Here is a 42,681-nt window from a genome sequence, read left to right as displayed (position 1 = left end):
ACGCCCGGTTACATTCCGAACCCGGAAGCTAAGCCTTTCAGCGCCGATGGTACTGCAGGGGGGACCCTGTGGGAGAGTAGGACGCCGCCGAACAACCCGCCCTTTTAGCTCAGTCGGTAGAGCGTCTCCATGGTAAGGAGAAGGTCAACGGTTCGATTCCGTTAAAGGGCTCAAAGAGAAAAGGCCCCCGCCATCTGGCGGGGGCCTTTTTGCGTTTCCGGACCGGCGGGCGGACCGGCGGACCGGTCAAGGGGAGGGAACTGCCCCCGCCCCCGGGCGCCTTGCCGGCGGCCCGGGGGAGCGGTGGGTGGCTCAGGAGCCTTCGCGCTGCTGGGGGACGCGGAAGGCCAGGATGGCCATGTCGTCCGAGGCCGGTTCGGCGGCGAAGCGTTCGACCGCGCGCAGGACGCGTGAGGCGACCGCGCCCGCCGTGAGACCGGTGCAGGTGGTGAGGACCTCCGCGAGGCCGTCGTCGCCGAGCATCCTGGTGCCCTCGCGGCGTTCGGTGACCCCGTCCGTGACGCAGAGCAGGACGTCGCCCGGGTCGAGGGTCATGGTCTGTTCGTAGAGGTCGAGTTCGTCGATCACACCGAGCAGCGGCTGCGGCTCGGCGGCCGGCGTGACCTCGCCGTCCGGCCGCAGGCGCAGCGGGAGGGGGTGGCCCGCGCAGACGACCTTCATCAGGGCGCCGCCGTCGGGCTGCGGGTGGAGCTCCCCGTAGAGGAGGGTGAGGAAGCGGCTGCGGGCCCCCTCGTCGAGGATCGCCGCGTTCAGCCGCTCCAGCACCGCCGGCCCGCCGAGGCCCTCGCGGGCCAGGAGGCGCAGGGCGTGGCGGGCCAGACCGGTGACGGCGGCCGCCTCGGGGCCCGTACCGCAGACATCGCCGATGGCGAAACCGTACGCGCCGTCGCGGATCGGGAAGACGTCGTAGAAGTCACCGCCGACCTCGTTGCCCTCGCCGGCGGCGCGGTAGATGACCTCGACCTCCATGCCGGGGATGGCGGGGGAGCCGGGCGGCAGGAGGCTGCGCTGGAGCGAGCGGCTGATGGCGGTGCGTTCGGAGTACAGGCGCGCGTTGTCCAGGGCCAGGGCCGCGCGCCGGGAGAGGTCGTCGGCGAGTTCGAGGATCTCCTGGCGGAAGTGCTCCTCGCTGGGCTTGCCGAGGGTCAGCATGCCGATCACCCGGTTGCGGGCGAGGAGCGGCAGGACGACCGTCTCGCCGCCGACCGCGGCGGCCGTCGCCGGCCAGGGGCGGGCGCCGGCCTCGCGGACCGGTTCGGGCGGGTCGACGCGGGACAGCAGGGCCTTGAGGCCGTCGATGCGCTCCTCGTCCTCGTGCAGGACGTAGGCCAGGTAGGGCTCCGACGCCTGGTCGGCGATGGTGTAGACGGCGCACCAGGTGGCGAGCGTCGGGACGGTCATCTGGGCCATGAGGGCCAGGGTCTGGTCCCGGTCGAGGGTGCCGGCGAGCAGGTCGGAGGCCTCGACGAGGAAGGACAGGGAGCCGCGGCGCAGCCGTTCCAGCTCGCCGAGGCGCGCGGACTCGACGGCGAGGGCGATGCGGTCCGCTGCGAACTGGAGGCGCAGGGCCTCCTCGTTCGTGTAGCGGCCCGGGCCCTCGGCGGCGACGCCGAGGGAGCCGGTGAGCCGGCCCTCGACCTTGAGGGGGACGGTGACGACGGAGCGCATGCCGGTGGACTCCAGGAGCGGTACGGCTCCGGGGACGACGGCGAGGTCGTCGTGGACGGCGGGCAGGCGGGCCGATCCGTAGCGGCTGGTGCCGGCCTCGACGGGGACGCGGGCGAAGCGCTGGCGGGTGGAGGGCAGGCCGGTGGTCGCGCGGACCTCCAGCTCGGTCTCGTCGTCGGTGGCCAGCAGCAGGAAGGCGGCGTCGGCGTCGAGCATGTCGCGGGCCCGCTCGACGGTGCGTTGGAGCAGCCCGTCGAGGTCGTCGGGGGCGGGTGAGCCGATGAAGACCTCGAAGGGGTCGATGGGGCGGGGCTCGCTGTGCTGGCCGTCGGAGGAGGGGACGCGTACGGGGGTCTGGAGCAGGGCCCGCTCGTCGTCGTGGACGAGGAGGCAGACGATGGAGGGCTCGCCGTGGGCGTCGCGGACCCGCAGGTGGGAGGCGTAGACGGGGATGACGCGGCCGTCGGCGCCGCGGATGCCGTAGCTGCCCTCCCAGCGGGACAGGCGCAGTGCCTCGGCGACGCCGGTGCCGGTGCCCGGGGTCTGGGGCCAGGCGGCGATCTCGGCGAGGGGGCGGCCGACGGCCTTCTCCGCGGGGTAGCCGAAGATGTGCTCGGCGTCCTCGTTCCAGGCGGAGATGACGTCGGTGGCGTCGATCTGGAGGACGGCGACGCGGACCCGGCTCTCGGCCAGGGGCAGGAACTGGTCCGGTACGACGGGGCCGGCGGAGCGGGTACCGACCGGCCGGTCCGGGAGGTCGAGGCGGAACCACACGTGTTTGTGGGTGGCGGTGTACTCGACGCCCCAGCGGGTGGCGAGGGCGGCGCAGAGCATCAGCCCGCGGCCGCTCTCGCGGTCGGGATCGGCGTACGGGCGCTCGCCGGGGTGCCGCAGGGGCAGCTCGCGCTCGGGGTAGCGGTCGGCGACCTCGACGCGTACGCCGTCCTCGGCGCGCAGGCACAGGACCTCGGCCCTGGTCCCGGCGTGCACCACGGCGTTGGTGACGAGCTCGCTGGTCAGCACGACCGCGTCGTCGACGATGTCCGCGAAGCCCCAGCCGTGCAGCGTGTCGCGCACGAACGCGCGGGCGGCGGCGACCGACCGCCCTTGAGGGTCGAAGCTGGCAGCCGCCCGTGCCGTGATCACTAGTCTCCTTCGACGCGGTTGGACATCGGATGCCAGGTTACTTACCTTCGCGGTCCCCATGAGGCCGTCGTACCGGATTCCACCCGCAGGGTGCGGCCGGTGTGCGATGGTGCCGAAGTGTTATCGCCGGGTTCGGCCAGGGTGAAACACTGGGCAGGCTTGGAGAGCCGGCTCTTGGACAGCCGGTGTCCGGTGGAACAGAGGTCGACCCTTTCGGGAGGGACACGGTGGAGTCAGGCGCAGCGGTGCGGCGTACGGGAACGCGCCCCAAGGGCGGTCGGTCCCGGCGGAACGGGACCACGGAAGTCGACACCGCCGCTCTGAACCGTCTGCTCACGGCCCTGGTGTCGATGCGGGACGGGAATTTCCGCAAGCGGCTGACGGTGTCCGGCGAGGGCGTGATGGCGGAGATCGCCGCCGTCTACAACGAGGTCGCCGACCGCAATCTGCACCTGACCGGTGAGCTGTCCCGGGTCCGGCGGATGGTGGGCCGTGAGGGCAAGCTGAGCGAGCGGCTGGAGACGGGGGCCTGTGAGGGCTCCTGGGCGGCCGCGATCGACGCGTCGAACCAGCTGGTGGACGATCTCGCGCGGCCGGTGTCCGAGGTGGGCCGGGTGCTGTCGGCGGTGGCCGAGGGCGACCTGGACCAGCGGATGGACCTGCGGACGCAGGCCCCGGACGGGGTGGGGCATCCGCTGCGCGGGGAGTTCCTGAAGGTCGGGCGCACGGTCAACAACCTGGTCGACCAGCTGTCGGCGTTCACCGACGAGGTGACGCGGGTGGCGCTGGAGGTCGGTACGGAGGGCAAACTGGGCGGTCAGGCCCAGGTGCGCGGAATGTCCGGTTCTTGGAAGGACCTGACCGACTCCGTCAACACGATGGCGTACCGGCTCACCGCTCAGGTGCGTGACATCGCCCTCGTCACGACGGCGGTCGCCAAGGGCGATCTCTCGCGCAAGGTCACGGTGCACGTGGCCGGCGAGATGCTCCAGCTGAAGAACACCGTGAACACCATGGTGGACCAGCTGTCCTCGTTCTCCTCCGAGGTGACGCGCGTCGCCCGCGAGGTGGGCACGGAGGGCGAGCTGGGCGGCCAGGCGAAGGTGCCCGGGGTCGCGGGCGTGTGGAAGGACCTGACCGACTCCGTCAACACGATGGCGGGGAACCTGACGGCGCAGGTGCGCGGTATCGCACAGGTGACGACGGCCGTCGCGAACGGCGACCTGTCGCAGAAGGTGCGGGTCAGCGCGCGCGGCGAGGTCGCGCAGCTGGCCGAAACGATCAATCAGATGACGGAGACCCTGCGGACCTTCGCGGACGAGGTCACGCGCGTGGCCAGCGAGGTCGGTGCGAAGGGCCTCCTCGGCGGTCAGGCGCAGGTGCCGGGGGCGGCCGGTACCTGGAAGGACCTCACCGACTCGGTGAACACGGTCTTCCGCAACCTCACCACGCAGGTGCGGGACATCGCCCAGGTGACGACGGCGGTGGCCAACGGCGATCTGTCGCAGAAGGTCACGGTCAACGTGGCCGGCGAGATGCTGGAGCTGAAGAACACCGTCAACACGATGGTGGACCAGCTGCAGTCCTTCGGTGCGGAAGTGACGCGTGTGGCCCGTGAGGTCGGCGTCGAGGGTGAGCTGGGCGGTCAGGCGCAGGTGCCGGGGGCGGCCGGTACCTGGAAGGACCTCACCGACTCGGTGAACACCGCCTTCCGCAACCTCACCGGGCAGGTCCGCAACATCGCCCAGGTGACGACGGCGGTGGCCAACGGCGATCTGTCGCAGAAGGTCACGGTGGACGTCTCCGGCGAGATGCTCCAGCTGAAGAACACCGTGAACACGATGGTGGACCAGCTGTCGGCCTTCGCGGAGCAGGTGACCCGGGTGGCCCGGGACGTGGGTACGGAGGGCCGGCTCGGCGGTCAGGCCAAGGTCGAGGGGGTCTCCGGCACCTGGAAGGAGCTCACCGACTCCGTCAACTTCATGGCGGGGAACCTGACCTCCCAGGTGCGTCAGATCGCCCAGGTGACGACGGCGGTGGCGCGGGGCGACCTGTCGCAGAAGATCGACGTGGACGCCCGGGGCGAGATCCTGGAGCTGAAGAACACCCTCAACACGATGGTCGACCAGCTCTCCGCCTTCGCGGAGCAGGTGACCCGGGTCGCCCGGGACGTGGGCACCGAGGGCCGGCTCGGGGGCCAGGCGCAGGTGCCGGGTGTGGCCGGGGTGTGGCGGGACCTGACGGACTCGGTGAACGGCATGGCCGGGAACCTGACTTCGCAGGTGCGCAACATCGCGCAGGTCGCGACGGCGGTGGCGCGGGGCGACCTGTCGCAGAAGATCGACGTGGACGCCCGGGGCGAGATCCTGGAGCTGAAGAACACCCTCAACACGATGGTCGACCAGCTGTCGAACTTCGCGGAGCAGGTGACCCGGGTCGCCCGCGAGGTGGGTACCGAGGGCATCCTCGGCGGGCAGGCGGAGGTCAAGGGCGTCTCCGGCACCTGGAAGGACCTCACCCAGTCCGTCAACTTCATGGCGAACAACCTGACGTCGCAGGTGCGCAACATCGCCGAGGTGACCACGGCCGTGGCCATGGGCGACCTCTCCAAGAAGATCACGGTGGACGCCAAGGGCGAGATCCTCGAACTGGTCACCACCGTGAACACGATGGTCGACCAGCTGTCCTCCTTCGCGGAGCAGGTGACGCGGGTGGCGCGTGAGGTGGGCTCCGAGGGCATCCTCGGCGGGCAGGCCCGGGTGCGCGGGGTGACCGGCATCTGGAAGGACCTCACCGACAACGTCAACCTGATGGCCAACAACCTGACCTCGCAGGTGCGCAACATCTCGCAGGTGTCGGCGGCGGTCGCCAACGGCGACCTGACGAAGAAGGTCACCGTCGAGGCGCGCGGCGAGGTCGCGCAGCTCGCCGACACCGTCAACACGATGGTGAAGACCCTGTCGTCCTTCGCGGACGAGGTCACGCGCGTGGCCCGCGAGGTGGGCACGGAGGGCAGGCTGGGCGGTCAGGCGCACGTGCCGGGCGTCTCGGGGACGTGGAAGGACCTCACCGACTCGGTGAACTTCATGGCGTCCAACCTCACCGGCCAGGTGCGGCAGATCGCCATGGTCACGACCGCCATCGCCAAGGGCGACATGACCAAGAAGATCGACATCGACGCCCGCGGGGAGATCCTGGAGCTCAAGACGACCATCAACACGATGGTCGACCAGCTGTCCTCCTTCGCCGACCAGGTGACGCGGGTGGCCCGCGAGGTGGGCACCGAGGGCATCCTCGGCGGCCAGGCCCGGGTGCGCGACGTGGACGGCACCTGGCGGGACCTGACCGAGTCCGTGAACGAGATGGCCGGCAACCTCACCCGGCAGGTGCGCGCCATCGCGGCCGTGGCCACCGCGGTGACCCGCGGCGACCTGAGCCTGAAGGTCGACGTGGACGCGGCGGGCGAGATCCAGGTGCTCCAGGACAACATCAACACGATGATCGTCAACCTGCGGGACACCACCCTGGCCAACAAGGAACAGGACTGGCTCAAGGGCAACCTCGCGCGGATCTCGGCCCTGATGCAGGGCCGCCGGGACCTGGACGACGTGGCCTCGCTGATCATGAGCGAGCTGACCCCGGTGGTCTCCGCGCAGCACGGGGCCTTCTTCCTCGCCGTCCCGGCCGGCGGGACCCCCGAGATCGGGGCGGACGGCGGCGCGGAGGGCCCGTACGAGCTGCGGATGCGCGGGAGCTACGCGTACGCGGGCGGCCAGATGCCCATCTCCTTCCGGCCCGGCGAGGGGCTGATCGGCACGGTGGCCGAGGAGAAGCGGACGATCCTCGTCGAGAACACCCCGCCCGGCTACCTGAAGATCTCCTCGGGGCTGGGCGAGGCGCCGCCGGCGCACGTGATCGTGCTGCCGGTGCTGTTCGAGGGGAAGGTGCTCGGGGTCATCGAGCTGGCGTCGTTCACGCCGTTCACGCAGATCCAGAAGGACTTCCTGAGCCAGATCGCCGAGATGATCGGTACGAGCGTCAACACCATCTCCGTGAACTCCAAGACGGAGATGCTGCTCAAGCAGTCGCAGGAGATGACCGAGCAGCTGCGCGAGCGCTCCGACGAGCTGGAGAACCGGCAGAAGGCCCTCCAGGCCGCGAACGCGGAGCTGGAGGAGAAGGCCGAACTGCTGGCCCAGCAGAACCGGGACATCGAGGTGAAGAACACCGAGATCGAGGAGGCCCGGCAGGTCCTGGAGGAGCGCGCCGAGCAACTCGCGGTCTCCATGCGGTACAAGAGCGAGTTCCTCGCGAACATGTCGCACGAGCTGCGCACTCCGCTGAACTCGCTGCTGATCCTGGCCAAGCTGCTCGCCGACAACGCGGACGAGAACCTCTCGCCGAAGCAGGTGGAGTTCGCCGAGACCATCCACGGCGCGGGCTCGGACCTGCTCCAGCTGATCAACGACATCCTCGACCTGTCGAAGGTCGAGGCGGGCAAGATGGACGTCTCGCCGACGCGGATCGCGCTGGTCCAGCTCGTGGACTACGTGGAGGCCACCTTCCGGCCGCTGACCGCTGAGAAGGGGCTGGACTTCTCGGTACGGGTCTCCCCGGAGCTGCCCGCGACCCTGCACACCGACGAGCAGCGGCTGCTCCAGGTGCTGCGCAACCTGCTGTCCAACGCGGTGAAGTTCACCGACAACGGGGCCGTGGAGCTGGTGATCCGGCCCGCCGGGGCCGATGTGCCGACGGCCATCCGGGAGCAGCTGCTGGAGGCGGGGTCGCTGCGGGACGCGGACGCCGACCTGATCGCCTTCTCCGTGACCGACACCGGGATCGGGATCGCGGCGAGCAAGATGCTGGTGATCTTCGAGGCGTTCAAGCAGGCCGACGGCACCACCAGCCGCAAGTACGGCGGCACGGGGCTCGGGCTGTCCATCAGCCGGGAGATCGCCCGGCTGCTGGGCGGGGAGATCCACGCGGCCAGTGAGCCCGGCCGGGGGTCGACCTTCACGCTGTACCTGCCGCTGCACCCGAGCGAGCTGCCGCCGCAGGGGTACGCGCCGCCGACGCCCGGCGGGGCGCGCGGGGAGTACCGCAGGGCGGCCGAGGAGGAGCCGTCGGCGGTTCAGCCGCTCCCGGCGGCGCTGCCGGCGCCGCTGAGCGCGGCACCGCCGCGGCAGGCGCTGCCGGTGGCGGAACCGGCCGGGCAGGGATCCTCGGCGCTGTTCCGGCGCCGGCGCAAGCCGTCGGCCGGTCCGCTGCCGCGCACCGAGGTGCCGGGGCAGTCGGAGGGCGACGCCTGGGACCTGGAGGAGCCGCTGCCGGTGCCGCCGCGTACGTACGGCTTCCACGGCGAGCGGGTGCTGATCGTGGACGACGACGTGCGCAACGTGTTCGCCCTGACGAGCGTGCTGGAGCAGCACGGGCTGGCGGTGCTGTACGCGGAGAACGGCCGGGAGGGCATCGAGGTCCTGGAGCAGAACGACGACGTGGCGGTCGTGCTGATGGACATCATGATGCCGGAGATGGACGGGTACGCGACGACCTCGGCGATCCGGCGGATGCCGCAGTTCGCGGGGCTGCCGATCATCGCGCTGACGGCGAAGGCGATGAAGGGGGACCGGGAGAAGGCCATCGACTCCGGGGCTTCCGACTACGTCACCAAGCCCGTCGAGCCCGACTACCTGCTGACGGTCATGGAACAGCACATGCACGGAAACTGATCGGAGGGCGGGCCGCGGGCGGAGACCGGGAGGGGAACCTTTGGGTCTCCCCTCACGTTTCCGCTTCGTGCACAGTGACATCTTGGTGACAGGGTGTGGCGATCTCGGGACTGGGGCTACGATGACCGGCACAAGGACGGACGGCTCAAGGATGTCGTCCTCTGGGGCGGGGCCCGGCGCGCATGCCGGAGCCAGGAGCCGGGGAGGCCCCATGCCGGGGCGAGGAGGACAGGGCATGGTGCAGAAGGCCAAGATCCTCCTGGTCGACGACCGGCCGGAGAATCTGCTGGCGCTGGAGGCCATCCTCTCCGCGCTCGATCAGACACTGGTCCGGGCGTCGTCGGGGGAGGAAGCGCTCAAAGCGCTGCTTACGGACGATTTCGCGGTCATCCTGCTGGATGTCCAGATGCCGGGCATGGACGGATTCGAAACGGCCGCGCACATCAAGCGGCGCGAACGGACCCGGGACATCCCGATCATCTTCCTCACCGCGATCAACCACGGTCCGCACCACACCTTCCGCGGTTACGCGGCGGGCGCGGTGGACTACATCTCGAAGCCGTTCGACCCGTGGGTGCTGCGTGCCAAGGTCTCGGTGTTCGTCGAGCTGTACACCAAGAACTGCCAGCTGCGGGAGCAGGCGGCCCTGCTGCGCCTCCAGCTGGAGGGCGGCGGTACCAACGGCGACGGCGGCCGGGAGACGGCCGGGCTGCTGGCCGAGCTCTCCGCGCGGCTGGCGGCGGTCGAGGAACAGGCCGAGGCGCTGACCAAGCAGCTCGGCGAGGATTCGGCGGACGCCGGGGTGGTCGCCACGGCCGCCCATCTGGAGCGGAAGCTGACCGGGCTGCGGCGGGCGCTCGACGCGCTGGAGCCGGGAGCCAGCGGGGGAGCCGCCGTCCTGCCCGCCCAGGGCTGAGACCGCCGGGCCGCCGGGCTGCCCGTGGCGCGACGGCGGAGCGGCCCGCCCGGCAACCCCACTGGGTACCCGTCAGTTCTGTCACGGCGTCAAAGCGCTTACGGGCGGGGCGACACGAACGGGTGAAGGGGTGGGCACGCGTGTCCACCGGCGTGCGCACAGGTAACCTCGGGCCCATGGCCTCAAGTACGTCCGGCAAGGGTTCCCAGAGCACGGCGGGCACCGCCAAGGGCCGCACCGGCCGTACGACGGCGCCGACCAAGAAGGCGGCCCCGCGTAAGCCCCCCGCGAAGAAGGCCGCCGCGGCCAAGCGCCCCCCGGCGAAGAAGGCCGCCGCGAAGCCGGCGCCGTCGCCGAGCGGGGGAGTGGTGCGGCTGGTCCGCTGGTGCTGGCTCGGTCTCGCGCACGCCGTCGGCGGGCTGTTCCGCGGGATCGGCAGGGGCGCCAAGAACCTGGACCCGGCCCACCGCAAGGACGGTGTGGCGCTGCTGCTGCTCGCCCTCGCGCTGATCGTCGCCGCCGGCACCTGGTCGAACCTGAGCGGGCCCGTCGGGGACCTCGTCACGATGCTGGTCACCGGGGCCTTCGGGCGCCTCGACCTGCTCGTGCCGATCCTGCTGGGGGTCATGGCGGCACGTTTCATCCGCCACCCCGAGCAGACCGACGCCAACGGGCGCATCGGGATCGGCCTGTCCGCCCTCGTCATCGGCGTCCTCGGGCTGGTGCACATCGCCTGCGGGGCGCCCGGCCGGGACGAGGGCACCACCGCCATGCAGAACGCGGGCGGGCTGATCGGCTGGGGCGCCTCCAAGCCGCTGATCTTCACCATGGGGGCACCGCTGGCCGTGCCCATGCTGGTGCTGCTGACGGTCTTCGGGCTGCTGGTGGTCACCGCCACCCCGGTCGCCGCGATCCCGCAGCGGCTGCGCCGCGCCGGGATCCGGCTCGGGGTGGTCCAGCCCAACGAATACGACGAGGGGTACGGGGAGCCGCACGAGGGCTCCGGCCGGCAGGACCGCCACGACGCCGAGCAGTGGCAGGCCCGCACCGGCGGTGCCGGCGATCCGGTGGACGAGGCGGAGGAGGCGGCCCTGGCGCGGCGGCGCCGGCCCCGGCGGAGCGCCGCGCGGCCGGGCGGGCGCGAGCCGGACGCCGTCGACGTCGCGGCGGCGGCAGCGGCCGCGCTGGACGGGGTGGTCTACGGGGGGCTGCCGCCGAACCCGCTGGTCGCCGATCTCACCCAGGGGATCTCCGTCCGGGGGGAGGGGGCGGAGGTCACCGCTCCGGTGCCGCCCGCCCGGGAGGAACGGCCCGTCCCCGCCCAGGCGTCCGCCCCGGCCCGGGGGCCGGCGGACGCCCCGGCCGACGACTCCGGTGCGCCGAACGAGCGGACCGCGGCGGCCTCCGGGACGCTGTCGGTGCCGGACCTGACGAAGAGCCCGCCGCCGGCCCAGCCGCTGCCGCCGCGGGCCGAACAGCTCCAGCTGCGCGGGGACATCACGTACGCGCTGCCCTCGCTGGAGCTGCTGGAGAAGGGCGGGCCCGGCAAGACCCGCAGCGCCGCGAACGACACCGTGGTGGCGGCGTTGACGAACGTGTTCACCGAGTTCAAGGTGGACGCGCAGGTCACCGGCTTCACCCGGGGCCCGACGGTCACCCGGTACGAGGTGACGCTCGGCGCCGCGGTGAAGGTCGAGCGGATCACCGCGCTGGCGAAGAACATCGCCTATGCCGTGGCCTCGCCGGACGTGCGGATCATCAGCCCGATCCCGGGCAAGTCGGCCGTCGGCATCGAGATCCCGAACACCGACCGCGAGATGGTCAACCTGGGCGACGTGCTGCGCCTCGCGGACGCCGCCGAGGACGACCACCCGATGCTGGTCGCGCTCGGCAAGGACGTCGAGGGCGGCTACGTCATGGCCAACCTCGCCAAGATGCCGCACGTGCTGGTCGCGGGCGCCACCGGCTCCGGCAAGTCCTCCTGCATCAACTGCCTGATCACCTCGATCATGGTGCGGGCCACCCCGGAGGACGTCCGGATGGTCCTGGTCGACCCCAAGCGGGTCGAGCTGACCGCCTACGAGGGCATCCCGCACCTGATCACGCCGATCATCACCAACCCCAAGCGGGCCGCCGAGGCCCTCCAGTGGGTCGTGCGCGAGATGGACCTGCGCTACGACGACCTGGCCGCCTTCGGCTACCGGCACATCGACGACTTCAACCAGGCGATCCGGGACGGCAAGATCAAGCTGCCGCCGGGCAGCGAGCGGGAGCTCAGCCCGTACCCGTACCTGCTGGTGATCGTCGACGAGCTCGCGGACCTGATGATGGTGGCCCCGCGCGACGTCGAGGACTCGATCGTCCGCATCACCCAGCTCGCCCGCGCGGCCGGCATCCACCTGGTGCTCGCCACCCAGCGGCCCTCGGTGGACGTGGTGACCGGTCTGATCAAGGCGAACGTGCCCTCGCGGCTGGCGTTCGCGACCTCCTCCCTGGCCGACAGCCGGGTCATCCTGGACCAGCCGGGCGCGGAGAAGCTGATCGGCAAGGGTGACGGGCTGTTCCTGCCGATGGGTGCGAACAAGCCGGTCCGCCTCCAGGGCGCCTTCGTCACCGAGGACGAGATCGCCGGGATCGTCCAGCACTGCAAGGACCAGATGGCGCCCGTCTTCCGGGACGACGTCACGGTCGGGCAGAAGCAGAAGAAGGAGATCGACGAGGAGATCGGCGACGACCTGGACCTGCTGTGCCAGGCGGCGGAACTGGTGGTCTCCACCCAGTTCGGCTCCACCTCGATGCTCCAGCGCAAGCTGCGGGTGGGCTTCGCCAAGGCGGGCCGGCTGATGGACCTGATGGAGTCCCGCGGGGTCGTCGGGCCGAGCGAGGGATCCAAGGCGCGCGACGTGCTGGTCAAGCCCGACGAGCTCGACGGGGTGCTCGCCGTGATCCGCGGCGAGGAGGCCCCGTAGGACACCGGGAACCCCCGGGGGCACCCGGGTCCCGGGGGAAGCGGAATCCCCCGGAGTCCCGGACGCCCCCTTAGAACGGGGGTCCGGCCGCCTCACCCGACCGAATGGGATCGTGGCCGGATCGTCACCCGATCAGGCGGCAACCGTTTCCCTTGGGCGTGCGTCAAGTTGAGGGAGGCACCGGCGGCCGTTCCCGTCGCCATTCGGATGGCGTAGGAAGCGGACCCTCCGGTTGCCCCACCCTTTCGTCCCCCCCCTAGACTGGACATCCAGCAGGTGGCTACACGCTCGAAAGGCGCCCTTGTGTCCATCGGCAAATCCAACTCCCCCGAAGAAGAGCGGCCTTCGACCGACGCCCGGTCCGAGGACCGGTCCGAGGACCGCATCGTCGAGCGCTCCGTCGAAGAGCCGTCCATCGGGACGGCCCTGAAGAAGGCCCGGATCGCCGCCGGGCTCACCGTCGACGAGGTCAGTTCCACCACCCGCGTGCGCATCCCGATCGTGCACGCGATCGAAGAGGACGACTTCACGCGGTGCGGCGGCGACGTCTACGCCCGCGGCCACATCCGTACGCTCGCCCGCGCCGTGCACCTCGACCCGGCACCCCTGGTCGAGCGCTACGACGCGGCCCACGGCGGCAGGCCGGCGCCCACCCCCGCCGCGCCGATGTTCGAGGCCGAGCGGATCCGCCCCGAGCGGCAGCGGCCCAACTGGACCGCCGCCATGGTCGCCGCCATCGTCGCGGTGATCGGTTTCGTCGGCTTCACCGCCTTCAGCGGCGGCGACGAGCAGTCCAAGCGGCCGGTGGCGGAAGGTTCCGTCTCCCCGAAGCCCGCGCCCAAGCAGTCCGCGGGCAAGCAGCCCGCCGCCCCGACCCCCCAGGCTCCCAAGCCGGAGCCCTCGGACAGCGCCATCGCCGCCGCGCCCAAGGACCTCGTCACCGTCGTCCTGACGGCCGACGCCGGCGAGAGCTGGATCTCCGCGAAGGACCACAGCGGCCGGCTCCTCTTCGACGGCACGCTCGCGCAGGGCGAGTCGAAGACCTTCACGGACAAGGAGTCCCTGGACCTCGTCCTCGGCGACGCCGGGGCCGTCAAGCTGTTCGTGAACGGCAAGGAGATCAAGGAGAGGTTCGAGTCGGGACAGGTCGAACGTCTCACCTACACCAAGGACGACCCGCCCCAGGGCCAGGCCCAGGCGGGCTGACCAGCACGGAATAAGAAATTCCAGATCCCCGGGATCCCGCGCGGCGGCCGCCGCCGGCCCCGGGGATCTTGCCGTGGGGGGACTTGGGGCGGGGGTGGGCGCCGGGACGAAGTAGTCTTGAGTCCATGCCCGAACGCCGTACCGTCGCCCTTGTCACTCTTGGCTGCGCCCGTAACGAGGTGGACTCGGAGGAGCTCGCAGGCCGCTTGGCGGCGGATGGCTGGGAGCTCGTCGAGGACGCCGCCGACGCGGACGTAGCCGTCGTCAACACCTGTGGCTTCGTCGAAGCCGCCAAGAAGGACTCCGTAGACGCCCTGCTGGAAGCCAACGATCTCAAGGATCACGGCAAGACCCAGGCCGTCGTCGCCGTCGGCTGTATGGCCGAGCGCTACGGCAAGGAACTCGCCGAAGCGCTCCCCGAGGCCGACGGAGTCCTCGGTTTCGACGACTACGCCGACATCTCCAACCGCCTCCAGACCATCCTCAGCGGTGGCAGCGTCGAGGCGCACACCCCGCGCGACCGGCGCAAGCTGCTGCCGATCAGCCCGGCCGAGCGGCAGAGCGCCGACGTGGCGCTGCCCGGCCACGCCCAGGCCGCCGAGGAGCCCGCCCCGGCCCCCGCCGACCTGCCGGACGGGCTCGCCCCCGCCTCCGGGCCGCGCGCGCCGCTGCGCCGCCGCCTGGACAAGAGCCCGGTCGCCTCCGTGAAGCTCGCCTCCGGCTGTGACCGGCGCTGCTCCTTCTGCGCCATCCCGTCCTTCCGCGGCTCCTTCATCTCCCGCCGCCCCAGCGACGTGCTGGGCGAGACGCGCTGGCTCGCCGAGCAGGGCGTCAAGGAGATCATGCTGGTCTCCGAGAACAACACCTCGTACGGCAAGGACCTGGGCGACATCCGCCTGCTGGAGACCCTGCTGCCCGAGCTGGCCGCCGTCGACGGCATCGAGCGCGTCCGCGTCAGCTACCTCCAGCCCGCCGAGATGCGGCCCGGGCTGATCGACGTACTCACCTCGACCCCCAAGGTCGTGCCGTACTTCGACCTGTCCTTCCAGCACTCGGCCCCCGACGTGCTGCGCGCCATGCGCCGCTTCGGCGACACCGACCGCTTCCTGGAGCTGCTGGACACCATCCGCTCCAAGGCCCCGCAGGCCGGCGTCCGGTCCAACTTCATCGTCGGCTTCCCCGGCGAGAAGGAGTCGGACTTCGCCGAGCTGGAGCGTTTCCTCACGCACGCACGCCTCGACGCCATCGGCGTCTTCGGCTACTCGGACGAGGACGGCACCGAGGCCGCGGGCTACGAGGGCAAGCTGGACGAGGACACCATCGCCGAGCGGCTCGCGCACATGCAGCGGCTCGCCGAGGAGCTCACCTCGCAGCGCGCGGAGGAGCGGATCGGCGAGACCCTGGAGGTGCTCGTCGAGACGGTCGTCCCGCTCGACGAGGCGGAGGAGGGCGAGGGCGCCTACGGGCGCGCCGCGCACCAGGCTCCCGAGACCGACGGCCAGGTCGTCTTCACCGACGGCGCGGGCCTGGTCCCCGGGCGCATCGTCACCGCCAAGGTGGTCGGAACCCTGGGCGTCGACCTCGTCGCCGAGCCCCTGGGCGTGGAACTCGAGGAGGCGGCCGGATGACCGGAGTCCCGGCATCGGCGGCGGGCGGGACCGGCCGCCGGCCCACGCCCGGCACGAAGCTCGGGACTGCGGCCGTCAACCAGGCCAGCCTCTGGAACATCGCCAACATCCTGACGATGATCCGGCTCGTCCTCGTGCCGGGATTCGTCCTGCTGCTGCTCGCCGACGGGGGCTACGACCCCGTCTGGCGGGCGCTGGCGTGGGCGGCCTTCGCCGTCGCCATGATCACGGACGTGTTCGACGGGCACCTGGCCAGGACGTACAACCTGGTCACGGACTTCGGGAAGATCGCCGACCCCATCGCCGACAAGGCGATCATGGGGTCGGCGCTCGTGTGTCTCTCCTGGCTCGGTGACCTGCCCTGGTGGGTGACCGGGGTGATCCTCGGGCGCGAGCTCGGCATCACGCTGATGCGGTTCTGGGTGATCCGGTACGGGGTGATCCCGGCCAGCCGGGGCGGCAAGCTGAAGACCCTGGCCCAGGGCACCGCGGTGGGCATGTACGTGCTCGCGCTGACCGGGCCGCTGGCGACCATGCGGTTCTGGGTGATGGCCGTCGCCGTCGTGCTGACCGTCGTCACCGGTTTGGACTACATCCGGCAGGCCGTGGTGCTGCGCCGGGCCGGTCTGGCGGCGGAGCGGGCCGCGAAGTGACATACGGGGCGGGGGATGTGCCGGAGGCCGCGGAAGCGGCGGAAGGTGCCGCGGGGGCGGCGGCGGTGGCCGAAGACGTGCTGCGGCTGCTTGCGGAGAGTGACCAGACCCTTGCCGTCGCGGAATCACTGACTGGCGGAATGGTGGCTTCCGAGCTGACGGCGGTGCCGGGGGCCTCGCGCGCCTTCCGCGGCTCGGTCACGGCGTACGCCACTGAACTGAAGCACCGCGTCCTCGGGGTGGACGCGAAGCTGCTCGCGGCCGAAGGTGCGGTGAACGCGCAGGTCGCGGAGGAGATGGCCGCCGGTGTCCGGCAGGCGCTGGGGGCCTCGTGGGGGATCGCGACGACCGGAGTGGCCGGCCCGGACCCCCAGGACGGGCAGCCGGTGGGCACCGTTTTCATCGCCGTGGCGGGTCCGGGGAGCAGGAAAACGGCCCGGCTGCGGTTGAACGGCTCCCGTGCGGAAATCCGTAGGGAGAGTGTACGGACAGTGCTCGAACTCCTCTCGAGCGAACTCCGCGAGAATCTGCGGGGGCAGGATACGGAACAGAACGGGGGGATCTGATGTTTGCAGCCCTGAGTGAACACGACATCGCTCCCCGCACGGCCGCGGCGCGAGGCGGTACGGTGGGGCGTGAAGGTTACGGCTACACGGTCAGAGGAGGGAGCCACCGATGATTCTGCTCCGTCGCCTGCTGGGTGACGTGCTGCGTCGGCAGCGCCAGCGCCAGGGCCGTACTCTGCGCGAAGTCTCCTCGTCCGCCCGAGTTTCGCTCGGCTATCTCTCCGAGGTGGAGCGGGGGCAGAAGGAGGCATCCTCCGAGCTGCTCTCCGCGATCTGCGACGCGCTGGACGTACGGATGTCCGAGCTGATGCGCGAAGTCAGTGACGAGCTGTCGCTGGCGGAGCTTGCGCAGTCGGCCGCCGCAAGCGAACCGGTGCCGGCACCGGTGCGCCCGATGCTCAATTCGGTCTCCGTGGCTTCGGTCACGGGCGGACCCGAGCGGGTGACCATCAAGGCACCCGTGGAAGCGGTGAACGTCGTAGCCGCTTGAGCGTGCCGTTGGGTATGTGAGCGTGGCGGGAGCCCCGGGTGGTGCGTGAAGCACCGGCCGGGGCTCCTTGCCGTTCCGGGGCCTCGCGGGGCAGGTGCCCGGCGTTCTGGGTGCGGGGGTGCGGAGGGTGCGGGAGGATGGGCCCGTCCGGGAACCGGCCCTCCCCCAGACTCCGTCTGGGGGGACCCTCAGGGAGGTCGCCGTGCGGCGGTTACTGCGCATACCTGTGGCGGTGCCCTTCGCCCTGGCCGTGGCGGCGCTGTGGTGGTGGGCCGTGCTGCGGCTGGCGCTGGCACCGGCCGAGGCGGGTCCGGTGGAGGGCGCGATGGCGGTCGGCGGCTGGGGCCTGGGGCTGCTGCCGGTGCACTGCGTGCCGGGGCCCGGGCGCGGGGCCGGCGGGGAGCGGTCCGCGGTGGGTGCTACCAGGGCATCGACACCCCGCCGTTCGGGCGCAGGATCTGGCCCGTCATGAAGGACGAGGCGTCCGAGGCCAGGTAGAGCACGGCCTGGGCGATGTCCTCGGGCTCGCCGACCCGGCCCAGCGGGGACATGCGGACCATGGCGGCCTCCGTCTGCCGCTGGACCTCGGGGCCGTGGCGGCCGGTCATGGGGGTGCGGATCCATCCGGGGGCGACGGCGTTGACGCGGATCCCGTGCGGGCCGCTCTCGGTGGCCAGGGTCCTGGTCAGCTGGACCACGGCGGCCTTGGCGGCGCTGTAGCAGAGCAGGCCGGGCTGGGCGGCGTCCACGGCGCCGGAGGCCATGGTGACGACCGAGCCGGGGCGGCCGGCGGAGATCATCGCGCGGACGGCCTCCTGGCAGGTGCGCAGGACTCCCTTGAAGTTGATGTCGAGGATCCGGTCGAGGTCCTCGTCGGTGGTGTCCAGGACGCTGCTGGTGTGCATGACCCCGGCGATGGCGGCCGCGATGTCGAGCGGTCCGGCGGCGGCGACGGCGGCCCGCAGGGCGGCCCGGTCGGTGACGTCGAGGGGGCGGGCGGCGGCGGTGCCGCCGTCCTCGGCGATCAGGGCCGCGGTTTCGGCGAGGCCCCGTTCGTCGAGGTCCGCGCAGTGGACGGCGGCTCCGGCCCGGGCGAGGAGGAGGGCGGTGGCACGGCCTATGCCGCTCGCGGCTCCGGTGACGAGCGCGGTGCGGCCGGTGAGGTCGTACGGGGCGATCGGTGTGGGCATGCCAGGACCGTACGAGTGGATCTGACGGACCGTCAACTGGTGGGATGCTCCGGGACCGGGCCGGACTGGCAGCGGGGGCACCAGTACGTGGGCCGGCCGTCCTGCGGGGCCTCGCGGACGGGGGTGCCGCAGCGCAGGCAGGGGCGGTGGGCGCGGCCGTAGACGAAGAGCTCCCGGCCGGGGCGGCGGCTGCCGGTGGTGTTGCGGGCGCCGCCGTGGCCGGTGTTCGCCGCCAGCAGGCGCTGGGCGGCGGCCGCGACGCGGGGGAGGGTGGTCCCGGGGTCGGGGAGCGCGCCGACCGGGGTCCAGGGCGTGACCCGGGCGAGGAAGCAGAGCTCGCACTTGTAGATGTTGCCGATGCCCGCCAGGTTGCGCTGGTCGAGCAGGGCCTCGCCGAGGGGGCGGCCGGGGTCGGAGAGGAGGTTGGCTGCGGCCCGCTCCTGGTCCCAGTCGGGGCCGAGGAGGTCGGGGCCGAGGTGGCCCACGGCCCGGGCCTCGTCCGCGGTGCGCAGCAGTTCCAGGACGGGGAGCCGGTAGCCGACCGCGGTGGCGCCGGCGGTGGACAGGACGGCCCGGATCTCGTGGGAGGGTCCGCCGCGCCATTTCTCGCCGGGACCGAAGAGCTTCCAGGCGCCGTCCATGCCGAGGTGGCTGTGGAGGGTGAGGCCGCCTTCGAGGCGGGTGAGGAGGTGCTTGCCGCGCGGGGTGACGTCGAGGACGGTGCGGCCGGTGAGGTCCGCGGTGGCGAAGCGGGGCACGCGCAGGTCGGCGTGGGTGAGGGGGCTGCCCGCGAGGGCGGCGTGCAGCCGGGCCGCCGCGCGCTGGACGCTGTCTCCTTCGGGCATGGGGCCATTGTCGGGCCCGGGGACGCCCCGAACCCCCTGGGCGGGGTGGCCGCCGCAGGGGGTTCGCGGATCAGGAGGGGTGAGGGCCGGGTGGGCCGCTCATCACTTCCAGGTGAGGCCCTTCTGCGGCGGGGAGGCCAGGTTGTTGTACGGGTCGCCCCAGTACAGGGCGCCGGATACCTTCGTCTGGGCCGAGGGCGCGAGGGCGATCACGCAGTTGGTCTGGGTCTGGCCGTTGGTGAAGCCCTTCGGCAGCGAGTCGTCCTTGCACTTCTCGAACTTGCCGATGATCGAGACGCCCTGCGCCTCGCTGCCGTCACCGAGCAGGCCCTTGAAGTGGCCGACCGAGGTGAACGACAGGTCCGTCGTGCCGGTGTTCTTGACCGTGTAGCGGATGTAGTAGGGGATCATCCCCTTGACCTTGTCGCCGAGCTTGAGCGGCTCCAGGTCGGCCGGGTTGCCCTGCTCGATCGAGGCGACCGTGAGGGCGAGCTGGCCGCCCTTGTTGCTGCCGTAGCTGAACGGGACGGTGGCCGTCTCGCCGATCTTGAAGGACTGGCCGGACTTCGCCACGGCGCCGCCGGCGGCACCGCCCGGGGCCGCGGAGGCGCCCGCCGAGCCGTCGTAGCCGCTCGCGGAGGCGCCGGGCGCCGGGGCGACCGGCTGGGCCGAGGAGCCGGCGGACGGGGCGGCGGACGGCGCGGCCGGAGCCGCCGGGGTCTCCTCGATGCCGTCCTTGCAGCCGGTCAGGACGAGGGTTCCGGCGACGGCGAGGCCGGCCGCGGCGAGGGTGGTCCTGCGCATGCTGTTGGTGCTCACTGTTCTTGTCCCCCATGACGGGGCACCGCCGAGCGCGGTGCCTGTGATCACCTTTGATAAGCCACGGATAAGCGGCTGGGCCAGCCCAGGAGCCCCTGCGGAGCGGCTGGCAGCAGTTTCGTGACATGCCCAAGACATACGTGTCCGGGTCGAGACCGCACCGGGTCCGCGGGCCCGCGGCGTCAGCTGCGCAGCCGCAGCCCCCTCGGGGTGGCGTGGAAGCCCGCCGCCTCCAGGGCCGCGCCCAGCGGGGAGGTCAGGGCCGCCGCCGCGTTGATCCGCTCCACCGTCAGCGCCGGCAGGGTGCCCGCGCGGGAGCCGGCGGCCAGCGCCGCCACGGCCGCCTCCAGGCGCGGATCCCCGGGATCCGGCCAGGCCAGCAGGGTCTTGCCGCCGCGCTCCAGATACAGGGTCAGCTCCCCGTCGACCAGCACCACCAGGGAGCCCGCCTTGCGGCCCGGCTTGTGCGCGGCGCCCGCCGGGGGCTCCGGCCAGGGCAGGGCCGCCCCGTACGCGTTCGCCGGATCGGCGGCGGCCAGAACCACCGCCGCCAGCGGCGGAGGGTTCTTCTCGGCGGCGCGGAGCCGGTCCACGGCCCCGTCCATCGCGAACTGGGCCGCGCCCAGACCCTCCACCACGTACCCCCGGCGGGCTTGGCCGCCGTCCTCGAACGCCGACAGCACCCGGTAGACCGCGCTGAAGCCGCCCTCGACGCCCTCCGCCGCGACCGCCCCCCGCGTGACCACCCCGTGCCGGTCCAGCAGGGTGCGGGCCAGGGCGTGCGCCCGGTGGGTCGGGTCGGGGGCCTGCGCGGGCAGCAGCGACCAGCGGCCCGAGACCGTGGGCGGGCCGTTGCGGGACACCGACGCGCCCAGGCTGCCGTACCGGCCGCGCGGAACGGTGCGCCGGGCCCGGTGCGCGGTGGCGCCCGCCGTACGGCCCGAGCCCAGCAGCGAGCGCAGGGGGGCCAGGGTGTCGTTCGTCAGCCGGCCCGACCAGGCCAGGTCCCACAGCACCTCGGAGAGCTCCAGGTCGGAGGCCTCCGGGTGGCGGGCGCGGACGGACTGGGTGATCTGCCGGAAGAACAGGCCGTACCCGCCGGACAGGCTCTCCAGGACCGCCTGGTGCAGCGGGCCCGGCTCCAGCGGATGCGGCTCGGGCAGCAGCAGCGGAGCGGCGTCCGCCAGGTACAGGGAGATCCAGCCGTCCTTGCCCGGCAGGGCCCCCGCACCCGCCCACACCACCTCCCCGGTACTGGTCAGCTCGTCCAGCAGCGTCGGCGAGTACCCCGCCACCCGCGAGGGCAGGATCAGCCGCTCCAGCGCCGAAGCCGGCACCGGTGCCCCCTGGAGCTGCTCCACGGCGCGGGCCAGGCCGTCGATCCCGCGCAGGGCCCCGCCCAGGTGCTGCCACTGGGGCAGGAAGGTGGCCAGAGAGGCCGGCGGGACCGGCTCCAGCTCCTGGCGCAGCGCCGCCAGCGAACGCCGCCGCAGCCTGCGCAGCACCGTCGCGTCGCACCACTCCTGGCCGATGCCCGCCGGATGGAACTCGCCCTGCACCACCCGGCCCGCCGCCGCGAGCCGGTGCAGGGCGCCCTCGGTCACCGCCGCGCCCAGGCCCAGGCGGGCGGCCACCACAACCGTGGTGAACGGCCCGTGGGTGCGCGCGTACCGGGCCAGGAGATCGCCGAGCGGGTCCTTGACCGGCTCGGTGAACGCCTCCGGCACCCCGACCGGCAGGGCCGTGCCCAGCGCGTCCCGCAGCCGGCCCGCGTCCTCGATCGCCGCCCAGTGGTCCGCGCCGCCGATCCGCACCCGGATCGCCCGCCGGGCCGCCTCCAGCGCCCGCGCCCAGGCGGGCTCGGCCCCGCGCGCGGCCAGCTCGGCATCCGTCAGCGGGCCCAGCAGCCGCAGCAGGTCCGCCACCGACTCGGCGTCCTTGGCGCGCCGGTCCTCCGTCAGCCACTGGAGCTCCCGCTCCAGTTCCTCCAGCACCTGCGCGTCGAGCAGCTCCCGCAGCTCGGCCTGGCCCAGCAGCTCGGCCAGCAGCCGGGAGTCCAGCGACAGTGCCGCCGCCCGCCGCTCGGCCAGCGGCGAGTCCCCCTCGTACAGGAACTGCGCCACGTACCCGAAGAGGAGGGAACGGGCGAACGGCGAGGGTTCCGGGGTGGTGACCTCGACCAGCCGGACCCGGCGCGCCTCGATGTCCCCCATCAGCTCGGCCAGGCCCGGTACGTCGAACACGTCCTGGAGGCACTCGCGTACGGCTTCCAGCACGATCGGGAAGGAGCCGAACTCCGAAGCCACCTGGAGCAGTTGCGAGGCGCGCTGGCGCTGCTGCCACAGCGGGGTCCGCTTGCCCGGACTGCGGCGCGGCAGCAGCAGCGCGCGCGCCGCGCACTCGCGGAACCGGGAGGCGAACAGGGCCGAGCCGCCCACCTGGTCGGTGACGATCCCCGAGACCTCGCCCTGGTCGAAGGCCACGTCCGCCGCTCCCAGCGGGGCCTGTTCGTCGTCGAACTCGAACGCCGCCGGCCGGGCGGGATCGTGGTCCAGCAGGTCCATGGAGAGCAGGTCGGCGTCCGGCAGGCGCAGCACGATCCCGTCGTCGGCGTGCATCACCTGGGCGTCCATGCCGTACTTCTCGGCGAGGCGGGCGCCCAGCGCCAGCGCCCACGGAGCGTGCACCTGCGCGCCGAAGGGGGAGTGGACGACGACCCGCCAGTCGCCGAGCTCGTCCCGGAACCGTTCGACCAGGATGGTCCGGTCGTCCGGCACGTGCCCGCAGGCCTCCCGCTGCTCCGCCAGGTAGGCGAGCACGTTGTCGGCGGCCCAGCCGTCGAGGCCGGCCGCCAGCAGCCGCAGCCGGGCGTCCCCGTCGGAGAGCGCGCCCAGCTCCCGGAGGAACGCGCCGACCGCGCGGCCCAGTTCCAGGGGGCGGCCCAGCTGGTCGCCCTTCCAGAACGGCAGCCGGCCCGGCACTCCGGGGGCGGGGGTGACCAGGACCCGGTCACGGGTGATGTCCTCGATCCGCCAGGAGGTGGTGCCCAGGGTGAACACGTCGCCCACGCGGGACTCGTAGACCATCTCCTCGTCCAGCTCGCCGACCCGGCCGCCGCCCTTCTTCGGGTCGGCGCCCGCCAGGAACACCCCGAACAGGCCCCGGTCCGGGATGGTGCCCCCGGAGGTGACCGCGAGGCGCTGCGCACCGGGCCGCCCCGTGACCGTCCCGGCGACCCGGTCCCACACCACGCGCGGTCTGAGCTCGGCGAACGCGTCCGACGGGTAGCGGCCCGCCAGCATGTCCAGCACCGAGGTGAACGCCGACTCGGGCAGCGCCGCGAAGGGCGCCGCCCGCCGCACCAGCGCGAGCAGCTCGTCCAGCTGCCAGGTGTCCATGGCGGTCATCGCCACCAGCTGCTGGGCGAGCACGTCCAGCGGGTTGGAGGGGATCCGCAGCGACTCGATCGCCCCGGTCCGCATCCGCTCGGTGACCACGGCGGCCTGGACCAGGTCCCCCCGGTACTTGGGGAAGACCACGCCGGTGGAGACGGCGCCCACCTGGTGCCCGGCGCGGCCCACGCGCTGGAGCCCCGACGCCACCGACGGCGGCGACTCCACCTGCACCACCAGGTCCACGGCGCCCATGTCGATGCCCAGCTCCAGGCTGGAGGTGGCGACCACGGCGGGCAGCCGGCCCGCCTTCAGGTCCTCCTCGACCAGCGCCCGCTGCTCCTTGGACACCGAACCGTGGTGCGCGCGGGCCAGCAGCGGCGGGGCGCCCAGGGCGGCGCCCGACTGGGCCATGATCTCCGCCGGGGGCGGGGCACCCTCGGCGAGCGGCTCGCCCGTGGCCCGCTCGTGGGCGATCTCGTTGAGCCGGTTGCACAGCCGCTCCGCGAGACGGCGGGAGTTGGCGAACACGATCGTCGACCGGTGGGCCTGCACCAGGTCCGCGATCCGCTCCTCCACATGGGGCCAGATCGACGGCTTGTCGCCGCCCTCCCGGCCCTCGGTCGCCGGGGAGCCGCCCAACTCGCCCATGTCCTCGACCGGGACGACCACCGACAGGTCGAACTCCTTGGACGAGGGCGGCTGCACGATCTCCACCCGGCCGCGAGGCGCGAGGTAGCGGGCCACCTCCTCCACCGGCCGGACCGTCGCCGACAGCCCGATCCGGCGGGCCGGCCGCGGCAGCAGCTCGTCCAGACGCTCCAGGGACAGCGCCAGATGCGCGCCGCGCTTGGTCCCGGCGACCGCGTGCACCTCGTCCAGGATGACCGTCTCCACCCCGGACAGCGCCTCCCGCGCCGCCGAGGTCAGCATCAGGAACAGCGACTCCGGCGTGGTGATCAGGATGTCCGGCGGCCGCGTCGCCAGCGCCCGGCGCTCGGCGGCCGGTGTGTCCCCCGAGCGGATCCCCACCCGGATGTCCGGCTCGGGCAGCCCCAGGCGGGCCGACTCCTGCCGGATCCCCGTCAGCGGACTGCGCAGGTTGCGCTCCACGTCCACCGCCAGGGCCTTCAGCGGCGACACGTACAGCACCCGGCACCGCTTGCGCGCCTCGGCCGGCGGCGGCTGCGAGGCGAGCCGGTCCAGGGCGGCGAGGAAGGCGGCCAGGGTCTTGCCGGAACCCGTCGGCGCCACCACCAGGACGTCCGAGCCCTCCCCGATGGCCCGCCAGGCGCCCTCCTGCGCGGAGGTGGGCGTACGGAAGGCCCCCGTGAACCACGAGCGGGTCGCGGGGGAGAACGAGTCGAGCGCAGCGCCTGCCATGCCCCCATCGTGCACCCCGCCTCTGACAACCGGGCCCACCTGGGCAAACGCCCGGTCGCGGCGGGGCGCAGAATGAGGGCATGGGGACGGACGGCGGGCGGCGGGAGTGGGCGCGGCACTGGCAGTACGAGGAACTGCCCGGCCTCGACCTGCTGCGCGCCCACTACGTGCGCCACACCTTCCCGCGCCACGCCCACGACGGGTACGTCATCGCCGCCGTCACCGGCGGCATCGAGGAGATCGGCCTGCCCGGCGGCACCGTACGGGCCGGGCCGGGCAGCGTGGTGCTGATCAACCCGGAGGTCGCGCACACCGCCCGCGCCGGGGTTCCCGAAGGCTGGGCGTACGCCACCCTCTACTCCCCGCGGGAGCTGATCGCCGAGGTCGCCGCCGAGATCGCCACCCCGCGCGGCACCCCCGGGTTCACCGCCGACACGGTCGCCGACGCGCAGGGCGCGCGGGCCATCACCGAGGTCCACCGGGCCGCCGAGGCCGGGAACGCGCTGGCAGCCGACACCCTGCTGCGGGGCGTGGTGGCCCGGATGCTCACGAGGCACGCCGGCCCGCTGCCCGCCCGCACCGTGCGCGGCGCGGGCACCGCCGACGCCGAACGGGCCCGGGCCGTGCTGGAGGAGCGGATGGCCGAGCCGCCCTCGCTGGAGCAGCTCGCGGCCGAGCTCGGCACCAGCCCCTTCGCGCTGCTGCGCGCCTTCCGGGAGCGGTACGGGATGCCCCCGCACACCTGGCTGACCGACGCCCGGGTGCGCAGGGCGCGCCGGCTGCTCGACGCGGGCGTCCCGCCCGCCGAGGCGGCCGTCACCGTCGGCTTCACCGACCAGCCGCACCTGAACCGGCACTTCACCCGCATCGTCGGCGTCCCGCCGGGCGCCTACCGGCGGGAGCGCGCGGGTTAGCCTGCGTCCATGGACACGGGGGGACTGCCGGAGCTGTACGAGGCGCGGGTGCGGGGCCGGGTGCCCGAAACCCCGCCCGTCGGGGCCGTGATGTGCCACGACGAGCCCGTCGTGCGCACGCACTACGGCACGCACGGCACCGTCGACCACCCTCCGCTGGCCGGCCTGCCGCCGGCCGGCCTGGTGCGCCGCCAGGCGCAGGCCTTCGCCGCGCGCCGCGAAGGCGCCCGCTGGAAGGTCCACGGCCACGACCCGGCGGGCCTCGGAGGGGAACTGGAGGCGGCCGGGTTCGTGCCGGGCCCCGAGCGGTCGGTCCTGGTCGCCGCCTTCGCCGGGCTCGCGCCGCAGCAGGGCCCTCCCGCCGACGTGCGCTCCCTGGGCGACTGGGAGGCCGATCCCGCCTGGTGGCCGCGGCTGCGGGAGCTGGCCGCCCCCGGCGGGCCGCACCCCGGCCCGCTGGACGAGTTCGAGACCGATGCCGCCTGGTGCTTCGGCCGGGGCGACGCCGCCGTGGTCCTGGAGGGCGGCCGGCCCGTCGCCGCCGGCTGGGCGCGGGTGGTGCCCGGCACGGACGTCGTGGCCGTCGGCGGTCTCACCTCGGCCGCGGCCGCCGCCGACCTGGTCCGCAGCTGGCAGGGGCTCGGGGCGGCGTACCGGTACGAGGGCGCCCGGTACTGCTGCGCCGAGGCCGCCGGGGAAACGCGTACGGCCCTGCTCGCGGCCGGCTTCACCGAGGTGGCGACCGTACGCACCTTCACCCTGGCCCCCCAGGGCGGTCCGGCCGCGTCGGCCCGCCCGGTGCTGGGGTTCGGCGGGGCCCGGCAACAGGCGGTGTGGGACCGGCTGTGGGGGGAGTTCGGCTTCCGCACCAAGGTCGTGGAGATGCCCGGCTTCGCCCCGCCCGCCCCGTCCGCCACCTGGCGGCTCGGCGACCCCGTCGAGGAGCACACCCGCCCGGTGGAGCGGGCGGTGCGGGGCGCGCTGACCGCCGCCACCGCGCCCGGGGACCGGCTGTACTGGATGGACTGGCAGCACCCCTGCTACGACTTCGACCCGCACCGGGCCGGGCGCCCCGGGCAGCCGCCCTGGCCGGGCTGGGCCTTCCCGAACGGCGACTTCTACCTCTACCTCGACCCGGAGCTGCGCTTCGGCACCTTCGGCCACCCCTGGGAGCCCGCCCTGACGGTGTTCGGGGCCCCGCTGCTCGCGGCCGCGGCGCCGGACCTGACCCGGCTCCTCGGGGATCCGGTGCGCCGGCAGGACTGAGCCGGGCGCGCGCGAGGACGCGGACGTAGCCGGGCCGGGCGCAAGAACGTACAAGACCCGGCCGGTCCTCCCCGCCTACCTTCGCGGCGTGGGAGAACATCAGATGGTGATACAAGAGGTCCCCGGCACGGTCGACGGCCGGCCGCGGGCCGCCGTCGTGCGGGATTCGCTCGGGGTCGGCGTGGCCGTCGGACTGTCGGGGTTCGCGTTCGGGGTGACCGCGGCCGGGGCCGGGATCAGCGTGCTCCAGGCCTGTGTGCTGAGCCTGCTCGTCTTCACCGGCGCCTCGCAGTTCGCGCTGGTCGGAGCGCTCGCGGCGGGCGGGAATCCGTTCACCGCCGCCGCCGGGGCCTTCTTCCTCGGCACCCGCAACGCCTTCTACGGGCTGCGGCTGTCCCAGCTGCTGGCCCTCCCGAAGGCCGTACGGCCCCTCGCCGCGCACTGGGTGATCGACGAGACCACCGCCGTGGCCCTGGCCCAGCCCGACCGCAGGTCGGCCCGGCTCGGCTTCACCGTGACCGGGCTCGCCCTCTACGTGCTGTGGAACCTCACCACGCTGCTGGGCGCGCTCGGCGCCGAGGCCATCGGCGACACCGCCGCGTGGGGGCTGGACGCCGCCGGGCCGGCCGTGTTCCTCGCCCTGCTCGCACCGATGCTCAAGAGCGCCACCGAGCGGGCCGTCGCCGCCCTCGCCCTGGTGCTGGGGCTGGGCTCCCTGCCGGTGCTGCCGGCCGGGGTGCCCGTACTGATCGCCGCGCTGGCCGCGCCCGCGGTGCTGTGGATGAAGGGACGCCGCTCGTGAACGTCTGGATCGCCATCGGGCTCACCGTCGCCGGATGCTACGCCGTCAAGCTCGCCGGACTGCTCGTGCCCGCCGGGGCCCTGGAACGCCCCGTGGTACGCCGCCTCTCCGCCCTGCTCCCCGTCGCGCTGCTCGCCGCGCTCACCGCCCAGCAGACCTTCAGCACCGGCAACGAGCTGGTCCTCGACGCCCGCGCCGCCGGGCTCGCCGCCGCCGGGGTCGCGCTGCTGCTGCGCGCCCCGTTCCTGCTGGTCGTCGGCGCGGCCGTGGTGGTCACCGCGGGCGTCCGGGCCCTGGGAGGCTGACCCCGCCGGCCCCGGCCGGGGCCCCGATCGGCCGCCCGTACGCCCGCAGGGTCAGCAGGGCCTCCAGGGTGGCGATCGGCCGCCGCTCCAGCGAGCTGCCCGGCGCCCAGGCCCGGCGCCGCACCGGCCAGCCGCCGTCGGGCTGCTGCTCCGCCGCGAGGAAGTCCAGCGAGCGCCGCATCTCCTCGTCGGTGAACCAGCCCCGGGCCAGTGACTCCGGCCGCCGCGCGTAGTCGTACGGGAACAGCTGCTCGCCCGGTGCGTAGCCGGGGGCGGTCGGGTACTCCGCGCGCCGGTCCGGTTCGAGCACCGCCAGCCGCCGCTCGCGCACCAGCCGGCCCAGCCGGTCCGCGGCCGCCGCGGCGCGGGCCCGGTCGGGGGCGCCGTCGAGGAAGGCCACCGCGCTCTGGACCTCGTACGGGTGGGTGTGGCGCAGCGTCTCGACCCGCTCCCAGCAGAAGTCCGTGGCCCGGAACAGCCAGGCGTGCCAGATCCGGTTGCGGTGCAGCACCCCGACGACGGGGCCCGTGGTCAGCAGCGTTCCCGGCGGGTCGTCGCACACCGGGTGGTACGGGGCGGCGGGATAGTCCCGGGGGCCCGCCAGGACCAGCGGGAGCGCGCCCTCCGGGGTGGAGACCCGGGTCAGGTGGCGGCAGAGCCGCTCGATGCGCTGCCCGGAGCACCGGCCGAGGGCGTCGAGGATCCGCAGGGCGTGCGCGGTGTGCAGGGGCTGGCTCAGCGGGCCGCGCAGGTCGGGGTCGAGCGCGTGCCCGTAGCCGCCGTCGTCGCCGAGGTAGGAGCCGAGGGCGGCGTCGACCGGGTCGGGATCCCCGCCGAGGAAGTGGAACGCGAACCGCCGCTGCTCCAGCACCCGGGCCGTGAGCCAGGTGAACCGCTCGGCGCGGGCCAGCGGGGTGGACGCGGGGGAGGCGGGGGCGGAGGTGGCCGTCGGGGCCGCCGGGCTCGGTGGGGCAGGCGCGGAAGCTTCGTCTCCAGGCATGCGTGACACCGTAGGGCGCGCGCACGGGGGTGCAGGGGAGCAACGGGGCCGGTGCACTCTCCGGGGCGGGATACTGGAGGCATGCGGTTGACGATTTTCTGGGAGCGGATGGCCGAGCACTTCGGCGTGGGCTACGCGGACTCCTTCGCCCGGGACCACGTGATGGCCGAGCTGGGCGGACGGACCGTCCACCAGGCGCTGGACGAGGGCTGGGAGACCAAGGACGTGTGGCGCGCGGTGTGTTCGGCGATGGACGTCCCGGCCTCGCTGCGCTGACGCGGCCCCGGGCCGCGCGCGCCGCGCGGCGGCGGACCCGCCGGCCCGCCGGGTCCCGTGCGGCTTCGTGGTCCGGACGGCCGTTGGGACAGACTGGACGGCGTGGCAGCGAGAGAAGAGACGACCGACCAGACGACGGGCGCGACGGCGGACGGGACGGCTGGTGAGCCGACGGGCGCGGCACCCGGCGGCCCCGGAGCCGATGCTCCCGCGGCCCCCGCGGGCGCGGGCACCGTCCCGCCCGGGACCGCCCCGGCCGGGGGAGAGGCGCGGATGCCGCGCTGGCTGCCGCGCGCGGTGGTCCTCGTTCTGGCCCTCGTCGCCTGTTTCCAGCTCGGCAGCTGGGCCTTCCACCAGCTGATCGGGCTGCTGGTCAACATCCTGATCGCGTTCTTCCTCGCGCTCGCCATCGAACCGGCCGTGGCCAGGATGGCGGCCCGCGGCATGCGCCGCGGGCTCGCCACCTTCCTGGTCTTCCTGGGCGTGTTCGTCGCGGGCGCGGGATTCCTCGCGCTGCTCGGCTCCATGCTCGCCGGGCAGATCATCGACATGGTGGCAGGCTTCCCGGGCTACCTCGACTCGGTGATCGACTCGATCAACCGGACCTTCCACACCGATCTGTCCCGGCTGGAGATCCAGGACAGCCTGCTGCACTCCCAGTGGCTCCAGAAGTACGTGCAGAACAGCGCCACCGGTGTGCTCGACGTGTCCGCCACCGTGCTCGGCGGGCTCTTCAGGCTCCTGACGATCTTCCTGTTCTCCTTCTACTTCGCCGCCGACGGGCCCAGGCTGCGGCGCGCGCTGTGCTCCGTACTGCCGCCCGCGAAGCAGCGGGAGGTGCTCCGGGCCTGGGAGATCGCCGTGGCGAAGACGGGCGGCTACCTGTACTCGCGCGGGCTGATGGCACTGATCTCCGGCATCGCGCACTACGTCCTCTTCGCGGTGCTCGACGTGCCGTACGCCCCCGCCCTCGCGGTGTGGGTGGGGCTGGTCTCCCAGTTCATCCCCACCATCGGCACCTACCTGGCGGGTGCGCTGCCGATGCTGATCGCCTTCGCCGACGATCCCTGGGACGCGCTGTACGTCCTCGGATTCGTGGTGGTCTACCAGCAGTTCGAGAACTACGTCCTGCAGCCGAAGCTGACCTCCAAAACGGTGGACATCCACCCCGCGGTGGCCTTCGGATCGGTCATCGCGGGCACCGCCCTGCTGGGCGCGGTCGGGGCGCTCATCGCGATCCCGGCCGTCGCCACCCTGCAGGCCTTCCTCGGCGTGTACGTGAAGCGGTACGAGCTGACGGGTGCGGCGGCCGGCGAGGCTACTGCGCTGCGTCCCCGCCGAGTACGGCTGCGAGGGCTTCGGTGACGGCCGCCTCGGCGGCGTCCTTGCCGAGGCCGGCGCCGCTGAGCGGGCCTTCGCCGTTCTCCAGCTCCAGGAGCGCGAGCAGGATGTGTTCGGTGCCGACGTAGCCGTGGCCCAGGCGCAGGGCCTCGCGGAAGGTGAGCTCCAGGGCCTTCTTGGCGTTCGCGTCGAAGGGGACGAGCTCGGGGACCTCGGCCTCGGCCGGGGGCAGGGCGGCGGTCGCGGCGGTGCGCAGGGCTGCCGCGGTGACGCCGCGGGAGGTGAGGACGTGGGCGGCCAGGCCCTCGGTCTCGCCGAGCAGGCCGAGCAGCAGGTGCTCGGTGCGGATCTCGGTGTTTCCGGCGGCGCGGGCCTCGTTCTGCGCGGACATGACCACGTTGCGGGCGCGGGGGGTGAACCGGCCGAAGCCCGCGTTCGGGTCGAGGCCGGGGTCGCCGTCCTTGTCCGCCTTGGGCACGAAGCGCTTCTGGGCGGCCTGGCGGGTGACGCCCATGCTGCGGCCGATGTCGGTCCAGGAGGCGCCGGAGCGGCGGGCCTGGTCGACGAAGTGGCCGATGAGGTGGTCGGCCACGTCGCCGAGGTGCTCGGCGGCGACGACGGCGTCGGTGAGCTGGTCGAGGGTGTCGGAGTGGACCTTCTTGATCGCCTCGATCAGGTCGTCGAGGCGTACCGGATTGGTCATGCGAACGGGTTCCACCGAAGGGTTCGTCATGAATGCAACCCTAGGTTGACACTCCGAGGGGTGTCAACCAGTGGTTGTCACTCGACTGTGCGCGGCCTCCGTATAGGGCCGTGATGCGGAGGGTGCGTAGACCTGGCCCCCATGAGTGTGGACACCAGTGACACGCGTACGGGCCGGGCCGCGAAGGCGTCCGGTCGCGCCCGCCCGGCCCTGTCGAACTCGCTGGCGGGACGGGCCCCCGCGCCCGCGTCGCCCGCCCGGGCCACCGCCCTGCACAGCGGCGGGGTCGCGGCGGCCGCACTGCTGGCGCTCGTCGGCATCGGCGCGGTCCTGCGCGAGCCGGTGCTGATCCCGCCGATCGCGGCGAGCGCGGCGATCGTCTACGGGGTACCCGCGCTGCCGCTGGCCCAGCCGCGCAGCGTCGTCGCCGGGCACCTGCTGTGCGCGGCGGTGGGTTATCTGGGGCTGGCCCTGCTGGGTGGCGCGCCGTGGGTGGCGGCGCTGGGGGCGGGGGTGGCGGTGGGGGTGATGACCCTGGCCCGGACCCCGCATTCGCCGGCGGCGGCGACCACCGTGGTGGTGGTGCTCCAGGCGCCGGACCCGGTGGTGTTCGTACCGCTGCTGACGGGGGCGGCGCTGCTGCTGGTGCTGGCCGGGATGGCCGCCTCGCGGGCCCGGCGGGGCGCGGTGCGCTACCCCGTGTACTGGTGGTGAGCCGGGGGCGGAGGGGGCTGGGGACGAGGCCCCCTCCGCCGGCCGGGCCGTCAGGCGTCAGGCGGTGGGCTGGTTCTGACCCGTCAGCAGGCCGAGCAGCTGGTCCATCTCGCCGCGCCAGATGCGGTGCACGTTCATCCGGGTCGGTGCGGCCTGGCCGGGGAGCTGCATGCGGAAGGAGCTCCAGACGGCGTTGCGCTTGACCTCGGTGATGCTGCCGACGGCCTCGGCGGGCGATATCGCGAAGACGATCTCCTGGGGGCGGTTGCTCATCCGGCTCGCCTTGTGGAGCACCACGGCCTGCTCGGTGACGGTGACGAAGTAGTAGGAGAGGAAGGCCTGGCCGATGAGGCCGAGCATGCTCATCAGCCACACGCTGGGGCCGGCGATGGCCTGGATCGTGACGATGGGCTTGTCGGCGGGGTTGGCCTGGGCGAGGGCTTCTGCCACCTGCTGCTGGATCGTGGCCTTCTTGATGGCCATGGGTCCTCCTGAGCGGAATTTTTCGCGGCCCCCGTCGTCGGGGGCACCGCAGAGTACCGGCCATTCGGGGGCGGTTTCACGCCAGCCCGGGGTGGTGGCCCATGCGCCCCGGTATGGGCATCGGCGCCCGTCTCGCGGGGTGTTGGAATGGTTGATTCCGGATGTGTTTCCGGCCGTTCCGGCGGGGGTGCCGCCCAACCGGGGAGGCCCTCTTGTGGGTTGGGTTCCCCAGTTTGAGAATGCGCATGACAACCGGAGGTCTTCGGTCGTCACATCCGTCACCAGAGGGGACCCCCCACATGAACAAGCCTCTCGCCGCCGTCGCGCTCTCCTTACTCCTGACCGGAGTGGCGGCGGCCCCGGCCATGGCATCGGCCTCCGACGCCGCGCCGGCCGTCGCGGTCACGTACGCGGGCACGGTCGCGCTCAGCAACTGCTCCGGCTCCGTCGTCCGCACCCCGAACTCCCAGCCCGGCGACCCGGCGCTCGTCCTGTCCAACGGGCACTGCCTGGAAACCGGCTTCCCGGCGGCCGGCGAAGTACTCGTCAACCGGGCGTCCAGCCGCACGTTCTCCCTGCTCAACGCCTCGGGCTCGAAGGTGGCGACGCTGCGCGCCAGCAAGATCGCCTACGGGACGATGACCGACACGGACGTCTCGCTCTACCAGCTGACCAAGACGTACGCGCAGATCCAGAGCCAGTACGGGATAGCCGCGCTCACCCTCAACGACGCCCACCCGGTGCAGGGTTCGTCCATCAAGGTCGTCTCCGGGTACTGGAAGCGCACCTACAGCTGCAACGTCGACGGGTTCGCGTACCGCCTCAAGGAGGGCGCCTGGACCTGGAAGGACTCGGTCCGCTACACCTCGTCCTGCAACACCATCGGCGGCACGTCCGGCTCGCCGGTGATCGACACGACGACGGGCAAGGTCGTCGCCGTCAACAACACGGGCAACGAGGACGGCCAGCGCTGCACGGACAACAACCCGTGCGAGGTCGACGCGAGCGGCAACGTGACGGTCCGCCAGGGCATCAACTACGCCCAGCAGACCTACACCCTCGTCCCGTGCATCGGCCCCGGCAACCAGATCGACCTGACCCGCCCCGGCTGCGCCCTGCCGAAGCCGTAGTCCTGTCCCGCGTCCTGGCCTGCCATGCGGGACAGGACGCGGGTCACGGCGTGGGCGAGGCCCCGGTGACGGACATCCAGTGCCGGACGGTCTCCCGGTGGGAGCCGGCGGCCGTACCCGCGGCCACCGCCGCAGCGTCCTCGTCCCCGTCCCCGTCCCCGTCCCCGTCCCCGGCGGAGCGCGGCAGGCCCGCGCGGGTCAGCAGGACGAGCGGCCACTCGGGGCCCGCGCCGGGCGGTTCCCCGTCGAAGGGGACCCAGTCCCAGGGCCCCTCGAACCGCCAGGCCCGGTCCGCGGCGTCGGCGACCTCGTCGCCCGGCTCCAGGAACGCGTACGGGCGCAGCAGCAGCTCGTAGGTGTAGGGGATCCCGTTGTCGGGGTGGAGGCCGTAGCCATGGCCGTAGAGATGGCTGCCGTCCGGGAACTCCCGGTAGGACAGGCCGAGGGGCAGCACGGACACGGTCACCCCGGGGCGAGGCAGCCAGCCCGTCTCCATCGCCGGGTCGTGGAGGTCGACGCACGTCACGTGCACCACCGTCGGCGGCACCCCGACCAGACAGGCGTCCCCGGCCTTCAGGCGCTCGGGCGGCGGATCGGTCCGGAACAGCTCCACCTCCGCCTCCGGGATGATGGACCCCTCCCTCTCCACGCCCAGGGCGACGACCCCGTTCCGGTCGTAGAAGTCGCTGCCGGTGTCGATGTCCCACCACGGCCACCGCACGGCGATGGAGTTCCACTCCACGCCCCGCTCGACCACGGCCGGCGTGAAGGGGCATGCGACGGACAGCACGTCCCCGGCCCGGAAGCCGGGGTCTTCCGCGTACGTCATCGGGAGGCCCTCACAGCCCCTGAGCGGCCCGCAGCCGCTCGATCTGGCGGAGGGCGGGCCGTTCGGCGAGGCGGGGGTGCGGGTCCGGCCCCATCCCCACCATGTCGACGACGCACACGCCGACCCGGGCCACGATGCGGTCGAGGACCTCGTCGGGCGCGCTGGACCCCTCCTCGTGGACGGTCATCCGGATGCGGATCGTGTCCTCGGGGAAGCCCGGCGCGTCGAGGTCCTCGTACCGCACGGTCGCGGTGCTGCCGTCGGAGCCGTTCCGGGGGCAGGCGGCCACGGCCGAGCGCAGCTCCGCGAAGGCCGTCGCGGCGCCCGTGCCCGCATGGGACGCGAGGAAGGTCACCCGGGGGTTCTCCGGTGCGCCGTCGTCGAAGGTCTGGGTGACGGCCGCCTGGGCTCCCCGCTGGCCGAGCAGGGCCCACAGGGTGCGGCACGATTCCGGGCCCGGCACCGGGACGGGGGCCTTCAGCTCGGAAGGGTGGACGTCGCGGATCCCGCGTGCGGGGTCCTGGACCCCGGGGGCCTCGCCCGGCTGCAGCGTCAGCTCCCGCAGCCGCGCGGTGTCCGGTATCTCGCCGGGCGCCCCCGGCTTCGGCAGGGGAACGGAAGGGGAGGCCGGCGGACCCGTCCGCGCCGCCGAGGGGGCGACGGGGGCCGGCGTCCCGGAGGAGCGGCCGGCCGTCGGGGAGTCCGTGCCGCCGGAGCAGGCGGAGAGCGTGAGGCAGCCGGCGGCCGCCAGCGCGATGGAGAGACGGCGCTTGAACATGTGAGCCCCCCGGCGATGAGCGGATCAGGGATGATCCGCGCCGCACTGTAGCCGTGCCCCGCGGCCCCGCCTCCGGGCACCCTCCCGGAGCGGGCGTGGCTCGCTTGACAGGGAAATCGAACATCCATTCTGATGGGTTATCCACAGCCGAAACGGGCGTGGGAGCGCATTGTCAGTGGCAGGCGTTAGCGTCAATGGCGTGAAGCGATCGACTCAAGCAAACCGGGTGGAACCCATGGCAGGCACCGACCGCGAGAAGGCTCTCGACGCCGCGCTCGCGCAGATTGAACGGCAATTCGGCAAGGGTGCGGTCATGCGCCTCGGCGACAAGCCGAACGACCCCATCGAGGTCATCCCCACCGGGTCGACCGCGCTGGACATCGCCCTCGGCGTCGGCGGTCTGCCGCGCGGCCGTGTGGTCGAGATCTACGGCCCGGAGTCCTCCGGTAAGACGACTCTGACCCTGCACGCCGTGGCCAACGCGCAGAAGGCCGGCGGCACCGTCGCCTTCGTGGACGCCGAGCACGCGCTCGACCCCGAGTACGCCCGGGCCCTCGGCGTGGACACCGACAACCTCATCCTGTCCCAGCCGGACACCGGCGAGCAGGCCCTTGAGATCGTCGACATGCTGGTCCGCTCCGGCGCGCTCGACCTGATCGTCATCGACTCCGTCGCGGCGCTCGTGCCGCGCGCGGAGATCGAGGGCGAGATGGGCGACTCGCACGTGGGTCTCCAGGCCCGCCTGATGAGCCAGGCGCTCCGCAAGATCACCGGTGCGCTGAACCAGTCCAAGACCACCGCGATCTTCATCAACCAGCTCCGCGAGAAGATCGGTGTGATGTTCGGCTCGCCGGAGACCACGACCGGTGGCCGCGCGCTGAAGTTCTACGCCTCCGTGCGCATCGACATCCGCCGCATCGAGACCCTGAAGGACGGCACGGAGGCGGTCGGCAACCGCACCCGGTGCAAGGTCGTCAAGAACAAGGTCGCGCCCCCCTTCAAGCAGGCCGAGTTCGACATCCTCTACGGCCAGGGCATCAGCCGCGAGGGCGGCCTGATCGACATGGGCGTGGAGCACGGCTTCATCCGCAAGGCCGGTGCCTGGTACACGTACGAGGGCGACCAGCTGGGCCAGGGCAAGGAGAACGCCCGCAACTTCCTGAAGGACAACCCCGACCTCGCCAACGAGATCGAGCGGAAGATCAAGGAGAAGCTCGGCGTGGGCGTCCGCAAGGACGCCGAGGGTGACGAGCCCGCCGCCGCGCCGGCCGACGCCTCCGTGCCCGCCCCGGCGTCGAAGGCCAAGCCCGCGGCCAAGGCCGCCGTGGCCAAGAGCTGACCGTGCGGGAAGAGCAGGAGAGGGGCGGCAGAGCTCCTGGCGGCCGTGAGGGCCGCCAGGAGCTGCCGCCCCAGAGTCCCGAGGAGCAGGCGCGGGCGATCTGCCTGCGCCTGCTCACCGGGATGCCGCGCACCCGGCGGCAGCTGGAGGAGGCCCTGGCGAAACGGGGCATCCCCGAGGAGGTGTCGCAGGAGGTCCTCTCCCGGTACGAGGAAGTGGGCCTGATCGACGACGCCGCCTTCGCCGGGGCCTGGGTGGAGTCCCGGCACCGCGGCCGGGGCCTGGCACGCCGGGCGCTCGCGCAGGAGCTGCGGACCAAGGGGGTGCACACCACCCTCGTCCAGGAGGCGCTGGAACAGCTGGACTCCGAGCAGGAGGAGCAGACCGCCCGGGAACTCGTGGAGCGCAAGCTCCGCAGCACCCGCGGCCTGGAGCGGGACAAGCGGATCCGGCGCCTCGCCGGGATGCTCGCCCGCAAGGGGTACCCGGAGGGCATGGCCCTGCGGGTGGTGCGGCGCGCGCTGGAGACCGAGGGCGAGGACGCCGACGACCTGGGGTACCCCGGGTACTGAGCCCTGGCCCCTAGCCGCGGTCCGATCGCGGGTGACCGGCCGCGCCCGGGGGTGGGGGTAGCCCCCGGAAGAGGACGCCGGGGCACTCCAGTGCCGGGAAACCGGCGCGCGGCCAGAGTTGACCGCATGATGCTGCGTTACGCCCTTCAGACCATCCGGGACCGCAAAGCCGGCTTCCTCGGAGCCTTCGTCGCGCTCCTGTGCGCGGCGGCCCTGATCACCGCCTGCGGCACCCTCCTGGAGACCGGACTCCGCGGCCGGATCGCCACCGAGCGCTACGCCGGCACCCCGGTGGTCGTCTCCGCCGACCAGAACGTCCACCAGACGACGGTCAAGGAGAAGAAGGGCAAGACCAAGACGAAGCACAAGGCCAAGCCCGTCGCCGAGCGGGCCTGGCTGCCGGCCTCCACCCTGGAGACCGTACGCTCCGTCCCCGGCGTCGAGCGGGCCGTGCCCGAGCTGACCTTCCAGGCCGTCCCGATCCTCAACGCGCCGGCCGACCCGGCCAGGCCCTCGTACGGGCACGCCTGGACCTCCGCCGTCCTCACCCCCTTCACCCTCGCCGAGGGCCGCGCCCCCCAAGGCGGCGACGAGGTCGTCATCGACCGCGCCCTGGCCGCCCGGGCAGGACTCGCCGCCGGCGCGCGGCTGACCGTACAGGCCACCGGCGAGCCGAAGACCTACACCGTCAGCGGCATCGCGCGGACCGCCGGCGGCGACCTCGGCCGGCAGACCTCCCTGTTCTTCAGCGACGCCGAGGCCGAGCGGCTCGCCGCCCGCGCCGGACAGGTCACCGCCATCGGAGTGCTGCCCCGGCCCGGAGCCGACGCCGCCCAGCTGGCCGCACAGGTCCGCCGGGCGCTGGCAGCCACCCCGCAGGGCGCCACCGCACAGGTGGCCGCCGGGGACGGGCGCGGGCCCGTCGAGTTCCTCGACGCCGCCGGAGCACGGATCAAGCTCGTCTCCATGGGCGGCGCCATGGGCGGCACCTCCCTGCTCGTCGCGATCCTCGTGGTCGTCGGCACCTTCGCCCTCTCCGTCCAGCAGCGCTACCGCGAACTCGCCCTGCTGCGGGCCATCGCCGCCACCCCCAGGCAACTGCGCCGCATGATCGGCCGCGAGGCGCTGGTCGTCGGCCTGGCCGCCGGCATCGCCGGCTCCCTCGCCGGACTGCCCCTCGCCGCCTGGCTGCACGGCCGCTTCGTCACCAGCGGAGTGATCCCGGCCACCCTGGAGCGCACCGCCGGGATCTTCCCGATGTTCGCCGCCGTCGGAGCGAGCCTGCTCGGAGCCTGGGCCGCCGCGCGGATCACCGGTCGCCGGATCGCCCGGATCCGCCCCGCCGAGGCACTGGCCGAAGCCGCCGTCGAGCGGGCCCGCCCCTCCTGGATCCGGACCCTGGCCGGACTGCTCCTGCTGGCCGGCGGAGCGGTGCTGGTCGTGGTACTCGGCTCGCTGCGCACCGAGCCCGCCTCCACCCCGGTGACCTTCCTGGCCGTGGTGGTACTGGCCGGCGCGGTGTCGCTGCTCGGCCCGCTGCTGGTCCGGCTCGCGACCGCGCTGCTCGCCGGACCGCTGCGGCTCGCCGGCCCCGGCGGCCGGCTGGCCACCGCGAACCTGCGCGGCAACGCCACCCGCATGGCCTCCGCCGTCACCCCGCTCACCCTCCTCATCGGCATGACCTGCACCGTGCTCTTCGTCACCCCGACCCTCGGCGACGCGGCCAGGGCACAGGCCCGCGAAGGGGTCCGCGCCCAGTGGGTCGTCACCGCGCAGGGCCCCGGCGTGAGCACCGGTACTGCCGAGCGGATCCGCCGGACCCCGGGCGTCACCGCGGCCACCGAGATCGTGCACACCTCGGTACGGGTCGGCCTGACCAAGTACGCGGCCCAGGGCGTGACCCCGGCCGGCCTGACCCGCACCTGGGACCCGGAGGTCACCCGCGGCAGCCTGGACGGCTTCGGTGAGAACAGCGCCGCCGTCAGCGAACTCGCCGCCGACCAGCTGGGGCTGAAGCCCGGCAGCCCGCTCAAGCTGACGCTGGGCGACGGGACCCCGGTGACGCTGACGGTGTCCGCCGTGTACGGGCGGGGCCTGGGCTTCGGTGACCTGACACTGCCGCACGGCCTGGTGGCCGCGCACGTGGACAACCCCCTCGCCGCCAGTGTGCTCGTCGCGGCGGAGCCGCCGGTCGGCCGGGAGCGGCTGACCGCCCCGGGGCTCGCGGTGCTGTCCGCGGCGGAGGCCGACGCGGCACGGGCGGAGCGGCAGGCGGCCGGCACCGAGATCAACCTGCTGGCCATGGGCCTCGTACTGGCCTTCACCGCCATCGCCGTGGCCAACACCCTGGCGATGTCCACCGCCGAGCGGTTCCGGGAGTTCGCGATGCTGCGGCTGGCCGGGGCGAAGCGGCGGCAGGTGCTGCGGATGCTGCGGACGGAGACCCTGGCGGTGCTGCTGATCGGGGCGGTGCTCGGGTCGGGGATCTCGCTGGCCGTGCTGACCGCGTTCAGCGTGGGCATGACGGGGGTGGCGGCGCCGGCGGTCCTGCCGCTGGTGTACGCGGTGGTGGTCGGCGCGGCCGGGCTGCTGGCGCTGACCGCCACTGCCCTGCCGGGCCGGGCCGCGCTCCGGCTCCGCCCGGTGGAGGTCGCCACCTCCAAGGCGTAGCCCCGGGCCCGTCGGCGTGCCGCCCCTCTCCCTTCCGGACCGGACGGGGGAGGGGCGGCGGTGCTTCAGGTGAGGGGGAGCCCCGCCGCGCGCCAGGCCTGGAACCCGCCCGCGAGGTCCGTCGCCCGGCGCAGCCCCAGCGCGTGCAAGGACGCGGCGGCCAGCGAGGACGCGTAGCCCTCGTTGCAGATCACCACCACCCGCAGGTCGTGCGAGACGGCCTCCGGGAGGCGGTGGGAGCCCTGGGGGTCGAGGCGCCACTCCAGCTCGTTGCGCTCGACGACCACCGCCCCCGGGATCAGGCCGTCCCGCTCGCGCAGCGCCTGGTAGCGGATGTCCACGAGCAGGGCCCCGTCCAGCGAGGCCTCGTACGCCTCCTGCGGGCCGATGCGGTCGTACGTCGCGCGGACCCGCTCCAGCAGCTGGTCGATGCCGACGGCGCTCACTGCCAGTCCGCCGGGCGCTCGACGTGCTCCAGCCGCAGCACGGGACCGCTGCGGCTGTACCGGCGGATCAGCGGCAGCGGCGGGTAGTAGGCGTGGACGGAGACCGCGTGCTCCGAGGCGGACTCGTTGAGCACCTCGTGGACGTGGTGCTCGCCGAAGGCCCGCCCGCTCACCGCGCCGAGGCTGCGGGTGCGGTCCACGTCGGGGGCCAGCTCCAGGCTCTGCCAGCCCTCCGAGGGCAGACGCACCGTCAGGGAGTGCTCCGTCAGCCGGCCCCGCGCGGTGGCGAACGCGCCCCGGGACTCGGCGTGGTCGTGCCAGCCGGTGCCGGTGCCCGGCGGCCAGCCGATCAGCCAGGCCTCGCTGCCGCCCGGCCCGTCGAGCCGGATCCAGGTGCGGCCCTCCGGGTCGAGGGGGAGCGAGTCGACGATCGCCGGGTCGGAGGCGGTGCGCAGGGCGAAGGCGAGGAGTTCCGCCGCCGTCGGGGCAGCGGAGCGGGCAGGGGCGTGCGTGGCCACGGGGGCAGGGGTAGACATGGGCGGTGACCGTCCTGGGGTTCGCGAAGGTGCGCGCGCCGGGCCGGCAGGGCTCAGGGGCGCGCGGAGGGAAGGCGAATCAGCAGGAGGGGCGACACACGCAGCCCGCGTAGCGGAGCAGGTCCATGTGAACCCTCCGCCACAGGCGTACGTCGTTGCCGGTCATGTCCGCGAGTGAACCACGCACCCCCGAGGGCGGTCAATCGATCACGGGGGCGGGTGTGGCGGGCGAGCCCGCCGGGGCGCCCGCGCGGACGGCGTCGGCCGCCGCGTACAGCTCGGCCGGCCGGACCCCCGCGAAGGTGGCCGCCAGGTGCCCGTCCGGGCGTACCAGCAGCACGGTGTGGGCCGGCGCCCCCGGGTAGCCGTCGGCGACCAGCAGGTCGGCCGGGACCGGCAGCGCGCTCACGGCCGCCGCGAGGCGGGGCATCACCCCGGCGCTCAGCCAGTGCCGCCGGTCCCACACCCCGGTGCCCGGCGCGACCAGCAGCACCAGCAGCCGGCCCCGCCCCAGCAGGTCGCGCAGCGGGACGGTGGCTCCGTCGGGCGCGGTCACGGGTACGTTCGCCACGGGCCCGCCCGGCTCGGTCGCCGTCGGGACCTCGCGCACCGCCACGGGCGGGGCGTACACGGGCTGCGCGCCCAGCGGGCCGCGCCCGAGGTGCCCGTCGGTCAGCAGGGCTTCGGCGGAACGCCCCGTCCCGGGCAGCAGGGCGCGCAGGCCGCCACCGCCGCGCAGTACGGGCATGGCCTGGTCGGCGGCGCGGAGCCGGGCGGCGACGGCGGTGCGCCGTTCGCCCTCGTAGCTGTCGAGCAGGGCCTCGGAGGCGCCTTGGTGCCAGGCCAGGGCGAGCTTCCAGGCGAGGTTCTCCGCGTCGCGCAGCCCCTCCTCGACGCCCTGGGTGCCCACCGCGCCCAGCAGGTGCGCGGCGTCCCCGACGAGGAAGGCCCGGCCGTCGCGCCAGCGCAGGGCGAGCCGGTGGTGGAGGGTGTGCACTCCGGTGTCGATGAGGTCGTACGGGGGAGTCGTGCCGCCGCACCACAGGGCCAGGGTGTCCCGGACGAGGGTGACGAGGGCATCGGGCGTGACGAGGTCCCCGCGCGCGGGCAGCAGCCAGTCGAGCCGCCACACCCCGTCGGGCAGCGGCCGGGCGGTGACCTCCTCGGGCCCGGACGGCGGGTTGCGGTGCAGCAACGCTTCGCCGGGCCAGGGCAGTTCGGCACGCAGGGCGGCCACGGCATGCCGCTCGACGGCGGTCCGGCCGGGGAAGCGGATGCCGAGCAGCTTGCGCACGGTGGAGCGGGCCCCGTCGCAGCCGACGAGGTGGCTGCCGCGCCACCAGGTGCTCTCGGTTCCCCGGGTGTGCGCGGTGACGCCGTGGTCGTCCTGTTCGAGGGACTCCAGCTTGGCGCCGGTGACCAGCTGGACCAGGGGGTGCGCGGCGGCGGCGTCGCGCAGTCCGCGCACGAGGGCGTGCTGCGGCAGGTGCAGGGGGGCGGGCCGGTCCTCGAAGGTGATCCGCCGGGACTCCTGACGGCGCTTCATGGTGCGCCAGGCCGCGTACGGCGCGCCCTCGTCGCGCAGGGTCGTGCAGCCCAGCCGGTGGACCATGGCGGCGGTGTCGGAGTGCAGGACGACGCTGCGGGCGGGCCGGGGCTCGTCCTTGCCCGGCCCCTCGTCGAGCACCACGTTGGGCACGCCGTGGCCGGCCAGGGCGAGGGACAGGGACAGCCCGACGGGCCCCGCGCCGACGACGATCACCGGGTCCATGATGCGGCTCCCGATGTCCGGTATGTGATCACAGAACGTATGCAACCCACTGGAGGTTCCGGCGTCAAGTGACACCCGGCCGGGACAGCACTGTGTGGTGGGGGGGGGGGGGGGGCCGCCCCCCCCCCCTTCCCCCCCCCCCCCCCCCCCCCCCCCCCCCCCTTCCCCCCCCCCCCCCCCCTCCG

Annotated in this window: 32 protein-coding genes, 1 tRNA gene, 1 rRNA gene and 1 pseudogene; 21 read left to right on the top strand and 14 right to left on the bottom strand. The window is 73.5% G+C overall.

The features are described 5' to 3' along the window. Positions 1–93 (top strand): 5S ribosomal RNA (gene rrf / locus ACZ7IF_RS33490); the annotation flags it as partial. Between the two features lie 5 nt (positions 94–98). Beyond that, positions 99–171, top strand: a tRNA-Thr gene (locus ACZ7IF_RS33485). 141 nt (positions 172–312) lie between these two features. Here ACZ7IF_RS33485 and ACZ7IF_RS33480 read toward each other — a convergent pair. After that, positions 313–2,895 carry a SpoIIE family protein phosphatase gene (locus tag ACZ7IF_RS33480; RefSeq protein WP_470979384.1) on the bottom strand — a complete coding sequence of 861 codons (2,583 nt, stop codon included), beginning with the start codon at positions 2,893–2,895 and terminating at the stop codon, positions 313–315. 167 nt (positions 2,896–3,062) lie between these two features. Between ACZ7IF_RS33480 and ACZ7IF_RS33475 the strand changes: the two genes are divergently transcribed. The 8 genes from ACZ7IF_RS33475 (at position 3,063) to ACZ7IF_RS33440 (ending at position 16,992) form a co-directional block, all read left to right on the top strand. Continuing rightward, entirely contained in the window at positions 3,063–8,564 is a 5,502-nt protein-coding gene (locus ACZ7IF_RS33475; protein ID WP_470979382.1) for a HAMP domain-containing protein, read from the top strand. Between the two features lie 235 nt (positions 8,565–8,799). Beyond that, complete coding sequence (locus ACZ7IF_RS33470; RefSeq protein WP_125818620.1) at positions 8,800–9,480, top strand: response regulator; 681 nt, start codon at positions 8,800–8,802, stop codon at positions 9,478–9,480. A 176-nt stretch (positions 9,481–9,656) separates the two neighbouring features. After that, positions 9,657–12,449, top strand: a complete 2,793-nt coding sequence (locus ACZ7IF_RS33465; RefSeq protein WP_470979379.1) for an FtsK/SpoIIIE family DNA translocase — start codon at positions 9,657–9,659, stop codon at positions 12,447–12,449. A gap of 303 nt (positions 12,450–12,752) precedes the next feature. Beyond that, the gene (locus tag ACZ7IF_RS33460) at positions 12,753–13,655 is read left to right on the top strand and encodes a helix-turn-helix domain-containing protein (RefSeq protein ID WP_470979376.1); all 903 of its coding nucleotides are present in this window, start codon (positions 12,753–12,755) and stop codon (positions 13,653–13,655) included. 125 nt (positions 13,656–13,780) lie between these two features. Next, positions 13,781–15,283 carry a 30S ribosomal protein S12 methylthiotransferase RimO gene (rimO, locus tag ACZ7IF_RS33455; protein WP_470979373.1) on the top strand — a complete coding sequence of 501 codons (1,503 nt, stop codon included), beginning with the start codon at positions 13,781–13,783 and terminating at the stop codon, positions 15,281–15,283. Continuing rightward, positions 15,280–15,936 carry a CDP-diacylglycerol--glycerol-3-phosphate 3-phosphatidyltransferase gene (gene pgsA / locus ACZ7IF_RS33450; protein ID WP_470979370.1) on the top strand — a complete coding sequence of 219 codons (657 nt, stop codon included), beginning with the start codon at positions 15,280–15,282 and terminating at the stop codon, positions 15,934–15,936. Before rimO ends, pgsA begins: the two co-directional genes overlap by 4 nt. A gap of 65 nt (positions 15,937–16,001) precedes the next feature. After that, complete coding sequence (locus ACZ7IF_RS33445; protein WP_470979367.1) at positions 16,002–16,502, top strand: CinA family protein; 501 nt, start codon at positions 16,002–16,004, stop codon at positions 16,500–16,502. A 109-nt stretch (positions 16,503–16,611) separates the two neighbouring features. Next, positions 16,612–16,992, top strand: coding sequence for a helix-turn-helix domain-containing protein (locus ACZ7IF_RS33440; protein ID WP_007266936.1), 381 nt, complete (start codon positions 16,612–16,614; stop codon positions 16,990–16,992). 419 nt (positions 16,993–17,411) lie between these two features. On the opposite strand, the gene ACZ7IF_RS33435 is transcribed toward ACZ7IF_RS33440, so the two are convergent. The 4 genes from ACZ7IF_RS33435 to ACZ7IF_RS33420 form a co-directional block, all read right to left on the bottom strand. Next, positions 17,412–18,218 carry an SDR family NAD(P)-dependent oxidoreductase gene (locus tag ACZ7IF_RS33435; RefSeq protein ID WP_470979364.1) on the bottom strand — a complete coding sequence of 269 codons (807 nt, stop codon included), beginning with the start codon at positions 18,216–18,218 and terminating at the stop codon, positions 17,412–17,414. Then, positions 18,215–19,027, bottom strand: coding sequence for an Fpg/Nei family DNA glycosylase (locus tag ACZ7IF_RS33430; RefSeq protein ID WP_470979362.1), 813 nt, complete (start codon positions 19,025–19,027; stop codon positions 18,215–18,217). The genes ACZ7IF_RS33435 and ACZ7IF_RS33430 overlap by 4 nt, the downstream gene beginning before the upstream one ends. 102 nt (positions 19,028–19,129) lie before the next feature. Continuing rightward, positions 19,130–19,846, bottom strand: coding sequence for a hypothetical protein (locus ACZ7IF_RS33425; protein WP_470979359.1), 717 nt, complete (start codon positions 19,844–19,846; stop codon positions 19,130–19,132). A 182-nt stretch (positions 19,847–20,028) separates the two neighbouring features. Continuing rightward, positions 20,029–24,621 carry an ATP-dependent helicase gene (locus tag ACZ7IF_RS33420; RefSeq protein WP_470979356.1) on the bottom strand — a complete coding sequence of 1,531 codons (4,593 nt, stop codon included), beginning with the start codon at positions 24,619–24,621 and terminating at the stop codon, positions 20,029–20,031. A gap of 80 nt (positions 24,622–24,701) precedes the next feature. On the opposite strand from ACZ7IF_RS33420, the gene ACZ7IF_RS33415 reads away from it, so the two are divergent. The 4 genes from ACZ7IF_RS33415 to ACZ7IF_RS33400 all read left to right on the top strand — a co-directional run bounded on the left by ACZ7IF_RS33415 (position 24,702) and on the right by ACZ7IF_RS33400 (position 27,908). Next, positions 24,702–25,535, top strand: a complete 834-nt coding sequence (locus ACZ7IF_RS33415; protein WP_470979353.1) for an AraC family transcriptional regulator — start codon at positions 24,702–24,704, stop codon at positions 25,533–25,535. 9 nt (positions 25,536–25,544) lie between these two features. Then, positions 25,545–26,801, top strand: coding sequence for a DUF2716 domain-containing protein (locus ACZ7IF_RS33410; RefSeq protein WP_470979350.1), 1,257 nt, complete (start codon positions 25,545–25,547; stop codon positions 26,799–26,801). Positions 26,802–26,904: 103 nt separating this feature from the next. Further along, on the top strand, positions 26,905–27,603 hold the full coding sequence (locus ACZ7IF_RS33405) for an AzlC family ABC transporter permease (RefSeq protein WP_470979347.1): 699 nt from the start codon (positions 26,905–26,907) through the stop codon (positions 27,601–27,603). Continuing rightward, entirely contained in the window at positions 27,600–27,908 is a 309-nt protein-coding gene (locus ACZ7IF_RS33400) for an AzlD domain-containing protein (RefSeq protein WP_469114771.1), read from the top strand. Before ACZ7IF_RS33405 ends, ACZ7IF_RS33400 begins: the two co-directional genes overlap by 4 nt. On the opposite strand, the gene ACZ7IF_RS33395 is transcribed toward ACZ7IF_RS33400, so the two are convergent. Further along, positions 27,877–28,908 carry a hypothetical protein gene (locus ACZ7IF_RS33395; protein ID WP_470979344.1) on the bottom strand — a complete coding sequence of 344 codons (1,032 nt, stop codon included), beginning with the start codon at positions 28,906–28,908 and terminating at the stop codon, positions 27,877–27,879. The two genes, ACZ7IF_RS33400 and ACZ7IF_RS33395, sit on opposite strands and share 32 nt — an antisense overlap. A gap of 81 nt (positions 28,909–28,989) precedes the next feature. On the opposite strand from ACZ7IF_RS33395, the gene ACZ7IF_RS33390 reads away from it, so the two are divergent. Together ACZ7IF_RS33390 and ACZ7IF_RS33385 are read left to right on the top strand one after the other, a co-directional pair. Then, entirely contained in the window at positions 28,990–29,184 is a 195-nt protein-coding gene (locus ACZ7IF_RS33390; protein WP_470979341.1) for a DUF3046 domain-containing protein, read from the top strand. Between the two features lie 273 nt (positions 29,185–29,457). Then, positions 29,458–30,549: an AI-2E family transporter gene (locus ACZ7IF_RS33385; protein WP_470979396.1), complete on the top strand. Its 1,092-nt coding sequence runs from the start codon at positions 29,458–29,460 to the stop codon at positions 30,547–30,549. Here the strand turns inward: ACZ7IF_RS33385 and ACZ7IF_RS33380 are convergent. After that, on the bottom strand, positions 30,503–31,258 hold the full coding sequence (locus ACZ7IF_RS33380; protein ID WP_470979338.1) for a Clp protease N-terminal domain-containing protein: 756 nt from the start codon (positions 31,256–31,258) through the stop codon (positions 30,503–30,505). The two genes, ACZ7IF_RS33385 and ACZ7IF_RS33380, sit on opposite strands and share 47 nt — an antisense overlap. Positions 31,259–31,369: 111 nt before the next feature. Between ACZ7IF_RS33380 and ACZ7IF_RS33375 the strand changes: the two genes are divergently transcribed. After that, positions 31,370–31,942 (top strand): HPP family protein, encoded by a 573-nt coding sequence (locus tag ACZ7IF_RS33375; RefSeq protein ID WP_470979335.1) that lies wholly within the window; start codon positions 31,370–31,372, stop codon positions 31,940–31,942. 57 nt (positions 31,943–31,999) lie between these two features. On the opposite strand, the gene ACZ7IF_RS33370 is transcribed toward ACZ7IF_RS33375, so the two are convergent. Next, positions 32,000–32,425: a hypothetical protein gene (locus tag ACZ7IF_RS33370; protein ID WP_470979332.1), complete on the bottom strand. Its 426-nt coding sequence runs from the start codon at positions 32,423–32,425 to the stop codon at positions 32,000–32,002. A gap of 299 nt (positions 32,426–32,724) precedes the next feature. Here ACZ7IF_RS33370 and ACZ7IF_RS33365 point away from each other — a divergent pair, with 299 nt between their 5' ends. Beyond that, complete coding sequence (locus tag ACZ7IF_RS33365) at positions 32,725–33,555, top strand: S1 family peptidase (protein ID WP_470979329.1); 831 nt, start codon at positions 32,725–32,727, stop codon at positions 33,553–33,555. 43 nt (positions 33,556–33,598) lie between these two features. Here the strand turns inward: ACZ7IF_RS33365 and ACZ7IF_RS33360 are convergent, their stop codons facing one another. Both ACZ7IF_RS33360 and ACZ7IF_RS33355 read right to left on the bottom strand, forming a co-directional pair. Then, positions 33,599–34,384 carry a hypothetical protein gene (locus ACZ7IF_RS33360; protein WP_470979326.1) on the bottom strand — a complete coding sequence of 262 codons (786 nt, stop codon included), beginning with the start codon at positions 34,382–34,384 and terminating at the stop codon, positions 33,599–33,601. Between the two features lie 10 nt (positions 34,385–34,394). After that, positions 34,395–35,162 (bottom strand): hypothetical protein, encoded by a 768-nt coding sequence (locus tag ACZ7IF_RS33355; RefSeq protein ID WP_470979323.1) that lies wholly within the window; start codon positions 35,160–35,162, stop codon positions 34,395–34,397. 235 nt (positions 35,163–35,397) lie between these two features. Here ACZ7IF_RS33355 and recA point away from each other — a divergent pair, with 235 nt between their 5' ends. The 3 genes and pseudogenes from recA to ACZ7IF_RS33340 all read left to right on the top strand — a co-directional run bounded on the left by recA (position 35,398) and on the right by ACZ7IF_RS33340 (position 39,743). Beyond that, the gene (recA, locus tag ACZ7IF_RS33350; RefSeq protein WP_405978286.1) at positions 35,398–36,501 is read left to right on the top strand and encodes a recombinase RecA; all 1,104 of its coding nucleotides are present in this window, start codon (positions 35,398–35,400) and stop codon (positions 36,499–36,501) included. Further along, positions 36,417–37,073 (top strand): annotated as a pseudogene (recX, locus tag ACZ7IF_RS33345) (recombination regulator RecX); the annotation flags it as partial. The gene recA and the pseudogene recX, both read left to right, overlap by 85 nt. A 126-nt stretch (positions 37,074–37,199) precedes the next feature. After that, on the top strand, positions 37,200–39,743 hold the full coding sequence (locus tag ACZ7IF_RS33340; protein WP_470979320.1) for an FtsX-like permease family protein: 2,544 nt from the start codon (positions 37,200–37,202) through the stop codon (positions 39,741–39,743). A 65-nt stretch (positions 39,744–39,808) separates the two neighbouring features. On the opposite strand, the gene ACZ7IF_RS33335 is transcribed toward ACZ7IF_RS33340, so the two are convergent. From ACZ7IF_RS33335 to ACZ7IF_RS33320, 4 genes are all read right to left on the bottom strand, one after another. Beyond that, positions 39,809–40,189 (bottom strand): rhodanese-like domain-containing protein, encoded by a 381-nt coding sequence (locus ACZ7IF_RS33335; RefSeq protein ID WP_470979318.1) that lies wholly within the window; start codon positions 40,187–40,189, stop codon positions 39,809–39,811. Beyond that, positions 40,186–40,725 (bottom strand): cupin domain-containing protein, encoded by a 540-nt coding sequence (locus tag ACZ7IF_RS33330; protein WP_470979315.1) that lies wholly within the window; start codon positions 40,723–40,725, stop codon positions 40,186–40,188. The genes ACZ7IF_RS33335 and ACZ7IF_RS33330 overlap by 4 nt, the downstream gene beginning before the upstream one ends. Positions 40,726–40,804: 79 nt before the next feature. Further along, positions 40,805–40,852 (bottom strand): hypothetical protein, encoded by a 48-nt coding sequence (locus tag ACZ7IF_RS33325; protein WP_311314449.1) that lies wholly within the window; start codon positions 40,850–40,852, stop codon positions 40,805–40,807. 72 nt (positions 40,853–40,924) lie between these two features. Then, positions 40,925–42,496, bottom strand: coding sequence for an FAD-dependent oxidoreductase (locus ACZ7IF_RS33320; protein WP_470979312.1), 1,572 nt, complete (start codon positions 42,494–42,496; stop codon positions 40,925–40,927). Positions 42,497–42,681 lie beyond the last annotated feature (185 nt).

The sequence above is a fragment of the Streptomyces sp. NPDC037421 genome (assembly GCF_055602105.1).
Note: the sequence above shows the minus strand (reverse complement) of the source record. Positions and strands in the feature narration are given on the sequence as shown.

What these genes read in the sequence shown, in the direction of transcription:
- ACZ7IF_RS33480 (WP_470979384.1), bottom strand. Translation starts at nt 2,895, where the DNA reads ATGGGGACCGCGAAGGTAAGTAACCTGGCATCCGATGTCCAACCGCGT.
- ACZ7IF_RS33470 (WP_125818620.1), top strand. Translation starts at nt 8,800, where the DNA reads ATGGTGCAGAAGGCCAAGATCCTCCTGGTCGACGACCGGCCGGAGAAT.
- ACZ7IF_RS33465 (WP_470979379.1), top strand. Translation starts at nt 9,657, where the DNA reads ATGGCCTCAAGTACGTCCGGCAAGGGTTCCCAGAGCACGGCGGGCACC.
- rimO (WP_470979373.1), top strand. Translation starts at nt 13,781, where the DNA reads ATGCCCGAACGCCGTACCGTCGCCCTTGTCACTCTTGGCTGCGCCCGT.
- pgsA (WP_470979370.1), top strand. Translation starts at nt 15,280, where the DNA reads ATGACCGGAGTCCCGGCATCGGCGGCGGGCGGGACCGGCCGCCGGCCC.
- ACZ7IF_RS33440 (WP_007266936.1), top strand. Translation starts at nt 16,612, where the DNA reads ATGATTCTGCTCCGTCGCCTGCTGGGTGACGTGCTGCGTCGGCAGCGC.
- ACZ7IF_RS33430 (WP_470979362.1), bottom strand. Translation starts at nt 19,027, where the DNA reads ATGCCCGAAGGAGACAGCGTCCAGCGCGCGGCGGCCCGGCTGCACGCC.
- ACZ7IF_RS33420 (WP_470979356.1), bottom strand. Translation starts at nt 24,621, where the DNA reads ATGGCAGGCGCTGCGCTCGACTCGTTCTCCCCCGCGACCCGCTCGTGG.
- ACZ7IF_RS33415 (WP_470979353.1), top strand. Translation starts at nt 24,702, where the DNA reads ATGGGGACGGACGGCGGGCGGCGGGAGTGGGCGCGGCACTGGCAGTAC.
- ACZ7IF_RS33410 (WP_470979350.1), top strand. Translation starts at nt 25,545, where the DNA reads ATGGACACGGGGGGACTGCCGGAGCTGTACGAGGCGCGGGTGCGGGGC.
- ACZ7IF_RS33405 (WP_470979347.1), top strand. Translation starts at nt 26,905, where the DNA reads ATGGTGATACAAGAGGTCCCCGGCACGGTCGACGGCCGGCCGCGGGCC.
- ACZ7IF_RS33395 (WP_470979344.1), bottom strand. Translation starts at nt 28,908, where the DNA reads ATGCCTGGAGACGAAGCTTCCGCGCCTGCCCCACCGAGCCCGGCGGCC.
- ACZ7IF_RS33390 (WP_470979341.1), top strand. Translation starts at nt 28,990, where the DNA reads ATGCGGTTGACGATTTTCTGGGAGCGGATGGCCGAGCACTTCGGCGTG.
- ACZ7IF_RS33385 (WP_470979396.1), top strand. Translation starts at nt 29,458, where the DNA reads ATGCCGCGCTGGCTGCCGCGCGCGGTGGTCCTCGTTCTGGCCCTCGTC.
- ACZ7IF_RS33380 (WP_470979338.1), bottom strand. Translation starts at nt 31,258, where the DNA reads ATGACGAACCCTTCGGTGGAACCCGTTCGCATGACCAATCCGGTACGC.
- ACZ7IF_RS33375 (WP_470979335.1), top strand. Translation starts at nt 31,370, where the DNA reads ATGAGTGTGGACACCAGTGACACGCGTACGGGCCGGGCCGCGAAGGCG.
- ACZ7IF_RS33370 (WP_470979332.1), bottom strand. Translation starts at nt 32,425, where the DNA reads ATGGCCATCAAGAAGGCCACGATCCAGCAGCAGGTGGCAGAAGCCCTC.
- ACZ7IF_RS33365 (WP_470979329.1), top strand. Translation starts at nt 32,725, where the DNA reads ATGAACAAGCCTCTCGCCGCCGTCGCGCTCTCCTTACTCCTGACCGGA.
- ACZ7IF_RS33360 (WP_470979326.1), bottom strand. Translation starts at nt 34,384, where the DNA reads ATGACGTACGCGGAAGACCCCGGCTTCCGGGCCGGGGACGTGCTGTCC.
- ACZ7IF_RS33355 (WP_470979323.1), bottom strand. Translation starts at nt 35,162, where the DNA reads ATGTTCAAGCGCCGTCTCTCCATCGCGCTGGCGGCCGCCGGCTGCCTC.
- recA (WP_405978286.1), top strand. Translation starts at nt 35,398, where the DNA reads ATGGCAGGCACCGACCGCGAGAAGGCTCTCGACGCCGCGCTCGCGCAG.
- ACZ7IF_RS33340 (WP_470979320.1), top strand. Translation starts at nt 37,200, where the DNA reads ATGATGCTGCGTTACGCCCTTCAGACCATCCGGGACCGCAAAGCCGGC.
- ACZ7IF_RS33330 (WP_470979315.1), bottom strand. Translation starts at nt 40,725, where the DNA reads ATGTCTACCCCTGCCCCCGTGGCCACGCACGCCCCTGCCCGCTCCGCT.
- ACZ7IF_RS33320 (WP_470979312.1), bottom strand. Translation starts at nt 42,496, where the DNA reads ATGGACCCGGTGATCGTCGTCGGCGCGGGGCCCGTCGGGCTGTCCCTG.